This window comes from Agromyces bauzanensis, assembly GCF_014645655.1.
GTDB classification, from domain to species: Bacteria; Actinomycetota; Actinomycetes; order Actinomycetales; family Microbacteriaceae; genus Agromyces; species Agromyces bauzanensis.
In genome coordinates this window covers 339,168-396,838 of sequence record NZ_BMMD01000001.1, presented here as the reverse complement: position 1 = coordinate 396,838, position 57,671 = coordinate 339,168, and the positions used below count along the sequence as shown (strand labels likewise).

Annotated in this window: 51 protein-coding genes (1 of these 51 only partly in view); 41 read left to right on the top strand and 10 right to left on the bottom strand. The window is 70.9% G+C overall.

What is annotated here, in order from left to right; translation table 11 throughout:
- From mraZ to IEX31_RS01785, 23 genes are all read left to right on the top strand, one after another.
- Positions 1–58 carry the 3' end of a division/cell wall cluster transcriptional repressor MraZ gene (gene mraZ, locus IEX31_RS01895; RefSeq protein ID WP_188741723.1) on the top strand. Its footprint begins 374 nt before the window's first position, so the window shows 58 of its 432 coding nt (coding positions 375–432); its start codon lies off the left edge, out of view; it ends in the stop codon at positions 56–58.
- Between the two features lie 99 nt (positions 59–157).
- On the top strand, positions 158–1,111 hold the full coding sequence (gene rsmH, locus IEX31_RS01890) for a 16S rRNA (cytosine(1402)-N(4))-methyltransferase RsmH (RefSeq protein WP_188741722.1): 954 nt from the start codon (positions 158–160) through the stop codon (positions 1,109–1,111).
- Positions 1,108–1,698: a cell division protein FtsL gene (ftsL, locus tag IEX31_RS01885; protein WP_188741721.1), complete on the top strand. Its 591-nt coding sequence runs from the start codon at positions 1,108–1,110 to the stop codon at positions 1,696–1,698. Before rsmH ends, ftsL begins: the two co-directional genes overlap by 4 nt.
- Positions 1,699–1,720: 22 nt before the next feature.
- The gene (locus IEX31_RS01880) at positions 1,721–3,520 is read left to right on the top strand and encodes a peptidoglycan D,D-transpeptidase FtsI family protein (RefSeq protein WP_188741720.1); all 1,800 of its coding nucleotides are present in this window, start codon (positions 1,721–1,723) and stop codon (positions 3,518–3,520) included.
- Positions 3,521–3,533: 13 nt separating this feature from the next.
- A complete protein-coding gene (locus IEX31_RS01875; RefSeq protein WP_188741719.1) occupies positions 3,534–5,081 on the top strand; it encodes a Mur ligase family protein in 1,548 nt (515 codons plus the stop codon).
- Complete coding sequence (locus IEX31_RS01870) at positions 5,078–6,490, top strand: UDP-N-acetylmuramoyl-tripeptide--D-alanyl-D-alanine ligase (protein WP_188741718.1); 1,413 nt, start codon at positions 5,078–5,080, stop codon at positions 6,488–6,490. The genes IEX31_RS01875 and IEX31_RS01870 overlap by 4 nt, the downstream gene beginning before the upstream one ends.
- 58 nt (positions 6,491–6,548) lie before the next feature.
- Positions 6,549–7,646, top strand: a complete 1,098-nt coding sequence (mraY, locus tag IEX31_RS01865) for a phospho-N-acetylmuramoyl-pentapeptide-transferase (protein WP_188741717.1) — start codon at positions 6,549–6,551, stop codon at positions 7,644–7,646.
- Positions 7,631–9,187 (top strand): UDP-N-acetylmuramoyl-L-alanine--D-glutamate ligase, encoded by a 1,557-nt coding sequence (gene murD, locus IEX31_RS01860; RefSeq protein WP_229662026.1) that lies wholly within the window; start codon positions 7,631–7,633, stop codon positions 9,185–9,187. The genes mraY and murD overlap by 16 nt, the downstream gene beginning before the upstream one ends.
- Positions 9,147–10,400 (top strand): putative lipid II flippase FtsW, encoded by a 1,254-nt coding sequence (gene ftsW / locus IEX31_RS01855; protein WP_188741716.1) that lies wholly within the window; start codon positions 9,147–9,149, stop codon positions 10,398–10,400. The genes murD and ftsW overlap by 41 nt, the downstream gene beginning before the upstream one ends.
- The gene (murG, locus tag IEX31_RS01850; RefSeq protein ID WP_188741715.1) at positions 10,397–11,497 is read left to right on the top strand and encodes an undecaprenyldiphospho-muramoylpentapeptide beta-N-acetylglucosaminyltransferase; all 1,101 of its coding nucleotides are present in this window, start codon (positions 10,397–10,399) and stop codon (positions 11,495–11,497) included. The genes ftsW and murG overlap by 4 nt, the downstream gene beginning before the upstream one ends.
- Before the next feature lie 73 nt (positions 11,498–11,570).
- Positions 11,571–12,974, top strand: a complete 1,404-nt coding sequence (murC, locus tag IEX31_RS01845; protein ID WP_188741714.1) for a UDP-N-acetylmuramate--L-alanine ligase — start codon at positions 11,571–11,573, stop codon at positions 12,972–12,974.
- 13 nt (positions 12,975–12,987) lie between these two features.
- Positions 12,988–13,968 (top strand): cell division protein FtsQ/DivIB, encoded by a 981-nt coding sequence (locus IEX31_RS01840; protein WP_188741713.1) that lies wholly within the window; start codon positions 12,988–12,990, stop codon positions 13,966–13,968.
- 180 nt (positions 13,969–14,148) lie between these two features.
- Positions 14,149–15,345, top strand: a complete 1,197-nt coding sequence (gene ftsZ / locus IEX31_RS01835) for a cell division protein FtsZ (RefSeq protein ID WP_188741712.1) — start codon at positions 14,149–14,151, stop codon at positions 15,343–15,345.
- A gap of 31 nt (positions 15,346–15,376) precedes the next feature.
- Entirely contained in the window at positions 15,377–16,048 is a 672-nt protein-coding gene (locus tag IEX31_RS01830) for a YggS family pyridoxal phosphate-dependent enzyme (protein WP_229662025.1), read from the top strand.
- Between the two features lie 33 nt (positions 16,049–16,081).
- Positions 16,082–16,555, top strand: coding sequence for a cell division protein SepF (locus IEX31_RS01825; protein ID WP_188741711.1), 474 nt, complete (start codon positions 16,082–16,084; stop codon positions 16,553–16,555).
- A gap of 5 nt (positions 16,556–16,560) precedes the next feature.
- A complete protein-coding gene (locus IEX31_RS01820) occupies positions 16,561–16,878 on the top strand; it encodes a YggT family protein (RefSeq protein WP_188741710.1) in 318 nt (105 codons plus the stop codon).
- A 114-nt stretch (positions 16,879–16,992) separates the two neighbouring features.
- Positions 16,993–17,667, top strand: coding sequence for a DivIVA domain-containing protein (locus IEX31_RS01815; protein ID WP_188741709.1), 675 nt, complete (start codon positions 16,993–16,995; stop codon positions 17,665–17,667).
- Entirely contained in the window at positions 17,657–18,316 is a 660-nt protein-coding gene (gene lspA, locus IEX31_RS01810) for a signal peptidase II (RefSeq protein WP_229662024.1), read from the top strand. Before IEX31_RS01815 ends, lspA begins: the two co-directional genes overlap by 11 nt.
- Positions 18,317–18,318: 2 nt before the next feature.
- Positions 18,319–19,239 (top strand): RluA family pseudouridine synthase, encoded by a 921-nt coding sequence (locus tag IEX31_RS01805; protein WP_188741708.1) that lies wholly within the window; start codon positions 18,319–18,321, stop codon positions 19,237–19,239.
- A 115-nt stretch (positions 19,240–19,354) separates the two neighbouring features.
- A complete protein-coding gene (gene dnaE / locus IEX31_RS01800) occupies positions 19,355–22,825 on the top strand; it encodes a DNA polymerase III subunit alpha (RefSeq protein WP_229662050.1) in 3,471 nt (1,156 codons plus the stop codon).
- A gap of 47 nt (positions 22,826–22,872) precedes the next feature.
- On the top strand, positions 22,873–24,180 hold the full coding sequence (gene hisD, locus IEX31_RS01795; RefSeq protein WP_188741706.1) for a histidinol dehydrogenase: 1,308 nt from the start codon (positions 22,873–22,875) through the stop codon (positions 24,178–24,180).
- Between the two features lie 119 nt (positions 24,181–24,299).
- Positions 24,300–24,773 carry a transcriptional regulator NrdR gene (nrdR, locus tag IEX31_RS01790; RefSeq protein ID WP_188741705.1) on the top strand — a complete coding sequence of 158 codons (474 nt, stop codon included), beginning with the start codon at positions 24,300–24,302 and terminating at the stop codon, positions 24,771–24,773.
- 45 nt (positions 24,774–24,818) lie between these two features.
- Positions 24,819–25,883 carry a quinone-dependent dihydroorotate dehydrogenase gene (locus IEX31_RS01785; RefSeq protein ID WP_188741704.1) on the top strand — a complete coding sequence of 355 codons (1,065 nt, stop codon included), beginning with the start codon at positions 24,819–24,821 and terminating at the stop codon, positions 25,881–25,883.
- Here the strand turns inward: IEX31_RS01785 and IEX31_RS01780 are convergent.
- Complete coding sequence (locus IEX31_RS01780; RefSeq protein ID WP_188741703.1) at positions 25,856–26,911, bottom strand: App1 family protein phosphatidate phosphatase; 1,056 nt, start codon at positions 26,909–26,911, stop codon at positions 25,856–25,858. The two genes, IEX31_RS01785 and IEX31_RS01780, sit on opposite strands and share 28 nt — an antisense overlap.
- A 112-nt stretch (positions 26,912–27,023) precedes the next feature.
- Here IEX31_RS01780 and IEX31_RS01775 point away from each other — a divergent pair, with 112 nt between their 5' ends.
- The 5 genes from IEX31_RS01775 to IEX31_RS01755 all read left to right on the top strand — a co-directional run bounded on the left by IEX31_RS01775 (position 27,024) and on the right by IEX31_RS01755 (position 30,940).
- Positions 27,024–27,683, top strand: coding sequence for a TetR/AcrR family transcriptional regulator (locus IEX31_RS01775; RefSeq protein ID WP_229662022.1), 660 nt, complete (start codon positions 27,024–27,026; stop codon positions 27,681–27,683).
- A gap of 98 nt (positions 27,684–27,781) precedes the next feature.
- Positions 27,782–28,594, top strand: a complete 813-nt coding sequence (locus IEX31_RS01770) for an ABC transporter ATP-binding protein (protein WP_188741701.1) — start codon at positions 27,782–27,784, stop codon at positions 28,592–28,594.
- Positions 28,591–29,280, top strand: coding sequence for an ABC transporter permease (locus IEX31_RS01765; RefSeq protein ID WP_188741700.1), 690 nt, complete (start codon positions 28,591–28,593; stop codon positions 29,278–29,280). Before IEX31_RS01770 ends, IEX31_RS01765 begins: the two co-directional genes overlap by 4 nt.
- Entirely contained in the window at positions 29,277–29,993 is a 717-nt protein-coding gene (locus IEX31_RS01760; RefSeq protein WP_188741699.1) for an ABC transporter permease, read from the top strand. The genes IEX31_RS01765 and IEX31_RS01760 overlap by 4 nt, the downstream gene beginning before the upstream one ends.
- Before the next feature lie 23 nt (positions 29,994–30,016).
- Positions 30,017–30,940 carry an ABC transporter substrate-binding protein gene (locus IEX31_RS01755; RefSeq protein ID WP_188741698.1) on the top strand — a complete coding sequence of 308 codons (924 nt, stop codon included), beginning with the start codon at positions 30,017–30,019 and terminating at the stop codon, positions 30,938–30,940.
- Here the strand turns inward: IEX31_RS01755 and IEX31_RS01750 are convergent.
- The 3 genes from IEX31_RS01750 to IEX31_RS01740 are packed head-to-tail and all read right to left on the bottom strand — an operon-like array spanning position 30,937 to position 33,089.
- Positions 30,937–31,701, bottom strand: coding sequence for a DedA family protein (locus IEX31_RS01750; protein WP_188741697.1), 765 nt, complete (start codon positions 31,699–31,701; stop codon positions 30,937–30,939). The two genes, IEX31_RS01755 and IEX31_RS01750, sit on opposite strands and share 4 nt — an antisense overlap.
- Before the next feature lie 39 nt (positions 31,702–31,740).
- A complete protein-coding gene (locus IEX31_RS01745) occupies positions 31,741–32,715 on the bottom strand; it encodes a M56 family metallopeptidase (protein WP_188741696.1) in 975 nt (324 codons plus the stop codon).
- A 2-nt stretch (positions 32,716–32,717) separates the two neighbouring features.
- Positions 32,718–33,089, bottom strand: a complete 372-nt coding sequence (locus IEX31_RS01740; RefSeq protein ID WP_188741695.1) for a BlaI/MecI/CopY family transcriptional regulator — start codon at positions 33,087–33,089, stop codon at positions 32,718–32,720.
- Positions 33,090–33,176: 87 nt separating this feature from the next.
- Between IEX31_RS01740 and IEX31_RS01735 the strand changes: the two genes are divergently transcribed.
- From IEX31_RS01735 to holA, 10 genes are all read left to right on the top strand, one after another.
- Positions 33,177–34,589, top strand: coding sequence for a cytochrome ubiquinol oxidase subunit I (locus IEX31_RS01735; protein WP_188741694.1), 1,413 nt, complete (start codon positions 33,177–33,179; stop codon positions 34,587–34,589).
- 12 nt (positions 34,590–34,601) lie between these two features.
- Positions 34,602–35,609: a cytochrome d ubiquinol oxidase subunit II gene (gene cydB / locus IEX31_RS01730; protein ID WP_188741693.1), complete on the top strand. Its 1,008-nt coding sequence runs from the start codon at positions 34,602–34,604 to the stop codon at positions 35,607–35,609.
- Between the two features lie 2 nt (positions 35,610–35,611).
- Positions 35,612–37,243, top strand: coding sequence for a thiol reductant ABC exporter subunit CydD (cydD, locus tag IEX31_RS01725; protein ID WP_188741692.1), 1,632 nt, complete (start codon positions 35,612–35,614; stop codon positions 37,241–37,243).
- The gene (gene cydC, locus IEX31_RS01720; protein WP_188741691.1) at positions 37,236–38,936 is read left to right on the top strand and encodes a thiol reductant ABC exporter subunit CydC; all 1,701 of its coding nucleotides are present in this window, start codon (positions 37,236–37,238) and stop codon (positions 38,934–38,936) included. Before cydD ends, cydC begins: the two co-directional genes overlap by 8 nt.
- 153 nt (positions 38,937–39,089) lie before the next feature.
- Entirely contained in the window at positions 39,090–40,925 is a 1,836-nt protein-coding gene (locus IEX31_RS01715) for a PA domain-containing protein (protein ID WP_188741690.1), read from the top strand.
- Positions 40,926–41,022: 97 nt separating this feature from the next.
- Positions 41,023–42,465, top strand: coding sequence for an aminodeoxychorismate synthase component I (gene pabB / locus IEX31_RS01710; protein ID WP_188741689.1), 1,443 nt, complete (start codon positions 41,023–41,025; stop codon positions 42,463–42,465).
- Between the two features lie 95 nt (positions 42,466–42,560).
- Complete coding sequence (gene leuS / locus IEX31_RS01705; protein ID WP_188741688.1) at positions 42,561–45,134, top strand: leucine--tRNA ligase; 2,574 nt, start codon at positions 42,561–42,563, stop codon at positions 45,132–45,134.
- 94 nt (positions 45,135–45,228) lie between these two features.
- Positions 45,229–45,909, top strand: a complete 681-nt coding sequence (locus IEX31_RS01700) for a ComEA family DNA-binding protein (RefSeq protein ID WP_188741687.1) — start codon at positions 45,229–45,231, stop codon at positions 45,907–45,909.
- Positions 45,910–48,264: a ComEC/Rec2 family competence protein gene (locus IEX31_RS01695; RefSeq protein ID WP_188741686.1), complete on the top strand. Its 2,355-nt coding sequence runs from the start codon at positions 45,910–45,912 to the stop codon at positions 48,262–48,264.
- Positions 48,265–48,288: 24 nt separating this feature from the next.
- Positions 48,289–49,332 carry a DNA polymerase III subunit delta gene (holA, locus tag IEX31_RS01690; RefSeq protein ID WP_188741685.1) on the top strand — a complete coding sequence of 348 codons (1,044 nt, stop codon included), beginning with the start codon at positions 48,289–48,291 and terminating at the stop codon, positions 49,330–49,332.
- 267 nt (positions 49,333–49,599) lie between these two features.
- Here holA and rpsT read toward each other — a convergent pair whose 3' ends face one another.
- The 4 genes from rpsT to IEX31_RS01670 form a co-directional block, all read right to left on the bottom strand.
- Positions 49,600–49,860 carry a 30S ribosomal protein S20 gene (gene rpsT, locus IEX31_RS01685; protein WP_188741684.1) on the bottom strand — a complete coding sequence of 87 codons (261 nt, stop codon included), beginning with the start codon at positions 49,858–49,860 and terminating at the stop codon, positions 49,600–49,602.
- A 115-nt stretch (positions 49,861–49,975) separates the two neighbouring features.
- Positions 49,976–50,782: an alpha/beta fold hydrolase gene (locus IEX31_RS01680; protein ID WP_188741683.1), complete on the bottom strand. Its 807-nt coding sequence runs from the start codon at positions 50,780–50,782 to the stop codon at positions 49,976–49,978.
- A gap of 3 nt (positions 50,783–50,785) precedes the next feature.
- A complete protein-coding gene (locus tag IEX31_RS01675; RefSeq protein ID WP_188741682.1) occupies positions 50,786–51,409 on the bottom strand; it encodes a response regulator in 624 nt (207 codons plus the stop codon).
- Positions 51,406–52,629, bottom strand: a complete 1,224-nt coding sequence (locus IEX31_RS01670; RefSeq protein WP_229662021.1) for a sensor histidine kinase — start codon at positions 52,627–52,629, stop codon at positions 51,406–51,408. Before IEX31_RS01670 ends, IEX31_RS01675 begins: the two co-directional genes overlap by 4 nt.
- A gap of 80 nt (positions 52,630–52,709) precedes the next feature.
- On the opposite strand from IEX31_RS01670, the gene lepA reads away from it, so the two are divergent.
- The 3 genes from lepA to hemW all read left to right on the top strand — a co-directional run bounded on the left by lepA (position 52,710) and on the right by hemW (position 56,595).
- Positions 52,710–54,566 (top strand): translation elongation factor 4, encoded by a 1,857-nt coding sequence (gene lepA, locus IEX31_RS01665; RefSeq protein ID WP_188741681.1) that lies wholly within the window; start codon positions 52,710–52,712, stop codon positions 54,564–54,566.
- Positions 54,567–54,724: 158 nt separating this feature from the next.
- Complete coding sequence (locus IEX31_RS01660) at positions 54,725–55,357, top strand: DUF1990 domain-containing protein (protein ID WP_188741680.1); 633 nt, start codon at positions 54,725–54,727, stop codon at positions 55,355–55,357.
- The gene (gene hemW / locus IEX31_RS01655; protein ID WP_188741679.1) at positions 55,357–56,595 is read left to right on the top strand and encodes a radical SAM family heme chaperone HemW; all 1,239 of its coding nucleotides are present in this window, start codon (positions 55,357–55,359) and stop codon (positions 56,593–56,595) included. The genes IEX31_RS01660 and hemW overlap by 1 nt, the downstream gene beginning before the upstream one ends.
- Before the next feature lie 30 nt (positions 56,596–56,625).
- On the opposite strand, the gene IEX31_RS01650 is transcribed toward hemW, so the two are convergent.
- Together IEX31_RS01650 and IEX31_RS01645 are read right to left on the bottom strand one after the other, a co-directional pair.
- Entirely contained in the window at positions 56,626–57,009 is a 384-nt protein-coding gene (locus IEX31_RS01650) for a DUF4870 domain-containing protein (protein WP_188741678.1), read from the bottom strand.
- 115 nt (positions 57,010–57,124) lie between these two features.
- Positions 57,125–57,517, bottom strand: coding sequence for a DUF4870 domain-containing protein (locus tag IEX31_RS01645; RefSeq protein ID WP_188741677.1), 393 nt, complete (start codon positions 57,515–57,517; stop codon positions 57,125–57,127).
- Positions 57,518–57,671: the final 154 nt, after the last annotated feature.

The following is a 57,671-nucleotide window of genomic DNA, read 5'->3' as shown; positions in this document are numbered from 1 at the left end:
CGAGCAGGAGGCGGCCTTCGCGGAGACGGCGGAGGAGGTGGTCCCCGGGCTCTTCTAGCCCCGGGTTGCGACTCCCAGCCGTGCGCGCCTGATGCACTTCCCCGCACCAGGACGAACGGATGGGGATCGGAACCCGGGAACGGGAGTCGAAGGAATCATGGACATCGAACGCATTCACACCCCAGTCATGCTCGAGCGCACGATCGAGCTGCTCGCTCCGGCCCTCGAGGCCGAAGGGGCGGTGCTCGTCGATGCAACCCTCGGCATGGGCGGCCACAGCCGCGCGTTCCTCGAGCGCTTCCCGAAGCTCACCGTCGTCGGCCTCGACCGAGACACCGACGCCCTCGCGATCGCGCGGGAGCGCCTCGCCCCCTTCGGCGACCGCGCCCGGCTCGTCCACACCGTGTACGACGGCATCGCCGAAGCCGTGCGGTCCGAGGGGTACGACGAAGTGCGGGGCGTGCTCTTCGACCTCGGCGTCTCGTCGCTGCAGCTCGACCGCGCGGAGCGCGGCTTCGCCTACTCGAAGGATGCCCCGCTCGACATGCGCATGGACTCGACACGCGGCCGCACCGCCGCCGACGTCATCGCGGAGTCGAGCGAGGAGGAGCTTCGTCGCCTGTTCTTCGAGTTCGGCGAGGAGAAGCTCGCGCCCCGCTACGCACGGGCGATCGTGCAGGCGCGGGCGGATGCCCCGATCACACGATCGGGTCAGCTCGTCGACATCATCACGAAGGCCACCCCCGTCGCCGTTCAGCGGCAGGGACATCCGGCCAAGCGCGTCTTCCAGGCGCTGCGCATCGAGGTGAACGAGGAGCTCGCGGTGCTCGAACGAGCCATCCCGGCCGCCCTCGACCTCGTCGCCGTCGAGGGTCGCATCGTCGTGCTCGCCTACCAGTCCCTCGAGGACCGCATCGTCAAGCGCGCACTGCAGGCCGCCGCGAGCTCTACCGCGCCGGCCGGGCTCCCCATGGAGCTGCCCGAACACCGCCCGCAGTTCCGCCTCCTCGTGCGGGGCGCCGAACTCGCGAGCGACGCCGAGCAGGCGGAGAACCCGCGTGCCAAGCCGGTGCGACTGCGCGCCGCCGTGCGAGTGAGGAGGCCGTCATGACCGCACTGCCGGCCCAGTCCGTTCCCGCGCCCCGGCGCCGACCAGCGCCTGCGCCGCAGCGCCGTCTCCGTCCCGCCCCCGAGCCGCGCACCGGGCTCAGCAGGCCGCGCCTGGCCTATGCGATCATCGCGGTCGGCGCGGTGGCGATCATCGTCGTCGCCCAGCTGCTGCTCTCGATCGCCGTTGCGCAGGGCGCGTACGACATCGACCGTCTGCAGCTGCAGCGGGCCGAGCTCGCGCGCGAGGAGCAGAAGCTGGCCGAGGAGCTCGACCGCCTCGAATCGCCCCAGTACCTCGCCATGAACGCGGAGGCGCTCGGCATGGTGCCGAACACCGATCCGGTGTACCTGCGGCTGTCGGACGGGGCGGTGCTGGGCGAGCCGACCGCCGCGAGCGCGGGCGCCGCGGCATCCGCTCCGCTCGTGCCGAATGCCCTGATCGACGGCGTGCCGCCCGTGACGGCGCCGCAGGCGGGGCAGACTCCGAGCGGGGGAGCGGGCGGCGAGGCTCCGGCGGGCGGCGCCGGGACGCAGGTCGTCGCACCGCCGCCCGTGAGCGAAGGACTGCCGACGCCCGCCACGCACTGACCGACCGACCGGAGAGGACGAGATGGACCGCATCACCCGGCACCCGGGCCGACGGATCCTCCTCGCGGCCGTCGTCCTCATCGCCTTCGTGGGCGTCTTCGTCGTGCGGCTGGTCGACATCCAGGTGGTGCGCGCCGCCGAACTCAGCGAGGAGGCGCAGGGCCGCCGGTCCCAGACCGTCACGGAGTACGGCGCGCGTGGTGACATCGTCGACGCGGCCGGCATCGTGCTCGCCGACAGCGTCATGCGCTTCGACATCGCGCTGTCGCCGAAGTACGCCGGACCGGTCGAGCGCGACGAGCCCGACCCCGCCGACCCCTCGGAGACGACGTCCGTCGAGGTGCCGCTCGCGCAGCTCGCCGCGGAGCTGGGCGAGATGGTCGGCCTCACGGGCGACCAGGTGCTGGGCATCATCGACGCGGCGCTCGCCGAGGACCCCGAGGACGACTTCGAGTACGTGGCGAAGCTCGTCGACACGGCGACGTATGAAAGCGTCAAGGCGCTCGGCATCCCGTGGGTCGTGCCGTACGAGCATCCCAGCCGTGCGTATCCGAACGGGGCGGTCGCCGGCAACCTCATCGGCTTCGTCGGCGTCGACGGCGATCCGCTCGCGGGCGTCGAGTACTCCGAGGACGCGTGCCTGGCCGGCGAGGACGGCGTGTACTCCTACCAGCACAGCCTCTCGGACTGGGTCGAGATCCCGGGCACCAAGGTCGTGCACTCCGAGGCTCGCACCGGCGGCACGCTGCAGCTCACGATCGACTCCGACCTGCAGTGGATGGTGCAGCGCATCGCCGAGGCGCAGGTCCAGGCCGTCGGCGCCGACTGGGCCACGGTCACGGTGATGGAGGCGAAGACCGGCCGGCTGCTCGCGGTCGCCGACGTGCCCACCATCGATCCCAATGCCCCCACGGCGATCGCGGAGGGCGACCGCGGCTCGCGGGCGTTCACGGCGCCGTTCGAGCCGGGCTCGACGTTCAAGGCGCTGACCGCGGCATCCGTCATCGACGCCGGCAAGGCCGACCCGCTCAGCCAGGTCGTCGCAGGGTACCGGTACCTGCCGCCGAACGGGGCGAACATCAACGACAGCTTCCTGCACGAGGAGACCCGATACACCCTCACCGGCGTGCTCGTCGACTCGTCGAACACGGGCATGTCGATGTTCGGCGAACGGCTCACCGACGAGGATCGCTACGAGTACATGCGGGCCTTCGGGCTCGGCCAGGAGACCGAGGTCGGCTTCGCGGCGGAGGAGCCAGGCGACCTGCACGGCGGCCCCGACGCGTGGGACAACCAGACGAAGTACGCGACGATGTTCGGGCAGGGGCTCACCACGACCGCGGTGCAGATCGCGAGCGCGTACCAGACCATCGCCAACGGCGGCGTGCGCATGCCGGTGCGGCTCGTCGACGGCTGCGTCGGCGAGGACGGCGAGCTCGACGCGCCCGAGACGGAGGGCACGCGCGTGATCTCCGAGACGGCGGCCGACCAGACCAGCCAGATGCTCGAGCGCGTCTACCTCGACGGCTGGCTCGCCGACGAATGGAACATCCCGGGCTACCGTGTCGCGGCCAAGACCGGAACCGCGCAGGTCCCCGACGGCAACGGAGGCTACCTCACCGGCTACCTCGTGTCGGTCTCGGGGTTCGCCCCGGCGGACGATCCGCGGTTCGTCGTTTCGGTGAGCATCATGAATCCCGTTAAGATGAACTCGTCCGCCGCATCCGCTCCCGTCTTCCAACAGGTGATGAGCCAGGTGCTGAAGAAGTATCGGACACTTCCGTCCGGCGCCCCCGCGCCCGAGCTGCCAGCCACCTGGTGAGAAAGTTGGGTTCGTGACCGGATCGCCTTCCACGGCCCTCCGGCCGCAGCATCCGAACCCACGCCCCTTGCCCGCCCTCGCCGCGACGTTCGAGTTCGAGGTGCGCGGCGACATTGGTGCGCTGGAGGTCACCGGCGTCGTGCTGTCGTCGGGATCGGTGCGTCCCGGCGATCTGTACGTGGGCGTTCCGGGCCGCAACGCGCACGGCGCACGGTACGCCGCCGCGGCGCGCGACGCGGGAGCCGTGGCCATCCTCACCGACCGCGCCGGCGCCGAGCTCGCCGCCGCCGCCGGGCTGCCTATCCTCGTGACGCCCGACGCGCGCGCCGCGCTCGGCGACGTGGCCGCATGGATCCACCGCACGGCCGAGAACCCCGCGACGCTGTTCGGCGTGACCGGCACGAACGGCAAGACGAGCGTCGTGTACCTGCTCTACGGCATCCTGCGCCAGCTCGGGGTGGTCGCCGGGCTCACCTCGACCGCCGAGCGGCGCATCGGCGACGAGGCCGTCACGAGCTCGCTCACCACGCCGGAGGCGAGCGAACTGCACGCGCTCCTCGCCCGCATGCGCGAGGTCGACGTGCGCGCGGTCGGCGTCGAGGTCTCGGCGCAGGCGCTCTCGCGGCACCGCGTCGACGGCCTCGTGTTCGACGTCGTGGGCTTCACGAACCTGACGCACGACCACCTCGACGACTATGCATCGATGGACGAGTACTTCGAGGCCAAGCGCGAGCTGTACCAGCCCGAGCGCTCCCGGCGCGGCGTCGTCACCGTCGACTCCGAGTGGGGCCGTCGGCTCGTCGCCGAATCGCGCATTCCCGTGACCACGCTGACGACGCGCCCCGACGTCGAGGCCGACTGGCGACTCACCGTCGGCGAGGAATCGGCGACCCGCACCACGTTCGTGCTCGAGGGACCGGAGGGGCGGCGGCTCGACTCCCGCGTGCCCCTGCTCGGCTGGTACATGGCCGCAAATGCCGCGCTCGCGATCGTGATGCTCGTCGAGGCGGGCTACGATCTCGATCGCATCGCGCAGGTGCTCGAGCGCGACGGCGGCATCGACGCGTACATCCCCGGTCGAGCCGAGCGCATCTCGGGCGAGAAGGGTCCGCTCGTCTACATCGACTACGGGCACAGCCCCGACGCGTTCCTGCAGACGCTCGGCGCCATCCGGCGGTTCACGACCGGCAGGCTCATCATGCTGTTCGGCGCCGACGGCGACCGTGACACGACGAAGCGCGCCGAGATGGGCGCCATCGCCGCCCGCGGTGCCGACGTCGTCGTGATCACCGACTTCCACCCGCGATTCGAGGACCCTGCGGCGATCCGCGCGGCGCTCATCGCCGGCGCGAAGGCCGCCGTTCCCGACCGCGAGATCCACGAGGTCGCCGACCCGCGCGAGGCGTTCCGCACGGCGCTCGCGCTGGCGGGCGAGGGCGACGCCATCCTGTACGCCGGCCCCGGACACGAGGAGTACCACGAGGTGAAGGGCGTGAAGATCCCCTACTCGGCCCGAGACGATGCCAGGCAGGCCCTGCGCGAGGCGGGCTGGCCCGCATGATCGCGCTCACCCTCGCCGAGATCGCCTCGGCGGTCGGCGGCGCGCTGCGCCTCGACGGCACGGATGCCGCGCCCGAGACCGTCATCGAGGGCGCCGTCACGACCGACTCCCGCGAGATCGGCCCCGGCGACGTCTTCTTCGCCAAGCGCGGCGAGTTCGACGACGGGCACCGCTTCGCACCCGCGGCGGCCGAGCAGGGAGCAGCGCTCCTGGTCGTGGAGCGTCCGGTCGACCTCGCGGTGCCGCAGGTCGTCGTCGGCGACACCGTCGACGCGCTCGGCGCGCTCGCGACGGAGGTGGTCGGACGAGTGCGCGCGCGCGGGCGCCTGCGCATCGTCGGGGTCACGGGCTCCAACGGCAAGACCACGACGAAGAACCTCCTGCGCGCGGTGCTCGAGCGCGTCGGCCCGACGGTCGCGGCCCGAAAGTCGTTCAACAACGAGGTCGGCGCGCCCATCACGATGCTCGAGCTCAGCCACGACACGCAGTTCCTCGTGGCCGAGATGGGGGCATCCGCCGTCGGCGAGATCGCGCGGCTCGTGCGCATGGCCCGACCAGACGTGGGCATCGTGCTCAAGGTCGGGCTCGCCCACGCCGGCGAGTTCGGCGGCATCGAGCAGACCGTGCGCGCCAAGAGCGAGATGGTCACCGACCTCCTCGAGACGGATGTCGCGGTGCTCAACGCCGACGACCCGCGCGTGGTGTCCATGGCCGGCCTCACGAAGGCACGCGTGGTGTGGTTCGGGCTCGCCGGTGTCGCCGAGGTGCGGGCCACCCACCTCGCCGTGCACGCCCGCGGCACCGACTTCACGGTGACGATCCCGGGCGGCGAGTCGGCCCGCGTGCACTTCGGCGTGCTTGGCGAGCACCACGTCATGAACGCACTCGCTGCGATCGCGGCATCCGTCGAGCTCGGCGTGCCGTTGCCCGCCATCGTCGGGGCCCTCGAGTCATTGACGCTCGCCGAGCGGTGGCGCATGCAGGTCATGGGCGGCCGCGACGGGATCACGGTGATCAACGACGCCTACAACGCGAGCCCGGACTCGATGTCGGCCGCCCTCAAGACGCTCGCCCAGGTGCAGGCGCCGGGCACGCGGACCATCGCGGTGCTCGGCGAGATGAGCGAGCTGGGCGAGTTCTCGGGGGAGGAGCACGACCGCATCGGGCTGCTCGCCGTGCGTCTCGGCATCTCGCAGCTCGTGGTCGTCGGTTCGGGCGCGCGCCGCCTGCACATCTCGGCCGTCAACGAGGGCTCATGGGACGGCGAGTCCGCCTTCGTCGAGACCGCCGACGAGGCGTTCGACCTCGTCGTCGCCACTGCGCGCCCCGGTGATACGGTGCTCGTGAAATCGTCGAACTCGGCGGGTCTCCGCCACCTCGGCGACCGACTGGGAGAATGGTTCGCATGAGCGGCGGGGCAGCACTGATGATCGGCCTGCCCGGTCACCGACTGGGAGAATGGTTCGCGTGAGAGCACTGCTGACCGCCGGGGCGTTGTCGCTCGCCTTCACGCTTTTCCTGACCCCACTCTTCATCCGCCTGTTCCGCAGGATCGGCTGGGGCCAGTTCATCCGCGACGATGGTCCGAAGAGCCACCACGTCAAACGCGGCACGCCCACCATGGGCGGCATCGTCTTCATCCTCGGGACCCTGTTCGGCTACTTCGTCGCCACGCTGGTGCTGAGCAACGAACCGCCGACCGCGTCGGGCCTGCTCGTGCTCTTCATGATGGTCGGCCTCGGCGCCGTCGGCTTCATCGACGATTTCGTGAAGACCCGCAAGCGGCAGAGTCTCGGCCTCGGCGGCTGGGCGAAGGTCCTGGGCCAGGTCGTCGTGGCCACGGCGTTCGCCCTGCTCGCGCTGCAATTCCCCAACGAGCAGAGCGTGACGCCCGCGAGCACGAGCATCTCGTTCATCCGCGACCTGCCGCTCGACTTCATCGTGTTCGGCACGGTGGTCGGCATCGTCCTGTACGTCATCTGGATCGGCCTCATCACCGTCGCGACCTCCAACGGCGTGAACGTCACCGACGGGCTCGACGGACTCGCCGGCGGCGCCTCGATACTCGCGATCGGGTCGTTCGTCTTCATCGGCTTCTGGCAGTTCAACCAGTCCTGCTCGAGCGAGAACCTCAACCCGAGCGACGCATACCGCTGCTACGAGGTGCGCGATCCGCTCGACCTCGCGATCGTGGCGACGGCCATCGTCGGCGGCCTCGTCGGCTTCCTCTGGTGGAACACGAACCCCGCGCACATCTACATGGGCGACACAGGCTCCCTCGCCCTCGGCGGCGCCCTGGCCGCCCTGGCGATCGTCAGCCACACGGAGCTCCTGCTCATCCTCACCGGCGGTCTCTTCGTCATCGAGACGGGCTCGGTCATCGTGCAACGCGCCTACTTCAAGCTCACCCGCGGCAAACGCATCTTCCTGATGAGTCCCATCCACCATCACTTCGAGCTGAAGGGCTGGGCCGAAGTCACGATCGTCGTGCGCTTCTGGATCATCGGCGGCCTCGTCGTCGCGGCGGCCGTCGGCAGCTTCTACTTCGAGTGGCTGCAGCGGTGACCGAGGCGGATGCCGCGGCGAGGCGCGCCCGGCTCGACGCGCTCACCAGCTGGAGCGCCGACTGGCGCGGGCTGCGGGTCGCGGTGCTCGGCCTCGGCGTCACGGGCTTCGCGGTCGCCGACACGCTGACCGAACTCGGCGCCGACGTGCTGGTGGTCGCCCCGTCGGTGGACGACGACCGGGCGCGGATCCTCGAGGTCATCGGGGCGAAGCTGCTGCGGCATCCGCTCGACGACGTACCCGCCGAGCTCGTGTCGTTCGCCCCCGAGATCGTCGTGGCGTCGCCCGGGTTCCACCCCGACCACCCCGTGCTCGAGTGGGCCGGCGCCGTCGGCGTCGCCGTATGGGGCGACATCGAGCTCGCCTGGCGCGTTCGCGACAAGGTGAACGCCGCGGAGTGGATCCTCGTCACCGGCACGAACGGCAAGACCACGACCGTGCAGCTGGCCGCGACGTTCCTCGCCGCCAACGGACTGCGCGCGGCGCCGTGCGGCAACATCGGCCTGCCCGTGCTCGATGCCGTGCGCGATCCCGGCGGGTTCGACGTGCTCGTGGTGGAGCTGTCGAGCTACCAGCTGCACCACCTGCCGAAGACCGGACCCGGCGCGCTGCACCCGTGGGCGAGCGTGTGCCTCAACCTCGCCGACGACCACCTCGACTGGCACGGCTCGCCCGAGGCGTACCGCACCGCGAAGGCGACGGTCTACGAGAACACGAAGATCGCCTGCGTGTACAACCGCGCCGACGAGGCGACCATGCACATGGTCGAGGAGGCCGACGTCGAGGAGGGTGCGCGGGCGATCGGCTTCGGCCTCGACGTGCCGGGCCCGAGCGACTTCGGCGTCGTCGAGGGCATCCTGTGCGACCGCGCCTTCCTCGACGAGCGGCACACTGCCGCGCTCGAGATCATCACGGTCGCCGAGCTCGAACCGCACGGCCTCGCGGCGCCGCACGTCGTCGCGAACATCCTCGCGGCTTCGGCGCTGGCCCGGTCGTACGGCGTGCCAGTCGGCGTCATCCACGACGCGCTCGGCGCCTTCCGTCTTGACGCGCACCGCATCGAGACCGTGGCCGAGACCGGAGGCATCCGCTGGATCGACGATTCCAAGGCCACCAACCCGCACGCGGCCGAGGCATCGCTGCGCGCCTTCGGCCGCGTCGTGTGGATCGTCGGCGGGATGCTCAAGGGGGTCGACGCCGACGCGCTCGTCGCCGCGCACGCGGGTCGGCTGCGCGCCGCGATCGTGATCGGGGTCGACCGCACCGCCCTCGCGGCGGCGTTCCGGCGACACGCGCCCGAGCTGCCGCTGTTCGAGGTCGTGACGGATGACACTGAAACCGTGATGCCCGAGGCGGTCGAGCTGGCCGCAGCCGTGGCCGAGCCGGGGGACACGGTGCTCCTCGCGCCAGCGGCGGCGTCGATGGACCAGTTCGCCGACTACGCCGACCGCGGCCGGCGATTCCACGAGGCGGTCAGGGCGAGGCTGGGAGGTGAGGCGGATGCCGACTCCGCCCCGCACGGCCCGACCACCGAAGGGTGAGGCGGCGGGCGTCTCCGCCGCCCGCATCCGGCTCGGGCGCGTCTTCCGCGTCGAGTCGAAGGACTACTTCCTGCTGCTCGGCACGACGCTCTTCCTCGTCGTGTTCGGCCTCGTCATGGTGCTCTCCTCGTCGTCGGTCGAATCGAACCTCGAGGACGGCGGCTTCTTCGTGCAGGCGACCCGGCAGGGGCTGTACGCGTTGTTCGGCATCCCGATCATGCTCATCTCGAGCCGCATGCCCGAGCGCGCGTGGATGGCGGTGGCGTGGCCGATGCTGATCGTCTCGTGCTCGCTGCAGGTGCTCGTGGTGGCGACCGACCTCGGCGTGACGATCGGCGGCAACACGAATTGGCTCGCGATCGGCGGGGTGCAGTTCCAGCCGTCCGAGCTCATCAAGGTCGCGCTCGTGATCTGGCTGGGGCTCATCGTCACGAAGAAGCAGGAGAAGCTGGGCGACTTCACGCACGGCATCCTGCCCATCCTCCTGGTGGGCGGTGGCGCGATCGGCCTCGTCCTCCTCGGCGGCGACCTCGGCACCGTCATGATCATGGGAGCCATGCTCATGGGCGCGTTGTTCCTCATCGGCGTGCGCATCCGGCTGCTGCTGCCGCCGGTGCTCCTCGGCCTCGCGGTGTTCGTGATCGCCGCGGCGTCGAGCGACAGCCGGAAGCGCCGGATCACCGCGTTCCTGCAGGAGAACTGCACGACGATCGACGAGGCGGACTGCTGGCAGATCCAGCACGGCCGGTTCGCGCTCGCGAACGGCGGCATCTTCGGGGTCGGACTCGGCAACTCCACGGCGAAGTGGTCGTGGCTGCCCGCCGCCGACAACGACTTCATCTTCGCGATCATCGGCGAGGAACTCGGGCTCATCGGCGCCGTGGTCGTCATCGGGCTCTTCGTGGTGCTCGCAGTGGCGTTCGCGCGCGTCCTGCGCGCGGCGCGCACGCCGTTCGCGAAGACCGTCACGGCGACCGTGCTCGTGTGGGTCGTCGGCCAGGCGTGTGTCAATATCGGTGTCGTGCTCGGAGTCTTCCCCGTCCTCGGCGTGCCGCTGCCCCTCGTCTCCGCGGGTGGCACGGCCCTGCTCACCACCCTGCTCGCGATCGGCGTCGTGCTGTCGGTCGCGCGCGATCCGGAGGCCGCGACGCGCACGGCCGCACGCGCGGAGGCCCGTGCCGCGGCACGGGCGTCGGGGCGGACCGCTCGATGACGACGTACCTGCTGGCCGGCGGAGGCACCGCCGGCCACGTCAACCCGCTGCTCGCCGTCGCCGACCGGCTCCGCGAGCGCGACCCCTCGTGCGAGGTGCTCGTGCTCGGTACCGCCGAGGGCCTGGAGTCACGGCTGGTGCCGGCCCGAGGCTACGAGTTGCTCACGATCGCCAAGGTGCCGTTCCCGCGGCGCCCGAACCGAGCCGCACTGGCCTTCCCCGTTCGGTTCCGCCGGTCGGTCGACGATGTCGCCCGGATCGTCCGCGACCGCCGCGTCGATGTGGTCGTCGGATTCGGCGGATACGTCTCCACGCCGGCGTACCTGGCGGCGCGACGTACGCGTGTGCCGGTCGTGATCCACGAGGCGAACGCGAAGCCCGGGCTCGCCAACCGGCTCGGGGCCCGCTGGGCGGCCCGGGTCGGCGTCGCCTTCAGCGGCACGAACCTGCCGCACGCCGTGTACGTGGGCATGCCGCTCCGGCGTGAGATCGAGACGCTCGACCGGGCGGCCCTGCGCGACGAGGCCGTGGCGTTCTTCGACCTCGACCCGTCGCGCCGCGTGCTCCTCGTCACGGGCGGCTCGCTCGGCGCCCGGCGCATCAACCGCACCATGGTCGAGGGCGCCGCGGCCGTCACGGGCGCCGGGTGGCAGGTGCTGCACGTCGCGGGCGGCAACGCCGACGTCGCCGACCCGGGCATCGACGACTACCGCATGATCGCGTACGCCGACCGCATGGACCTTGCGCTCGCGGTCGCCGACGTGGCCGTGTCGCGTGCCGGTGCCGCAACCGTGAGCGAGCTCGCAGCCCTCGGCATCCCCGCCGTCTACGTGCCGTACCCCGTCGGCAACGGCGAGCAGCGCTTCAATGCCGCCGACGTCGTGCGTGCGGGCGGCGGCATCCTCCTCGACGATGCCGACTTCGTGCCGTCGTGGGTCGAGGGCGAGCTGCTGCCGCTGCTCGGCGACCAGGCCCGCGTCGAGGGCATGGCCGCGGCCGCGGCATCCGTGGGTCGACGCGACGGCACCGACCGCATGATCGCGCTCATCGACGCGGCACTCGGCGGGGGTGCCGGCGACGACGCGCACACCGCGTAACGTGGAGTGAGTGGATGCCGCGACATCCGCGATCCCGAGCCCCGACCGCACCCGAGGAAGAAGCCGCCGCACCGTGACCATCAAGCCCGACCCGAACGCCGAGATCCCCGCCGAGCTCGGCAACGTGCACTTCGTCGGCATCGGCGGCTCGGGCATGAGCGGCATCGCCCGCCTGTTCCTGGGCGACGGGCACCGGGTCACGGGCTCCGACGTGCGGGACTCCGACAACATCGCCGCGCTGCGCGCGCTCGGAGCCGAGATCGCGATCGGGCACGACGCCGCGAACCTCCGCGACGACGTCGACACGGTCGTGGTCACGGGCGCGCTCTGGCAGGACAACCCCGAGTACCGGCTCGCCCTCGAGCGCGGGCTCCCGGTGCTGCACCGTTCGCAGGCCCTCGCGGCGCTCATCGCGGGGCGTCGGCTCGTGTCGATCGCGGGCGCCCACGGCAAGACCACGTCGACGGGCATGATCATCACGGGCCTGCTCGCCCTCGGCGCCGACCCGAGCTTCGTGAACGGCGGCGTCATCGAGGAGCTCGGTACCAGCGCGGCATCCGGACGTGGCGAGCTCTTCGTCGTCGAGGCCGACGAGTCCGACGGCTCGTTCCTGCTGTACGACACGTCGGTCGCGCTCGTCACGAACGTCGATCCCGACCACCTCGACCACTACGGCTCGCTCGAGGCGTTCGAGCAGGCGTTCGTCGACTTCGCCGACCGGGCGCGCGAGTTCGTCGCGATCTCCTCCGACGACTCCGGGGCGAAGCGGGTCGCGGCCCGACTGTCGCACCAGCGCGTCATGACGTTCGGCGAGGCGGCGGATGCCACGGTGCGGGTGCACGACATCGAGACCGACGGTCCCGTCTCGTTCGCGATCGACTTCGAGGGCGCCGAGTACCGGGCGACGCTCCGGATCCCCGGCCGGCACAACGCCATCAACGCGGCCGGCGCGTTCACGGTGCTCGTGGGACTCGGGTTCGATCCTGCGGCTTCCCTGGACGGGATCGCCCGGTTCGCCGGCACGGGCCGTCGCTTCGAGCTGCACGGCACGGTCGGCGGCGTCAGCGTGTACGACGACTACGCGCACCACCCGACCGAGGTGGCGGCGGCACTGGCAGCGGCGCGCACGGTCGTGGGCGACGGCCGCATCATCGCCGTGCACCAGCCGCACCTGTACAGCCGCACCCGGCTGTTCGCGAAGGAATTCGCCGAGGTGCTCGAGCGATACGCCGACGAGACCGTGGTGCTCGACGTGTACGGCGCGCGCGAGGATCCCGAGCCGGGCGTCACGGGCGCGCTCGTGAGCGAGCGCTTCGCCGATCCCTCGCACGTCGCGTTCATCTCCGACTGGCAGCAGGCCGCCGACCACACCGCCCGCATCGCGCGCGACGGCGACTTCGTCGTGACGCTCGGCTGCGGCGACGTCTACCGGATCGTGCCGCAGCTGATCGGCTCGCTCGAGCGGGAGCGCGGATGAGGATGCGCCGGGCGTGAAGCGGCCCCAGGGCTTCGACCGTCCGACGCCGAGGGCGTCACGGGCGGGGTCCGACGTGCCGGATGCCTCCGAGGCGACCGTGCGGTCGTCGCCGCGCACCTCGGCGAAACCATCGCCGTCGATCGTGGCGATGGCCGACCGCGTGGCGACCGAGCCGATCCCGGTGATCGCGACGTCGGTCGAACCAGAGCGCGACGGCCTGCCTCGCGACGCGCGCGCCGCGAAGCGGGCGCTCGCGGCGGCGGCGCGGGAACGGCGGCGCTACGAGCGGCAGGAGGTACGACGCTTCACCAGGCGCACACGTCGCCGGCGCGTCGCCTGGGCGGTCGTGATGGGGTCGATCGCCGCGCTCGTCGCCGTGGTCGCGATCGGCGCCTACTCGCCGCTCATGGCGTTGCGCGAGGTGCGCATCGAGGGTTCGCAGCGCGTGCCCGCCGCCGAGCTGCAGGCGGCGTTCGCCGACGTCATGGGCACGCCGTTGCCGCTCATCGACTCGGGCGAGGTGCTCGCCGTGCTCTCCGAGTTCCCGCTCATCGAGACGTATGCGACCGAGACGATCCCGCCCGGCACGCTCGTGGTGCGCATCGTCGAGCGCACCCCCGTCGGGGTCGTCGAAACGGGCTCCGGCCTCGAGCTCGTCGATGCGGCCGGGGTGGTCATCGACCGCCCCGCCGAGCGCCCAGAGGGGCAGCCGCTCATCGAGGTCGACGGCGGGGTGGCCGACGAGGGGTTCCGTGCGGTCGCCGCGGTCGTGCGCAGCCTTCCAGCCGAGGTGCGCGCGCAACTGACCCGGGCGACGGCGGCCACCGCCGACGACGTACGGCTCGAGCTCGCAGGCGGCGCGAGCGTGGTCTGGGGGAGTGCCGAGGACTCGGCGCAGAAGGCGGCGGTCCTCGCCCAGCTCATGCGCGCTGCGCCGCCCGACGCGGTCGCGACCTACGATGTGTCGGCGCCGACGAGCGCCGTCACGAGGTGATCCGCCCGCGGAGCGGACACTCCGGCGGAGCGGAAACGACCGGCGGATCGCGACACGCGGGCCGACCTTGACGGTCACGGCCCGGGCGGCACCTACCTTCGGAAGAGGAATTGCATACTCAGCAAAACTTTAACCTTCGACTAGAGGTTCAAGGTTCAGAGCTCGCACGGAAGGCCGGTCATGTCGACAAACCAGAACTACCTCGCCGTCATCAAGGTCGTCGGCATCGGCGGCGGCGGTGTCAACGCCGTCAACCGCATGATCGAGCTCGGCCTTCGCGGAGTCGAGTTCATCGCCATCAACACCGACGCGCAGGCGCTGCTCATGAGCGACGCCGACGTCAAGCTCGACGTGGGGCGGGATCTCACGCGCGGCCTCGGCGCCGGAGCCGATCCCGAGGTGGGCCGACGCGCCGCCGAGGATCATGCCGAGGAGGTCGAGGAGGCCCTGGCCGGCGCCGACATGGTCTTCGTCACGGCCGGCGAGGGCGGCGGCACCGGAACCGGCGGCGCCCCCGTGGTCGCCCGCATCGCCAAGTCCATCGGCGCACTCACCATCGGCGTCGTGACGAAGCCCTTCGGCTTCGAGGGCAAGCGCCGCCAGACCCAGGCCGAGCAGGGCGTTGCGCGGCTGAAGGAGGAGGTCGACACCCTCATCGTCGTGCCGAACGACCGCCTGCTCGAGATCAGCGACCGCGGCATCTCGATGCTCGAGGCGTTCGCGACGGCCGACCAGGTGCTCCTCGCCGGTGTGCAGGGCATCACCGACCTCATCACGACGCCCGGCCTCATCAACCTCGACTTCGCCGACGTCAAGTCGGTCATGCAGGGCGCCGGCTCCGCCCTCATGGGCATCGGCTCCTCGCGAGGCGCCGACCGCGCGATCAAGGCGGCCGAGCTCGCCGTGGCCAGTCCGCTACTGGAGGCCTCCATCGATGGGGCGCACGGCGTGCTGCTGTCGATCCAGGGCGGCTCGAACCTCGGCATCTTCGAGATCAACGACGCCGCCCGGCTCGTGCAGGAGGCCGTGCACCCCGAGGCCAACATCATCTTCGGCGCCGTCATCGACGACACGCTCGGCGACGAGGTGCGGGTCACGGTGATCGCGGCGGGCTTCGACGGCGGTGAGCCGAACGCGAAGCCGCAGCCGGCCGAGGCCAGGCGCACGAGCTTCGTGCCCGCGACCGTCGGCGCGAGCGTCGGAGCGTCGGCGATCGGCGGCGAGACGGCCGACGTCGTCGGGGAGATCGACATCGACGAGCTCGTCGAGACCGCGAACTGGGGCGAGGCGCCGACGGCCGCCGCCGACCAGATCGTGTCCGACCCGGCCTTCGACGACGACGGCGACGACCTCGACATCCCCGACTTCCTCAAATGAGCCGACGCGCGACGGTCGAGCGGGAGCGCCCGTGAGCGCCCTCGCCGACCGGCTCGCGGCCGTGCAGGGCAGTGTCGCGGATGCCGCGCGCGATGCGGGCCGCGGCCTCTCCGAGATCACGACCATCGTCGTGACGAAGTTCCAGCCTGTCTCGCTCATCGCGGAGCTCGCGTCGCTCGGCGTGCGAGATGTGGGAGAGAACCGGCACCAGGAGGCGAAGGTGAAGGCGGAAGCCCTGGCCTACCTCGGGTTGCGCTGGCACTTCGTGGGGCAGCTGCAGTCCAAGAAGGCACGCCAGGTTCGCGCCTACGCGTCGGCCATCCACTCGGTCGACCGAATGTCGCTGGTCGACGCGCTCCGCTCGGACGAGGCATCCGTCGACTGCTTCGCGCAGGTCGACCTCACCGACGATCCCGGCCGGGGCGGCGTCGCCCCCGATGGACTCGAGGCCCTCGTCGAGCACGTGCTCGAGACCCCCGGGCTGCGCCTTCGCGGACTCATGGCCGTCGCGCCGCTCGGCGAACCCGCCCGGCCCGCGTTCGCACGGGTGCGGCTCCTCTCCGAGCGCATCCGCGCAATCGCCCCCGACGCGACCGATCTGTCCATCGGGATGTCCCACGATTTTCGCGAGGCGATCCTGGAGGGCGCGACACACCTGCGTATCGGGACCGCAATCACCGGGAATCGGCCGGACGCCGGTTAGCCTCGAAGAGACGGAACACAGACGGAGGCAGCGATGTCGAACCCGCTCAAGAAGACCATGGTCTACCTCGGACTCGCGGACGAGGAGTTCGAGCCCGAGCCCGAGCAGGCACCCGCGCCCGCCGCACCCATCGTGCACGCCGTGGCCCCCGCACCGAAGACCGGAGCGGCCGTCACGCCGCTGCGACGGCACCCTGTCCAACCGACCCCAGCCCAGGCGGAGATGAACGAGATCCTCACCGTGCACCCGCGTCAGTACCGTGACGCCCAGGTGATCGCCGAGTCCTTCCGCGAGGGCGTGCCCGTGATCATCAACCTCTCCCAGATGTCCGACGGCGACGCACGACGGCTCATCGACTTCGCGAGCGGCCTCTCCCAGGGCCTCTACGGCAAGATCGAGCGAGTGACGAGCAAGGTGTTCCTGCTCTCGCCGGCGCACGTGGTCGTCTCGGGCGAGGCGGGCGAAGCCGAGGGCGACGTCGACGCGTCGTTCTTCACGCACGCGTAGCCGCCGTGGGCGCACTCGTCGTCGTCTGGAACATCCTCTACACGCTGCTGCTCATCTACTTCTTCGTGATGTGGGCGCGCTTCGTGCTCGATCTCGTGCGCACGTTCAACCGGTCGTGGCGACCGCGTGGTCCATGGCTCGTGACCGTGGAGGCCGTGTACACGGTCACGGACCCCCCCGTGCGTTTCTTCCGGCGGCTCGTGCCGCCGATACGCATCGGCCAAGTCGCACTCGACCTCGGGTGGAGTCTCGCCATGCTCATGGTCATCATCGCGATGACCGTGGTGTCATGGTTGGCGGACCTCGCACAGTCGAGCGGCTGACGATCTCCTCGAGGGCGGCGTGCCGATGCATCCGGCACTGCGACCTGCGGAAGGTCTTTGCTACCTTTAGCTGAACGTGATCGAACAGTTCGACAGATTCGAGGGTGGGAAGCCATGGCGCTAACTCCGGAAGATGTGGTCAACAAGCGCTTCCAGGCGACGAAATTCCGGGAGGGCTACGACCAGGACGAGGTCGATGACTTCCTCGACGAGGTGGTCGTCGAGTTGCGCCGGCTGAACCAGGAGAACGAGGAACTGCGTCAGCGGCTCGCCGCTGCCGAGGCCCGTGCCGCGGAGGCCCGCAAGGGCGCCCCCGCCGCGCCGGCCCCTGCCGCGGTGTACGCCGCGCCGGCCGCGCCGCCGCCCACGGTGGCCGTGCCCACTCAGGCGCCCGCCCAGCATTCAGAGCTCGACGAGCAGACCTCGACCACGAACCTGCTCCAACTCGCACGCCGCCTTCACGAGGAGCACGTGCGCGAGGGCGTCGAGAAGCGAGACGCGCTCATCGCCGAGGGGCACGCGACGGCCGCGCGCGTGGTCGCCGAGGCAGAGGCCAAGCAGCGTGCGCAGATGGGCGTCCTCGACCAGGAGCGCATCGCGCTCGAGAAGCGGGTCGACGAGCTGCGCGTCTTCGAGCGCGAGTACCGGCAGAAGCTGAAGAGCTACATCGAAGGCCAGCTGCGCGAGCTCGACACTGCCGCACCCGTGCAGGTCACGGGCAGCCAGGGCTTCTCGGCGCCGGTGATCGAGCAGACTCCGGCTCCGACCTTCCAGGGCTTTGGCGGCTGAGCGGGCCGCGAAGGTCGGCACCGCAACCGCACTCCTCATCGTGGTGGCCGCCGCCCTCGTGGTGTACGGCCTCGACCAGTTGAGCAAGTACCTCGTCGTCATGAACCTCACCGAGGGCGAGACCGTGCCGGTGCTCGGCACGCTGCTGGAGTGGCAGCTCGTGCGAAATCCGGGCGCGGCGTTCTCGCTCGCGAGCGGCATGACGTGGATCTTCACCATCCTCGCGGCGGGGGTGATCACGTTCATCGTCTGGTTCGCCCGTCGCATCCGCTCGATCGCGTGGGCGCTCGTGTTCGGACTCCTGCTCGGCGGCGTGCTCGGCAACCTCACCGACCGGCTGCTCCGCGAGCCGAGCTTCGGCCTGGGCCACGTGATCGACTTCATCTCGACCCCGTGGCTCATCCCCGCCATCTACAACGTCGCCGACATCGCCATCGTCTCGAGCATGGCGCTCTTCATGCTGCTCACCATCCGCGGGGTCGGGCTCGACGGCACGCGTGAGTCCAAGCGAGCGGATGCCACGCCCGACGCCGCCCCGGACGCCGGCGTCGACTCACTGGGGCCGACCTCGACGGAGGGCACCGACGCCGACACCCCGGGCGACGGGCGGACGCCGCTCGCCGGAACGCCCCGCGCCGCCGAGTCCTGAGCATGGAGCATCGTTCCTTTCCCGTGCCCGACGGGCTCGACGGCGTGCGTGTCGACCAGGGCCTCGCGAAGCTCCTGGGCTTCTCCCGCACGCAGGCGGCCGACATCGCCGCGGCCGGCGGCGCTTCGCTCGACGGGGCGCCTGTGGACAAGTCCGACCGCCTCCGGGGCGGCGCCTGGCTCGACGTGAGCTGGGAGCCGCCGCGCACCCTCGAGGTTGAGGCGATCCCCGTGCCCGACCTCGGCATCGTGTACGACGACGACCACTTCGTGGTGGTCGACAAGCCCGCCGGCGTGGCGGCGCATCCGTCGCTCGGCTGGGAGGGCCCCACCGTGGTCGGCGCACTGGTCGCCGCCGGGTACCGCATCTCCACGTCGGGCGCGCCCGAGCGGCAGGGGGTCGTGCACCGGCTCGACCAGGGCACGAGCGGCCTCATGGTGGTCGCGAAGTCCGAGCGCGCCTACACCGACCTGAAGCGCCAGTTCCACGACCGCGAGGTCGAGAAGATCTACCACACCGTGGTGCAGGGCCATCCCGACCCGCTCGCGGGCACGATCGACGCGCCGGTCGGCCGCCACCCGCGCTCGGAGTGGAAGTTCGCCGTGGTGGCGGGCGGTAAGCACGCCGTGACGCATTACGAGACGATCGAGGCGTTCCCGCACGCATCGCTGCTCGAGGTGCACCTCGAGACCGGCCGCACGCACCAGATCCGCGTGCACATGGCCGCGCAGCGGCATCCGTGCGTGGGCGACTCCATGTACGGCGCCGACCCGACGCTCTCGGCCCGGCTGGGCCTTGCACGGCAGTGGCTGCACGCGTACCGGCTGTCGTTCGCGCACCCGGCCACGGGGGAGTGGACGAGGTTCGAATCGGACTATCCGGCCGACCTCGCCCACGCGCTCGAGGTCCTGCGGCAGGATTGAAGGTGGGTGGTCGACCCTAGACTGGGAGGCCCCCGCCCAGCTCGCAGCAACACCGAAGAGGAGCGCAGTGGCCGCCGATTCCTTCGTGCACCTGCACGTGCACAGCGAGTACTCGATGCTCGACGGCGCGGCCAGGATCGGGGAGCTCATCCAGAAGGCCAAGGACGAGGGCATGCCCGCCGTCGCGGTCACCGACCACGGCAACGTGTTCGGCGCCTACGACTTCTGGAAGCAGGCGACGGATGCCGGGATCAAGCCCATCATCGGCACCGAGGCCTACGTCACCCCGGGCACCCACCGCAGCGACAAGACGCGCGTGCGCTGGGGCAACGGCGGCGGCGACGACGTGTCGGGCTCCGGCGCATACACGCACATGACGCTGCTCGCCGAGACCACCGAGGGCATGCACAACCTGTTCCGCCTCTCCAGCCGCGCGTCGATCGAGGGCTACTACTTCAAGCCGCGCATGGACCGCGAGCTGCTGCAGACGTATGCGACGGGCCTCATCGCGACCACAGGTTGCCCGTCGGGCGAGGTGCAGACTCGGCTTCGCCTCGGCCAGTACGACGAGGCGCTGAAGGCGGCATCCGACTACCGGGACCTCTTCGGCCGCGAGAACTACTTCGCCGAGATCATGGACCACGGGCTCGCCATCGAGCGGCGCATCATGGACGACCTGCTGCGGCTCGCGAAGCAGCTCGACCTGCCGCTCGTCGCGACGAACGACCTGCACTACACGCACGCGCACGACGCGAAGAGCCACGCGGCGCTGCTCTGCGTGCAGTCGGGATCCACGCTCGACGACCCGAACCGATTCAAGTTCGACGCGGACGACTTCTACCTGAAGACCGCTGCCGAGATGCGGCACGTCTTCCGCGACCACCCCGAGGCGTGCGACAACACGCTCCTCATCGCCGAGCGGGCGAACGTGCAGTTCAACACGAGCGCCAACTTCATGCCGCGCTTCCCCGTGCCAGCGGGCGAGAGCGAGGAGAGCTGGTTCGTGAAGGAGGTCGAGCGGGGCCTGCACGTGCGGTACCCGAACGGCGTCCCCGCCGAGGTGCGCCGGCAGGCCGACTACGAGGTGGGGGTCATCTCGCAGATGGGATTTCCCGGCTACTTCCTCGTCGTCGCCGACTTCATCAACTGGTCGAAGAACAACGGCATCCGCGTCGGCCCGGGCCGCGGCTCCGGCGCCGGCTCGATGGCGGCGTACGCCATGCGCATCACCGACCTGGACCCGCTGCAGCACGGGCTCATCTTCGAGCGGTTCCTGAACCCCGATCGCGTGTCGATGCCCGACTTCGACGTGGACTTCGACGAGCGCCGCCGCGGCGAGGTCATCAAGTACGTCACCGAGAAGTACGGCGACGAGCGCGTCGCCCAGATCGTGACGTACGGCACCATCAAGGCCAAGCAGGCCCTGAAGGACTCGAGCCGCGTGCTCGGCTTCCCGTTCGGCATGGGGGAGAAGCTCACCAAGGCCATGCCGCCGGCGATCATGGGCAAGGACATCCCGCTCTCGGGCATCGTCGACCCGAAGCATCCGCGGTACAAGGAGGCCGGCGACATCCGGGCCATCATCGAGACCGACCCCGAGGCCAAGACGGTCTTCGAGACGGCGCTCGGGCTCGAGAACCTGAAGCGCCAGTGGGGCGTGCATGCCGCGGGCGTCATCATGTCGAGCGACCCGCTCATCGACATCATCCCGATCATGAAGCGGGAGCAGGACGGCCAGATCGTCACGCAGTTCGACTATCCCGCGTGCGAGTCGCTCGGCCTCATCAAGATGGACTTCCTGGGGCTTCGCAACCTCACCATCATCGACGACGCGCTCGACAACATCGAGGCGAACCGCGGTTTCCGGCCCGTGCTCGAAGACCTGCCGCTCGACGACCCCGAGGCGTACGCGCTGCTCTCGCGAGGCGACACCCTCGGCGTCTTCCAGCTCGACGGCGGGCCCATGCGTTCGCTCCTCCGGCAGATGAAGCCCGACAACTTCGAGGACATCTCGGCGGTCATCGCGCTCTACCGCCCCGGGCCCATGGGCGCGAACTCGCACATCAACTACGCGCTGCGCAAGAACGGGCTCCAGCCGATCACGCCCATCCATCCCGAGCTCGAGGACCCGCTGAGGGACATCCTCGACACCAGCTACGGCCTGATCATCTACCAGGAGCAGGTCATGGCGATCGCCCAGCGCGTCGCCGGGTTCTCGCTCGGACAGGCCGACATCCTGCGCCGGGCGATGGGCAAGAAGAAGAAGTCCGAGCTCGACAAGCAGTACGAGGGCTTCTCGAACGGCATGAAGGCCAACGGCTACTCGGATGCCGCGGTCAAGACGCTGTGGGACATCCTGCTGCCGTTCTCCGACTACGCCTTCAACAAGGCCCACTCGGCCGCCTACGGCGTGCTGAGCTACTGGACGGCGTACTTGAAGGCGCACTTCCCGGCGGAGTACATGGCCGCGCTCCTCACGAGCGTCGGCGATGCGCGCGACAAGCTCGCGCTCTACCTCAACGAGTGCCGGCGCATGGGCATCAAGGTGCTGCCACCCGACGTGAACGAGTCGATCGGCTTCTTCGCCGCGGTCGGCGACGACATCCGGTTCGGGCTCGGTGCGGTGCGCAACGTCGGCTTCAACGTCGTCGACGCGATCCGGGCCGCCCGCGAGGAGAAGGGCCGATTCGAGTCGTTCCACGACTTCCTGAAGAAGGTGCCGGTGCAGGTCGCGAACAAGCGCACGGTCGAGTCACTCGTCAAGGCGGGCGCGTTCGACTCGCTCGGGCACACCCGGCGTGCGCTCGTCGAGATCCATGAGGGCGCCGTCGAGTCGGTGGTGAAGGAGAAGCGCGCCGAGGAGGTCGGCGACATCGGATTCGACTTCGACAGCCTGTTCGAGGACCACGAGCGGGAATCGGTGCCGTCGCTCGTGCCCGACCGACCGGAGTGGGCCAAGCGCGACAAGCTCGCGTTCGAGCGCGAGATGCTCGGCCTGTACGTGTCCGACCACCCGCTGGCGGGCCTCGAGGCGCCGCTTGCCAAGCACGCCTCGACGACGATCACCGAGCTCGTGAGCTCGGATGCCACGCAGGACGGCGACACCGTCACGATCGCCGGCCTCGTCACCAGCGTGCAGCACCGCGTCGCGCGCCAGAGCGGCAACCAGTACGGCATGATCCAGGTCGAGGACTTCTCGGGCGAGATCACCGTGATGTTCATGGGCAAGGCCTACCAGGAGTTCGCGCCGGGCCTGAAGGGCGACTCCGTCGTCGTCGTCCGCGGCAGGGTCAGCCTGCGCGACGACGGCATGAACCTGCATGCCCACAGCGTGTTCTCGCCCGAGCTCGGTCAGGGCGACGAGTCGGGACCCGTGGTCATCTCGCTGCCCGACGTCCGCGCCACGACCGACACGATCGCGGCGCTCGGCGACGTGCTCATCCGCCACCGGGGTGACACGGAGGTGCGGCTCAGGCTGCTCAAGGGACGCACCGCGCGCGTGTTCGAGCTCCCGTACCCGGTGCGGGTCACCGCCGACCTCTACGGCGAGCTCAAGAGCCTGCTCGGTCCGAACTGCCTGGTGTGACGCGCCCCGAGGTCGCGCTCAGCCGCCGCCGGTAGGCTGACAGGGCCATGCTGCGTACCATCGACCTCCGCGGAACCCGTCCGTCTGCCTCCGAACTGCTCGCCCTCGTGCCGCGTGCCGCCACCGACGTGACGGCCGCCCTCGACGGGGCGCGGGCCCTCATCGACGACGTTCGCGACCGCGGCGAGGCGGCACTCGTCGACCAGGCCGAGCGGTTCGATCGCGCGCGGCCCGCGGCTGTGCGGGTGCCGCCCGAGGAGCTCGCCGCCGCACTCGAGGCGCTCGAGCCCCACATCCGCTCGGCCATCGAGGCGACCATCGAGCGCGTGCGGGCAGCGAGCCGCGCCCAGGTGCCGGCACCGCGGCGCACCGAGCTCGCGAACGGCGCCGTCGTCGAGCAGCGCTGGCAGCCGGTCGGCCGCGTCGGCCTGTACGTGCCGGGCGGCAAGGCCGTGTACCCGTCGAGCGTGGTCATGAACGTCGTGCCCGCACAGGTAGCGGGAGTGGGCTCCATCGCGCTCGCGTCGCCGCCGCAGGAGGCGTTCGGCGGGCGCGTGCACCCCGTCGTCGCGGGGGTGGCTGCGCTCCTCGGCGTCACCGAGGTGTACGCCATGGGCGGTGCCGGCGCGATCGGCGCCTTCGCCTACGGCGTGCCCGGCATCGGACTCGAGCCCGTGCAGCGTGTCACCGGGCCCGGCAACGTCTTCGTCGCCGCCGCCAAGCGGCTCGTCCAGGGCGTCACGGGCATCGACGCCGAGGCGGGCCCCACCGACATCCTCGTGATCGCCGACGACTCGGCCGACGCCGACTTCGTGGCCGCCGACCTCGTGAGCCAGGCCGAGCACGATGAGCTCGCGGCGGCCGTGCTCGTCACCGACGCCCCCGGGTTCGCCGCCCGCGTCATCGAACGGCTCGAGGCGCGGGTCGCGGCGACGAAGCACTCGACGCGCGTTCGCACGGCCATGGAGGGTGCGCAGTCGGCCCTCGTGCTCGTCGACGACCTCGACCAGGCGACCGACTTCGCGAACGCGTTCGGCCCCGAGCACCTCGAGATCCAGGTGCGCCACGCCGACGCCGCCCTCGCCCGCATCGAGAACGCCGGCGCGATCTTCGTGGGGGACCACTCGCCCGTGAGTCTCGGCGACTACGCCGCAGGGTCGAATCACGTGCTGCCGACGGGCGGCCAGGCCCGCTACGCGGCCGGCCTGTCCGCGGCGACGTTCCTGAGACCGCAGCAGGTGGTGCGCTACGACGCCGACGCGCTCCGCGAGGTGGCGCCCGCGATCGCCGCGCTCTCGGCCGCGGAAGACCTGCCCGCGCACGGCGAGGCGGTCGCGGCGCGGTTCGCGCGCTGACCCGTGCGCGCCGACGCGGCGCGCGCCCACGCCTCGCGCCCCTCGCGCCGCACGCCCCGACACGCGCCGTCGGCGAACGCCGCCGTCGCCCGAGGCCGTGCAGCTAGGCTGGAGGCACCATGCACTGTCCGTTCTGCCGTCACCCGGATTCCCGTGTCATCGACTCGCGTACGAGCGACGACGGCCTCTCGATCCGGCGCCGCCGGCAGTGCCCCGAGTGCGGCCGGCGGTTCTCGACGACCGAGACGGCGAGCCTCGTCGTGATCAAGCGCTCGGGCGTGATCGAACCGTTCAGCCGCGAGAAGGTGGTCGCCGGCGTGAAGAAGGCGTGTCAGGGGCGACCGGTGACCGATTCCGACCTCGCCGTGCTCGCGCAGAAGGTCGAGGAGACGATCCGGTCGACAGGCGCGTCGCAGATCGAGGCGAACGACATCGGCCTCGCGATCCTGCCGCCGCTGCGCGAGCTCGACGAGGTCGCCTACCTGCGGTTCGCGAGCGTCTACCAGGCCTTCGAGTCGCTCGACGACTTCGAGTCGGCGATCGGCCAGCTTCGAGCCGAGCACGGCCGGCTCCCCGCGCGTCCCGTCGAGTGAGCGCGAACGGCCGCACGGTCGTCCTCCGATAGCCTGAGTGGCGGCATGTACCGACTCCTCTTCTCCCTCGTCCTCTCGCGCCTCGACCCCGAAGCCGCGCACCACCTCGCATTCCGCGTCATCCGGATGCTGCCGGCCCTCGGCCTCGGCCGGCTCGTCGAGCGCTTCACCGCACCCGACCCGTCGCTCGTGGTGGAGGCGCTGGGGCTCCGCTTCCCGTCGCCGTTCGGCGTCGCGGCCGGGTTCGACAAGGACGGCTTCGCCGTGCGCGGGCTCGGGCAGCTCGGCTTCGGGCACGTCGAGGTGGGCACCATCACGCCGCTGGCCCAGCCCGGCAACGAGCGTCCACGCCTCTTCCGGCTCGTCGCCGACCGCGCGCTCGTCAATCGGATGGGCTTCAACAACGGCGGGGCGGATGCCGCGGCCGGACGCCTCTCGCGGCTCGCACGCCTGCCGCATCGTCCGGTGCTCGGCGTGAACATCGGCAAGAATCGCGCGACGCCCGTCGAGGACGCCGTGGCCGATTACGTGCGCTGCGCGAGCGTGCTGGCCCCGTACTCGGACTACCTCGTGGTGAACGTGAGCTCGCCGAACACCCCCGGCCTGCGGCGCCTGCAGGAGCCCGATGCCCTGGCGCCGCTGCTCGAGTCCGTGGGCGTCGCGGCCGGCACCACGCCGCTGCTCGTGAAGATCTCGCCCGACCTCGCCGACGACGAGGTGCTGCGCATCTGCGATCTCGTGGTGCGACTCGGCCTCGACGGCATCATCGCGACGAACACGACGATCTCCCGCGAAGGGCTGCGTACGCCCGTATCCGTCCTGGAGGCCATCGGCGCGGGCGGGCTCTCGGGGCCGCCGCTCGCCGCTCGCTCGCTCGAGGTGCTCCGGCTCATCCGCGGTCGGGTGCCGGCCGAGTTGTGCGTGATCTCGGTCGGCGGGGTGGAGACCGCCGCCGACGTGCAGGAACGGCTCGAGGCCGGGGCGACGCTCGTGCAGGGGTACGCGGCCTTCATCTACCGGGGCCCGCTGTGGGCGAGGCAGGTGAACCGCGGGATGGCGCGCCTGCGACGCCGACGGCCGACTCAGAGCACGCCGACGTCGGCGAGCTGATCGGCGAGGTTCGAGCCGTCGCTCGCCGAGACCCACGGCACGTTCGCCCCGTGCTGTTCCCCCTTCGTGCGTCCGCCGGCGAGCACCGCCTCGCCCGTGGAGAGGCGGCGGATGGCCACCGCGGCGACGCGCTCGGGATGCTCGGCCGCGAACCGCGCGTAGAGCTCCTCGTCGTGCTGTCCGTCATCGCCGACCAAGAGCCAGCGGATGTCGGGGAACTCGCCGGCGATGCGACGGAGGTTCTCCTCCTTGTGCTCCCGACCGCTGCGGAACCAGCGGTCGTGCGTCGGGCCCCAGTCGGTGAGGAGGAGGGGGCCCGCCGGGTAGAGGTTCCGCGAGAGGAACCTCGTCAACGTCGGCGCGACGTTCCAGGCACCCGTGGAGAGGTAGATGACGGGCGCCCCCGGGTGGGTGCGCACGAGACGCTCGTAGAGCACTGCCATGCCCGGGGTCGGGATGCGGGCGTGCTCGTCGAGTACGAACGTGTTCCAGAACGCAACGAACGGCCGGGGCAGCGCTGTGACCATGACCGTGTCGTCGACGTCGGAGATGAGGCCGAAGCGCACGTCGGGCCCGACGATCCAGACGGGCGCCTCGACCGTCTCCGAGCCCTCGGTGCGAAGCGAGACCTGGTGCCAGCCGGGTTCGAGCGCGACGGGTATCTTCGTGTCGACGACGCCGCCGCGATCGGCGAGCACCTCGATGCGCTCGTCGCCGATCTCGATGATGACGGGAACGTCGCCGACGGGCACGCTCGTGAAGCTCCGCCAGCCGCGGATGCCCTGCTCCCGACGTCGCCGCCGGCGCTTCGAGGCGTCGGCCGGGAGGGGCCGGGTGAGCAGCACGCGGCAGAACACCCGCACCCACTCGGTGGATCCGTAGCCCGTGTAGGGCACCACGGTCGGCAGGTGGCCGCGGCGTCTGGCCCAGCGCTCGCGGATGTCGTGGATCCAGTCCTCGAGGCGTGCGGCTCGATGCCGGACCAGACGCTCGCGGGATCCGGCCGGGGTGGGGGAGCTCACCGGCATCCCCTCAGTCTGGCATGGGGGGTGTGCCGCCCGCGAAACGCGGGGGACCCGCCATGGTCGGTCTTCGGGCGATGCTCCGGGTAGAGTGGACCCCGCAAACGAGGGAGGTTCCGTGTCGAAAGTCGACCTGATCCTTGGGGCCGATCCGAGCCGCAAGCGGGCGGTGCGCACGGAGCCGACGCAGCGTCGCAGCACGCAGCGACTCGACGCGCTGCTCGACGCCGCCGCCGGGATCGTCGACGAGACGGGCTTCGAGCGCCTGACGACGCAGATGGTCGCCGAGCGGGCGGGTGCGTCGATCGGCACGGTGTACCGGTACTTCCCCGATCGCGTCGCCGTGGTGCACGCGCTCCGCGAGCGCTCGATCCGTCGCTACCGCGAGCGCGTGGCCGACGAGATGGAACGCACCGAGGTCACCGCCTGGTGGGACGTCGTCGACGTCGCCCTCGACGCGTGCGCGGCCTTCTACCGCGACGAACCGGGGTTCACGGTGGTGCATGCCGGTCGAGGCAAAACGGCCGAGGGCGACGTGGAGCCCGAGTTCGCGCACCGCATGGCGCGGCTGATCGAGGCCGAGTTCGAGATCGACACGGACGCCGCCGAACTGCGGTTCCGGCTGGGCGTGGCGATCGAGCTGGGGGCCGCGCTCATCAGCCGCGCGTTCCAGCGCGATGCCGCGGGCGATGAGCGGTATCTCGCCGAGGCGAAGCGCCTCGTGCGCGACTACCTCGCAGAGCACCTCGGCGAGGTGCGCGCCCGCAACGCGGCCTGACGCGCCGCTGCCCGGTCGCGTTGCCCGCTGCCGGGAATGGTGCTCAACTGGAAGCCGTTGGTTCAGGTGACCACCCGAGACCGGATTGAGGCGGCCAGATGATCGAGTTCCGCGGCGTCACCAAGCAGTTCCCCGATGGCACCGTCGCGGTCGAGGGCGTGGACATCGTCATCCCGCCGCACAAGACGACCGTGCTCGTGGGGTCGTCGGGCTCCGGCAAGACGACCCTCCTGCGCATGATCAACCGCATGGTCGATCCGACCGCCGGGCAGGTCCTGATCGACGGCACGGATGTCGCGACGGTCGAGCCCGTGGCCCTGCGCCGCGGCATCGGCTACGTGATGCAGAACTCGGGGCTGCTGCCGCACCGCAAGGTCGTCGACAACGTCGCGACGGTGCCGCTCCTGCGCGGGACCAGCAAGCGGGAGGCGAGGGCGCACGCCCTCGAGCTCCTCGACACCGTCGGCCTCGACCGCTCCCTCGCGGAGAAGTACCCGGCGCAGCTCTCGGGCGGCCAGCAGCAGCGCGTCGGCGTCGCCCGCGGGCTCGCGGTCGACCCGAACATCCTGCTCATGGACGAGCCGTTCGGCGCGGTCGACCCGATAGTGCGCGCCGAGCTGCAGCAGGAGCTGCTGCGGCTGCAGGAGGAGCTCGGCAAGACCGTCGTGTTCGTGACGCACGACATCGACGAGGCGTTCCTGCTGGGCGACCAGGTCGTGATCATGCAGCAGGGCGGCAGGATCTCGCAGGCCGCGTCGCCCGTGGAGATCCTCGCGAACCCTGCCGACGACTTCGTCGCCGACTTCGTGGGCGCGCGGCGCGGCAAGCGGGCCCTGCACGTCACCGAGGTCGACGGGCAACGGCTCGTCGTCGACGCCGACGGTCGCCCGGCGGGAGTCCTGGCGTCGTGAACTGGATCTGGTCGAACCTCGACCGCGTCGGCGAGCTCATGCTCGTACACCTGGCACTGTCGGTGCCCGCAATCATACTGAGCTTCGTGGTGTCGGTCCCGATCGGATGGCTCGCCCACCGATACCGGTGGGCGAGTGGCGTGCTGCTGTCGCTGTGCGCGCTCCTCTACGCCATCCCGTCGCTCGCACTGCTCATCGCGCTGCCCGTGTTCACGGGCCAGCGCGCCACGTCGCCCGTGAACCTCGTCGTCGCCCTGACCCTCTACGGCATCGCGGTGATCGTACGCACGGCCGCCGATGCATTCGACGCCGTCGAGCGCGATGTGCTCCAGTCGGCGACCGCGGTCGGCTACTCGACGGCAGGGCGGTTCTGGGGCGTGCACCTCCCGCTCGCCGGTCCGGTGCTGCTCTCGGGACTGCGCGTCGTCATCGTGAGCACCGTGAGCCTCGCCACGGTCGGCGCGGTGACCGGGGTTCAGAGCCTCGGCAGCCTCTTCACCGACGGGCTGCAACGCGGCATCCAGGCGGAGATCATCGCCGGCATCCTCGCGACGATCGTGCTCGCCGTCGTCCTGGACGGGCTCACGGTGGCGGTCGGCCGCATGGTCATGCCGTGGTCGCGGCCCGGCATGGAGGCGGCCCGGTCCTCGTCGGCGAGCCCCGTCGAGCAGGCGGATGCCGCATGAACCTCGTGCTCGACGCAATCGCCTGGATCCTCGACCCGACGAACTGGGAGGGCGTCGGCGGCATCCCGCAGCGCCTCTGGGAGCATCTGTGGATCTCGGCGGTCATCCTCCTCATCGCCGCGGCGATCGCGCTGCCCGTCGGGGTCCTCGTCGGGCACACCGGGCGCGGCCGCGAGGCGGCCGTCACCGTGTCGGGTGCGCTCCGGGCGCTTCCGACGCTGGGCGTGCTCTCGTTGTTCGCCCTCTGGCTCGGCATCGGCCTGCGGGCGCCGATCCCCGCCCTCGTCATCCTTGCGATCCCGCCGCTCCTCGCCGGCGCGTACGCCGGCATCGAATCCATCGACCGCCGCATCGTCGACGCGGCGCGGGCGATGGGCATGAACGAGCGGCAGATCGTCGGCAAGGTCGAGGTCCCGCTCGGCCTGCCGATCATCGTCGGCGGAATCCGGTCGGCCACACTGCAGATCATCGCCACCGCGACCCTCGCCGCGTATGTCGCGGACTTCGGCCTCGGCCGTTTCATCTTCTCGGGTCTGAAGACCCGGGACTACGCCGAGATGCTCGGCGGTTCCATCCTGGTGATCGTGCTCGCGCTCGTCGTCGACGGCGCGTTCGCGCTCACGCAACGACTGGTGGTGCCCGCCGGCGTGCGGGCCACGCGCTTCACCGAACTCCGCTCCCGGCCGGCCCGGCCGCGGGCGGCCGTGGGGTAACCCATCATCGAAGGGAATCAGGAATGATCACAGCAGGAAGAGGCGGGCTCGTTGCCCTGGCAGCGGTCGCGGTCGGGGCGACAGTGGCCCTGGCAGGGTGTGCATCGGGTGATCCGCTGGACGGCGGATCGGGCGGCGGCGGCTCCTCGGAGACGATCGTCGTGGGCTCGCAGGACTACTACTCGAACGAGATCATCGCCGAGATCTACGCGCAGGCGCTCGAGGAGAACGGCTACACGGTCGATCGCCAGTTCCGGATCGGCCAGCGCGAGGTCTACATCCCCGAGATCGAGGACGGTGCGATCGACGTGTTCCCCGAGTACACCGGCAATCTCCTCCAGTACTACGTGCCCGACACCGAGGCCACGACCAGCGACGACGTGTACGCCGAGCTCGAGACCTCGTTGCCCGACGGGCTGCGCGTGCTCGACCAGTCGCCCGCGACCGACCAGGACTCGTACAACGTGACGAAGACGTTCTCCGAGGAGAACGGCGTGACGAGCCTGGCCGACCTGAAGGACGTCGCGACGCCGATCACTCTCGGCGGCAACTCCGAGCTCGCCACGCGGCCGTACGGACCGGAGGGGCTCGCATCGGTCTACGGCGTCGATGTGGCGTTCACGCCGATCGAGGACAGCGGCGGCCCGCTGACGCTCAAGGCCCTCGTCGACGACCAGGTGCAGATGGTCAACATCTACAGCGCGGACCCGAACATCGCCGCGAACGACCTCGTGACGCTCGAGGACCCCGAGGGGCTCTTCCTCGCCTCGCACGTCGTGCCGCTCGTGAGCGAGAAGGTCACCGACGAGATGGCCGAGATCATCAACACGGTGAGCGCGGCACTCACGGCCGAAGACCTCGTCGCGCTCAACGCGTTGAGCGTGAACGAGCAGCAGTCGGCCGACCAGATCGCGGCCGACTGGCTCGCCGAGAAGTCGCTCTTCTAGCGCTTCGGGCGAGGATCCGAGGGGTCGGGCGCTTGGGCGTCCGGCCTCTCGTCGTCGATTTGGACGATCTCCACCGAGCGCACCACGCCGTCGGGCCCGACCGGCGGCACCGCGGATTCCTCGATCGTCGCCATGTGCCGGGCCTCGGAACGGACCAGGGCCTTCTTGACGCCCCACACCACGACGAGGAACAGCACGATGACGGCGACGAACACGTAGCCCGCCCAATGCAGCTCTCGGCTGAGTTGTCGGTAGCTGCCGGCCGCGAGCGACCCGACGGTGACGTACGCGAAGGCCCAGATGACGCACGCGGGCAGCGTCCAGGCGATGAACCTGCGGTACCGCATCGTGCTCATCCCGACGGTGAGCGGGATCAGGGAGTGCAGCACCGGCAGGAACCGCGAGATGAAGACCGCGGGCCCGCCCCTCCGGTCGAGGTAGCGCTGTGCCCGGGCCCAGTTCTCCTCGCCCAGTCTGCGGCCGGGCCGCGAGTGCTGGACGTGCGGGCCGAACCATCTCCCCAGCCCGAAGCCGATGCTCTCCCCGACGAGCGCGCCGGCGATGACGGTGAACGCGAGTGCGAGGTACTGGCCGACGCCTTCGACCGCGGTGGAGGCGACGAGCACGATGGTGTCGCCGGGCACGACGAGACCGATCAGCGCCGAGGTCTCGAGCATGATCCCGAGCCCGGCGAGCAGCGTGCGTGCGACCGGGTCCACGGATTGCACCGTGTCGAGGATCCCGTCGAGGAGCTCGTTCACCGTTCGAGCGTATCGGCAGCACCGAGCCGCGACCTCGGACTAGGGGACGATTCCGAGGATGGCGGCGTACCCCGTCAGGGAGATGGCGACGAGCCCGACGGATGTCGCGAGCACGAGGCCCGGCAGTCCGCGGGGTAGGTCCTGAGCAGCACCCCGGTCACCCGTCGAGGCGTCGAGGCGATCGAGGCGTTCCAAGCGCACCAGCCGGGCCGCGAGCATGGCCGCGTCGGGGCTCGCGCCGGGCGTGGCGTCGGGAAAGGATCCCGACTCGCCGGCGTTGCCGACCCGCTCGAGCGCACCGCGGAGCGCATCGGTTCCGACGAGGCGGCGGGCGCCGTCGTCGGCGAGCATCTCGGTGAGCGTGACGACCGAGCGCTCGGCGCGATTCGCGATCGGGAACCAGGGGATCGCGCTGTGCCAAGCGCGGAATGCGAGGCGCACGAGGTGGTGCAGCTGTCCGAGGTGCGTGCGTTCGTGCGCGATGACGGCGGCGAGCTCGTCGCGGTCGAGCACCTCGATGAGGCCGTCGGTGAGCACGGTGGTGGTGCGGATGCCGGGGACGCAGTAGGCGAGCAGCGCCGGGTGCGCGAGCACGCGCGTGCGCGGGTCATCCGGCAACGGGTGGCTCAGCACGTCGACGAGCTGGTGCTGCTTGCGCCGCTCGCGCTCGGCGCGCACGGCCGTGAATGCGAGATTGAGAATCAGCAGGAGCGCGACGGCGCCCGCGAGCGCGAGCGCCGCGATCTCCAGGGCGCCGAAGGCGGACGGGACGGGCCCGTCGAGGAGCGCGGGTGCGAGCTGGGCGACGGCGGCGGGAAACGAGCCGGCGGCCGCCGAACCGAACGCGAGGAGGCATCCGATCATCGACAGGCCGCCCGCCAGCGCGATGGCCTGCCAGAGGGCGAGCGCGACCGCCGGCGCCCGGGATGGCCACGCCGCTCGCGAGAGCAGTACCGGCACCGGCCAGGCCAGCGCGAGCGCGAGGGCGCCGAGGACGCCGGCGACGAGGAACACGCTCAGTGGTGCGCGAGCTCGTCGAGGAGTCGCCGCAGCGTGTTCGCCTCGCCCTCGCTCACCGTGCCGACGAAGCGCGCGAGGGCGGCGGCGCGGTCGGTCGACTGGTCGAGGACCTCGTGCATGAGCTCGGCGGTGTGCTCCTCGCGGCTGAGGAGTGCGCGGTACCGATGCGGACGCATGACGCGCGACCGGGAGACGAAGCCCTTGCGCTCGAGGCGGGAGAGCACCGTGAGCATGGTGGTCGTCGCCACCACGCGGCCGGAGCCGTCGCGCACGGCGAGGGTGTCGCGCAGCTCGTTCGCCGTGAGCGCTGCGTCGTTCGTCCAGAGCATCTCCATGACGGAGCGCTCGAGTTCGCCGAGACTCGCCATGCCACCAGACTACCGTCGCGACCCTGAATGTTCTACGCTCTGTAGAAGAATCATCGGGAACCTCACCACCTCGTGAAAGGGACCTCCGTGAACGAACTGCTCGACCCGTTGCTCCTCGCCAGATGGCAGTTCGGCATCACGACCGTCTACCATTTCCTTTTCGTGCCGCTGACCATCGGCCTCGCCACCGTCACGGCGGTCTTCCAGACCGCGTGGTACCGCACCGGCAAGAGCGAGTACCTGCGCATCACCCGCTTCTTCGGCACCATCTTCCTCATCAACTTCGCGATGGGCGTCGTCACGGGCATCGTGCAGGAGTTCCAGTTCGGCATGAACTGGTCGGAGTACTCCCGCTTCGTCGGCGACGTCTTCGGGGCGCCGCTCGCGATGGAGGGGCTCCTCGCCTTCTTCTTCGAGGCGACCTTCATCGGGCTCTGGATCTTCGGATGGGACAAGCTGCCGCGTGGACTCCACCTGGCTACCATCTGGGCGACGACGGTCGGCACGATCGCGTCCGCGTACTTCATCCTCGCCGCGAACGCGTTCATGCAGAATCCGGTGGGCTATGAGCTGAGCGCCGAGAAGGGCCGCGCCGAACTCGTCGACATCTGGGAGGTGCTCACCAACCGGGTCGTGCTCGCGGCGTTCCCGCACACGATCGCGGCGAGCTTCATGGTCGCGGCGGGCCTCATCATCAGCGCGGCGGCGTGGCACCTCGCTCGCAACCAGCATCTCGACACCATGCGGCCCGCCCTGAAGTTCGGGCTCTGGACCATGGTGGGCGCAGGCATCCTGACCACCCTGTTCGGCGACCAGCTGAGCCTCGCAATGGTGGCCACGCAGCCCATGAAGATGGCCGCCGCCGAGGCCACGTACGACACGGTCTGCGGCGCTGATGCCTCGTTCTCGCTGTTCACGCTCGGCACGCCCGACGGCAGCACCGAGCTGTTCTCGATCCGCGTGCCGTACCTGCTGTCGTTCCTCTCCACCCACACGCTCGACGGCTGCGTCGAGGGCATCAACGACCTGCAGGCGCAGTACACCGAGCTGTTCGGACCGGGCGATTACGCGCCCATCATCTGGGTGACCTACTGGTCGTTCCGCTGGATGATCGGCCTCGGGCTCCTGCATGTGCTCATTGCGGTCGTCGGCCTGTGGCTCACCCGCAAGGGCCGGATGCCGCGGCAGCAGTGGGTGTGGAAGGTCGCGATCTGGAGCTTCCCGCTCTCGATGCTCGCCATGAGCGTCGGCTGGATCTTCACCGAGATGGGCCGCCAACCCTGGATCGTCTTCAGCCTGCTGCCGACAGCGTCGGCGGTCTCGCCGAACGTGACCGGCCTCGACGTGCTCATCTCGCTCATCGCGTTCACGCTCGTGTACGGCGCCCTCGCGGTGGTCGAGGTGCGACTCGTGATCCGCGCGATCAAGAAGGGTCCGCCCGACATCGGCGAGCCCGATCCCGAGACCGGCCGGGTCGAACCCGCCACCACGGTGTACTAGGAGGAAACGCACATGGATCTGTCGGTGCTCTGGTTCTGGATCGTCGCCTTCCTCTTCGTCGGCTACTTCGTGCTCGACGGCTTCGACTTCGGCGTCGGGATGTCGCTGCCGTTCCTCGGTCGCGACGACACCGATCGGCGCGTCATCATCAACACGATCGGCCCAGTCTGGGACCTCAACGAGACCTGGGTGATCGTGGCGGGGGCGTCGCTTTTCGCGGCGTTCCCCGAGTGGTACGCGACGCTGTTCTCGGGGTTCTACCTGCCGTTGCTGCTCATCCTGCTCGCGCTCATCGCGCGCGGGGTCTCCTTCGAATACCGGCACCAGCGGCCCGAGGCGCAGTGGAAGCGCCGATTCGACCTCATGATCATCGTCGGCTCGGCGGTGCCGGCGCTCCTCTGGGGCGTCGCATTCGCGAACATCGTGCAGGGCGTGCCGCTCGACGAGAACCACAACTACACCGGCACCCTCTTCGACCTGCTGAACCCGTACGCGCTGCTCGGCGGCCTTACGACGCTCCTGCTGTTCTTCACCCACGGCGTCGTGTTCGTGTCGTTGAAGACCGACGGCGACCTGCGCGGGCGTGCGCGCCGCCTCGCCGCACGGTCGGGCATCGCCACGATCGTCGCGGCCGCCAGCTTCCTCGTGTGGACCGGGTTCGCGTCGGGCACGCTCTGGTTCTGGATCCTCGCCGCGATCGCCGCCCTCTCGCTCATCGGCGCGTGGCTCGCGAACGCGCGCGGCGCCGAGGGAACGGCGTTCACGTTCCTCGCGATCACGGTGGCCACGACCGTGGCTGCGCTCTTCGCGGCGCTCTTCCCCGACGTGATGCCGGCGTCGAACGACCCGGCGAACAGCCTCACGATCGCGAATGCGTCGAGCTCCGGGTACACGCTCACGGTCATGAGCTGGGTGGCGCTGATCTCCATGCCGCTCGTACTGGCCTACCAGGGCTGGACGTACTGGATCTTCCGAAAGCGCGTCACCCGGGCCTCGATCGAGGCCGTCGCCGCGCACTGATCGTGAAGCCCCTCGATCCGCGACTCGTCCGACGCTCCCGCGCCGCCCGCTGGTTCCTCCTCGCGGGCGGCGCGCTCGCGCTCGTGCAGGCCGCCGCCGTGCTCGCGTTCGCGTGGGCGCTCGCCTCGCTCGTCGTCGGGCTCATCGACGGCGAGCGGATGTCGCAGGCGTGGTCGCTCCTCGTCGTGCTCGTGGTCGCGGCATCCGTTCGGGCCATCGCGGCCTGGCTGTGGGACCTCGCCGGCTCCGCGGGCGCACTGCGCGTGAAGGCCGAACTGCGCGCCGAGCTTCTCGAGGCGCTCGAGGCGCGACCCACTGGCGTCCCCGGCTTCCAGACGGCGCGCATCGCGACGCTCCTCGGGCCGGGTCTCGACGCCCTCGACGACTACTTCGGCATGTACCTGCCGCAGCTCGTTCTCAGCGTCGTCGCCACGCCGATCCTCATCGCGGCCGCGTGGATCGCCGACCCGCTCTCGGGTCTCGTGCTCGTGATCGTGCTGCCGCTCATCCCGGTGTTCATGGCGCTCATCGGCCTCGCGACGGGCGCAGTGCAGCGCCGACAGTGGGACAGCCTCGCGACGCTCTCGAGGGGCTTCCTCGAGGTCGTCGGTGGGCTGTCGACGCTCATGGTATTCGGACGTGCCGAGCGACAGGTCGGCCGCATCCGCGCCGTCACCGACGAGTACCGCTCGCGCACCATGAAGGTGCTGCGCATCACGTTCCTCTCGGGGTTCGCGCTCGAGTTCGCCGCCAGCCTGTCGGTCGCGCTCGTCGCGGTCTCGATCGGCCTACGACTCGTCTCGGGCGACCTGACGCTCGCGCCCGGTCTCTTCGTCCTGGTGCTTGCGCCCGAGGTGTTCCTGCCACTGCGGAACGTCGGGGCTGCCTTCCATTCCTCGGCGGCGGGCGTGACGGCCTCGACCGACGCGTTCGACCTGCTGGATGCCGCGGCACCGGGAGCGGAGACCGGCGCGGTGCCCGCGGTCGGCCCGGCAACCCGTGGCGACGGGTCCGGTCTGCAGCTGGTCGACGCGCGCGTGCGGCGCGGCGACCGCGTCGTGCTCGACGGCGTCGACCTCGAGGCGCGGGCCGGCCGGGTCACCGCGGTCACGGGCGAGAGCGGCTCTGGCAAGTCGAGCCTGTTCGCGGCGATCCTCGGCCTCGAGGCCGCGGAGGGCGACATCCTCCTCGACGGGAGGCCGCTCGCGCGCGGCGACCGGTCGGCGATCGCCTGGGCGGGCCAGACGCCCACGCTCCTCGCCGGATCGATCGCGGAGAACGTGCGGCTCGGCGACGAGTCGGCCGCGCCCGAGCTCCTCGGGAGGGCGCTGCGCCTTGCAGGCGTGGAGCTCGAGCCCGGTCACCGCCTCGGTCCCGGCGGTGCCGGCCTCTCGGGCGGGCAGGCCCAGCGAGTCGCGACGGCCCGGGCGATCCATCGACTGCTCGCCCGCGACGGCCGCCTGCTGCTGCTCGACGAGCCGACCTCGGCACTCGACCCAGAACGCGAGGCGGACCTCGGCCGTGGGTTGCGTGAGCTCGCCGCAGAGGGTCGTGCCATCCTCGTGGCCACGCATCGTTCGGTGCTCGTCGGGTCCGCCGACGCCATCCACGACCTGGCGGCGGTGCATGCCTGATCGCACCCGCGCCATGCTGCGACGAGCCGTTCCGAGGTTCTGCCGCCTCCTGCCCGCAGTGCTCGCCGGCATCGCCTCTGGCGGCTCGAGCGTGGCGCTGCTCGCATGCTCGGCCTGGCTCATCGCGCGTGCCGCGGAGCAGCCGCCGGTGCTCTATCTCTCGCTCGGCATCGTCGGGGTTCGGGCGTTCGCGCTCGGGCGGGCCGTCTTCCGCTACCTCGAACGCCTGTCGGGCCACGACGGGTCCTTCCGGCAACTCGCCGAGATCCGGGCCGGGGTATTCGAGAGGATGCTGCCGGTCGCGCCGGACGGGCTCGCCGCGAGCCGGCGCGGCGACCTGCTCGCGCGCTTCGTCGGTGACGTCGACGAGCTGCAGAACGTGCCGCTCCGGGTCGTGCAGCCGGTCGTGAGCGCGCTCATCGTGCTGGCGCTCTCGGTCGCGGGCGTCGCGCTGCTCGCGCCGGCCTCGGCAACGGCGGTGTTCGGATGCCTCGTCGCCGGCGTCGGCGGCACGCTGCTCGTGCAACGGTGGGCGGCCGTCCGCGCTGAGCGCACGCTCGCGCCGCTGCGCGGCCAGCTCCAGGCGGCGGTCGTCGAGCACGTCCAGGCACTCGACGTGCTCGTGGCCTTCGACGCGGCCGCAGCGGGGCGCCGATCGATCGAGGTGATCGGCACCCGGCTCGCGCGTGCGACGCGGGCCCGGGCCGCGGCGACGGGCGCGGCATCCGCCGCCATGACCGCGGTCGGCGGCTTCGCCGTGGCCGCGAGCCTCGCGGCGTCCGCCCCGCTGCTCGAGGCCGGACGCATCGACGGACCGACGTTCGCGGTGCTCTGCCTCGTGCCGCTGGCGATCGCCGAGGTCGCGGCGGCGCTGCCGCTCGCGGCGAGCGCCCTCCGCCTCGCGCGGTCGAGCGCGGAGCGCGTCGCGCACGCGGTGCCGTTCGCGATCCCCGACGGGATCCCGCGCGTGCCCGCGACGCCGGCGGACCCGCCGGACGCGAGCCCGACACCCGCGATCACCCTTCGGGGCATCCGTGCCCACTGGCCGAGGCTCGACGAGCACGCCGAGGCGCCGCCCGCCGTGCTCGCCGGGCTCGACCTCGATCTCGCGCCGGGGGAGCGCGTGCTCGTGCGCGGCGGATCGGGCGCCGGGAAGACAACCCTCGCGCACGTGCTCGTGCGCTTCCTCGACTACGAGGGCTCCTATCGTCTCGGCGGCGTCGAGGCGTCGACGCTCGACCCCCGCGACGTACGGCGGCTGGTCGGCCTCGTGGAGCAGCGTCCGTGGCTGTTCGATGAGGATGTGCGGCAGAACCTGCTGTTCGCGCGCGATACGGCGACCGACGACGAGCTGCTCGATGTGCTGGGCCGGGTCGGCCTGCGCGACTGGCTCGAGGCGCGCGGTGGGCTCGGCGCCCGCGTGGGCGAACGCGGTGCGCTCGTGTCGGGCGGGCAAGCCCAGCGCATCGCCCTCGCCCGGGCCATGCTCGCCGATTTCCCCGTGCTGGTGCTCGATGAACCCACGGCCAACGTCGATGCCGATCGTGCGGACGCGCTGCTCCGCGACCTCCTCGCCGCCGCGGGCGGGCGCACGGTCGTGCTCATCGCGCACACCGGCGCGCCCGAAGGACTCGTGGACCGTGTCGTCACGCTCGAGCCAGGGCTGGTCGTCGCGGCCGCGCAGCCCGACTGACCTCATCGGCGAAACCGAAGCGCACGATCCGCGCGCTGCGCGCACAGGCGTTGCGTCTCCCCGTCAAGGGCTTCCATCTCGGACCGCGGTCTGTTTGAATCCACCCCAGATCGCCCACCTGTGATTCACCTGAGAGTTGAGGAGAAACCGTCGATGAGAGCAATCCGAGCAGGCGCGGCGTTCGTCGCCGTGGCCGCACTCGTCGTGGGCGCCGGACCGGCGTTCGCGCACAGTGATACCGAGTACGTGGACGACGGGGTTCTCGACTCCGGTAAGGATACCCATCAGCATCACGCCCAGCACAACGAGGACGCGGGCCACCTGTACCCCGAGGGCTCGAGCGAGAACGTCGAACTGATCGGCAATCTCGATCTCTTCGAGGGCATGGAGGAGCCGGGTCGAATCGCGGATGTCTCCGCCTACGGCGACTACGCCTACCTCACTGCGTTCTGGGAGCCGCAGTGCGATCGCGGCGGCGTCTACATCGTGGACATCTCCGACCCGACAGCACCCGAACTCGTCACCCTCATCCCCAGCCACCAGGGCACGTTCAGCGGTGAGGGCTCGCAGGTCATCCACCTCGAGACCGAGTACTTCACGGGCGAGCTGCTCGCGTTCCAGAACGAGATCTGCCCGGGCTTCGAGAACGGCATCGGCGGCATGACGCTCGTCGACGTGACCGACCCGACGAAGCCCAAGATCCTGGTCGAAGGCGCCGGTGACTTCTCGAACCCGGGCAAGGCGCAGACCAAGGCCAACGAGACCCACTCGGTGCGGATGTGGGTCGACGGCGAAAAGGCCTACGCCGTGCTCGTCGACGATGAGGAAGTGACCGACGTCGACATCATGGACATCACGGACCCGTCGAAGCCGGTGCTGATCTCCGAGACGGACCTCAGCGACGAGACCGCGCAGGTGGCGGGCGCTGTACACGGCGACGCGGTCTTCCTGCACGACATGGTCGTGAAGCAGATCGGAGGCGTGCAGACCATGCTGCTCTCCTACTGGGACGGCGGGTACGTGAAGCTCGACGTCGATGACCCGGCGAACCCGGTGTTCATCGCCGACACCGACTTCGAAGCGGTCGATCCGGTCCGCCCGTCGGTCACGCCCGAGGGCAACGCCCACCAGGCGGAGTTCACCAACGACAACAAGTACTTCATCGCGACCGATGAGGACTTCGACCCGTACCGGGTGACAGCGACGATGGCGGACGGCACGGAGTTCACGGCGATCCAGGGCTCCGATGTGCCAGCGATCGACGAGGACACCAGCCTCGCTGGCGGAACGAGGTCCGTCGGACTCGCGTGCGACGCGGCCTCGATTCCGGAAGCCGACGCCGAGGCGTCGATCGCGGTCATCGAGCGCGGGACCTGCACCTTCACCGACAAGGTGCAGAATGTGCAGGCGAAGGGCTACGAGGGTGCGATCGTCTTCAACAGCGACGCCGCGGGCAACTGCGAAGCCCTCGTGTCGATGCTCGTCGCCGCCGACATCCCGGCCGTGTTCGTTTCGCGGACCGACGGGTTCCGCATCCTCACGGGTGGTGTCCCTGCTGACTACACCTGCGGTGGCGCCACTCCGTACGCCATCCCGACGGCGGTCGGCGCCTACGGGCAGGACGTCGACATCAGCGCGGTGTTCGACGGCTGGGGCTACGTGCACCTGTTCGACGCCACCAGCATGGAGGACCTCGACCAGTACTACGTTCCCGAGAGCCAGATGGAGGCGCACGCGTCGGGTTCCGGCGACCTTTCGGTGCACGAGGTCGCGACCGACCCCGACGAGAACCTCGCGTACATCTCGTACTACGCGGCCGGGTTCCGCGTGGTCAGCTACGGCCCCAACGGGCTCACCGAGGTCGGGCACTTCATCGACGAGGGCGGCAACAACTTCTGGGGCGTCGAGGTGCACCAGCTCGGCGAAGAGGAGTACGTGCTGGCTTCCGATCGCGATAGCGGGCTGTACATCTTCCAGTACCACCCGTGATCGGCTGACACGATGACGACGGGCGGACGCGCAACGCGTCCGCCCGTCGCTGTCTGCGTGCGGCGTCCGCCCACCCCGATCGCCCTACGCTGAGAGGATGCCGCGACGCATCCACTCCCGCACGCTCCCCGCGTGGAAGGATCCCGGGTCGGTCTTCCGGGCGCGGTACGCCGAGGCCACGTACGCGGTGTGGCTCGACGGCGGGGCGGATGCCGCATCCGGCACCAGCGTCCTCGCCGCCGGTCACCCCGGCAGCGTGTTCGTCACGGCCGACGCGATGGCCGCGACGGTGACGAGTTCCACGCCGCTGGACGCTCGTGCCGCACCGGTGACGCAGGCGGCATCCGTCTTCGACGCCCTCGCAGCGGGCCTCGGCGAGGTCGCGACCGGCGAGCACGGCTCTGGCTCGGGCCCGCTCGGCTGGTTCGGTTGGTTCGGGTACGAGCTTGGCGCGTACCTCAACGACGTGCCCGCCGAGCGCGCCGAGACACCGGATGCAGCGTTCCTCTTCGTCGACCGCGCGATCATGTTCGACCACGACGCGCGCGAGGTGCGGCTCACGTGGCTCGAGGCCGACTCCGAGGCCGAGGCTGTTGCCGCAGCTGCGTGGGCCGAAGAGCTCGGGGCGGCCATTGCGGCGATCGACGAGTCGGCCGCCGGCGAGCCAGACCTGCCGGCCGCGAAGCCGCACTTCGCGCCGCCGGCCGCGCGCTGGCGGCACGATCCGCGGCACTACGCCGAGCTCATCGCCCGCTGCCAGGACGCCATCCTGCGCGGTGACGCCTACCAGCTCTGCCTCACCAACCGGGTCGATGTCGACGTACGTCCGGATCCGGCGACGACCTACCTCGCACTGCGCGCATCGAGCCCCAGTCACCACGGCGGCTACGTGCGGTTCGGCGACATCGCCCTCCTCAGTGCCTCACCCGAGCTTTTCCTGCACGTCGACACCGATCGCATCGTCTCGACGAGGCCCATGAAGGGCACTCGGCCGCGCGGCACCGACGCGGCGGTCGACGCGGCGCTGAGGCGTGAGCTCGTCGAGAGCGAGAAGGAGCGCGCCGAGAACCTCATGATCGTCGACCTCATGCGCAACGACCTCGGACGCATCGCGGAGCTCGGCAGCGTGAGCGTGCCGAGCCTCCTGGCCGTCGAGGAGTACGCGCACGTGCACCAGCTCGTCTCGACCATCGAGGCGCGGCTGCGGCATCCGCTCACCGCCCTCGATGTGGTGCAGGCCGCCTTCCCGGCGGGATCCATGACGGGCGCGCCCAAGCACAGCGCCATGACGATCCTGCACGAGCTCGAGGCGGGCCCGAGGGGCGTCTACTCGGGCGCGTTCGGGTACCTGGCGGTCGACGGCAGCGCCGACCTCGCGATGGTCATCCGCTCCATCGTGCTGACCCCTGCGGGTGCGAGCATCGGCACGGGCGGCGGCATCACGGCGCTCTCGGTCGCCGACGAGGAGATCGAGGAGACCCGCGTGAAGGCGAGGGCCCTGCTCGCCGTGCTCGGCGCGGCATCCGACCCCGCGGAGTGAGTAGGCTGGATGTCCGAGTGCGCGCCGCGATTCGGCGTGCCCGGAGCAGGCGCGGACCGAGTCCGCAGCGACACAGACACACGATTGAGAGTCACGTGGCACAGGATCAGGACCAGGCCCACGCCGAGAACGGTGCCTACGACTTCGCCGCCATCCAGGCGAAGTGGCTTCCCGTGTGGGACGAACTCCAGCCGTTCCGCGCCGGCCGCCCCGGCGAGACCAAGCCTCGCAAGTACATCCTCGACATGTTCCCGTACCCGTCGGGCGACCTGCACATGGGCCATGCCGAGGCGTTCGGCTACGGTGACACGGTCGCCAGGTACTGGCGCCACCAGGGCTTCGACGTGCTGCACCCCGTCGGGTGGGACTCCTTCGGCCTGCCCGCCGAGAACGCCGCCATCAGGCGCGGCATCGACCCGCGCGGCTGGACGTACGACAACATCGAGCAGCAGAAGCGCTCGTTCCGCACCTACGCACCCTCGTTCGACTGGTCGCGTGAGCTGCACACGAGCGACCCCGAGTACTACAAGTGGAACCAGTGGCTGTTCCTGAAGCTGTACGAGAAGGGCATCGCCTATCGCAAGGCCGGCCTCGTGAACTGGTGCCCGAACGACCAGACGGTGCTCGCGAACGAGCAGGTCATCGACGGGCACTGCGAGCGGTGCGGCTTCATCGTCACCAAGAAGGCGCTGACGCAGTGGTACTTCCGCGTCACCGACTACGCCGACCGCCTGCTCGACGACCTGAACCAGCTCGAGGGCGCTTGGCCGTCGAAGGTCATCACGATGCAGCGCAACTGGATCGGCCGCTCCGCCGGCGCCGACGTCGAATTCGAGATCGAGGGCCGCGACGAGCGCGTCAAGGTGTTCACCACGCGGCCCGACACGCTGTACGGCGCGACCTTCATGGCGGTCGCCCCCGACTCCGAGCTCGCGGCCGAGCTCGCGACCGGGGCATCCGCCGAGGTGCAGGCCCGGTTCCAGGGCTACCTCGACTCGGTGCGCGCCGAGAGCGACATCGAGCGGCTCTCGACCGAGCGCCCAAAGACGGGCGTCTTCCTCGAGCGGTACGCCATCAACCCCGCGAACGGCGAGCGACTGCCGATCTGGGCGGCCGACTACGTGCTCGCCGACTACGGTCACGGCGCGATCATGGCCGTGCCCGCGCACGACCAGCGCGACCTCGACTTCGCGCGAGCGTTCGAGTTGCCGGTGCGCGTGGTCGTCGACACGACGGCGCCCGTCACCGGGGTCCTCCCCGTGATCCAGCTCGACGACAACGGCGACCCGGTCATGCCGGACGGCGTGATGCTCGAGGACCCGGCCGCGACGGGCATCGCCCTCGCGGGCGAGGGTCGCCTCGTCAACTCGGGACCGCTCGACGGCCTCTCCAAGTCGAACGCCATCCGCCGGGTCATCGAGATGCTCGATGAACGCGGTCTCGGCCGGGCGGCGAAGAACTTCCGCCTGCGCGACTGGCTCATCTCGCGCCAGCGCTACTGGGGCACGCCCATCCCGATCATCCACTGCGTCGAGTGCGGCGAGGTGCCGGTTCCCGAGAGCGATCTGCCGGTCAGGCTTCCGGATGCCGCGGGCCTCGACCTGAAGCCGAAGGGCACGAGCCCGCTCGGCGCCGCCGAGGACTGGGTGAACGTCGCCTGCCCGAACTGCGGGAGAGCGGCGCGCCGCGACTCCGACACGATGGACACGTTCGTCGACAGCTCGTGGTACTACCTGCGTTACCTGAACCCGAACGACGACACGCAGGCATTCGATGTCGCCGAGGCCGAGAAGTGGCTGCCCGTCGACCAGTACGTCGGCGGCGTCGAGCACGCCATCCTGCACCTGCTCTACTCGCGCTTCGTCACGAAGGTGCTCTTCGACCTCGGATACCTGAGCTTCACCGAGCCGTTCACGTCCCTGCTCAACCAGGGCATGGTCATCATGGACGGCGCGAAGATGTCGAAGTCGAAGGGCAACCTGGTCGAGTTCGCGAGCGAGCTGGGCGCCCACGGTGCCGACGCGCTGCGCGTGACCCTCGCCTTCGCGGGTCCGCCCGAGGACGACATCGACTGGGCGGATGTCTCGCCCGTGGGTTCGGCGAAGTTCCTCGCGCGCGCGTGGCGCATATCGGGCGAGGTCACGTCGAGCCCCGATGTCGAGTGGAAGACAGGCGACCCGGCGCTGCGGCGCATGACGCACCGCGTGCTGGCCGACGCTCCCGCGCTCATGGAGGCGTTCAAGTTCAACGTGGTGGTCGCGCGGCTCATGGAGCTCGTGAACGCCACGCGCAAGACCATCGATTCGGGCGCCGGTCCGGCCGACGCGGCCGTGCGCGAGGCGGCCGAGGTCACGGCCATGATCCTCGACGTGTTCGCGCCGTACACCGCGGAGGACATGTGGCAGCGCCTCGGCTACGAGCCGAGTGTGGCCCTCGTGACGTGGCGCAAGGCCGACCCGGCACTTCTCGTCGAGGAATCGGTGACCGCGATCGTGCAGGTCGACGGCAGGGTGCGCGACCGGCTCGAGGTGTCGCCGAAGATCTCGTCGGACGAGCTCGAGGCGCTCGCGCGCGGGTCGGCCGGGGTCGCACGGGCGCTGGCCGATCGCGAGATCGCGAACGTGATCGTGCGCCCACCGCGCCTCGTGAACATCGCCACGCGCAGCTGACGACTCCTCCTCGACAGGGGGTCCGCGCGCCGGTGGCGCACGCGAGCCGTCGCCGCGCCCATGAGGCCGGCCGGGCGCCGGTAGCGTGCGGGTCATGCCCGCGCGCCTCGAACCCGATCCGCTCGCCGCGCTCGACCCCTCGGCGCGCCGTGCGGCGCCCCGTGTACGCATCGCGGTGGGTGCCGCGGTCGTGTTGTTCATCGTGGCCGTGGCGATCGCGGCGATGCTGTCGTTCGCCTCGAGCGGGGGCGGCGAGCAAGGCTCCATCGTGCCGCTCGATGCTGGGTCGGCCATGGGGGAAACGGGTGCAGGCGGCGACGTCGAGGTGAGCTCGGAGCCGCTCCTCGTGCATGTGCTGGGAGCGGTGGCCGAGCCGGGTCTCGTCGAGCTCGGTGCGGGCGCCCGGGTGGTCGACGCCGTCGCCGCGGCCGGCGGGTTCACCGCCGACGCAGACCCCGCGGCCGTCAACCTCGCGCGACCCGTGGTGGATGGCGAGCAGCTCGTCGTGCTTGCGATCGGCCAGGCGCCGCCGGCGGGCTCGACTGGTGGCGCCGTGCCGGGAGCCGCCGCCCCCGCAGGCGACGGGCTCGTGCACCTGAACACGGCCGACATCGCCGAGCTCGACACGCTGCCGCGCATCGGTCCGGCGCTGGCGCAACGCATCGTCGATTGGCGCGAGGCCAACGGGCCGTTCACGAGCGCCGACCAGCTGCTCGAGGTCGCGGGCATCGGCGACGCGGTGTTCTCGGGCCTCGCCGAACTCGTGGCGCCCTGAGTGGGCGACCTCAGGCTGCTCGTCCCGGCCGTCGCGGCCTGGACGACGGCGTGGCTCGTGGTCGGCGCGCCCGACGTGGGACTGGATCCCCGCGTGATCGCCGCGACGATCTGGGGTGCCGGTGCGGCGGTGCTCGCACTGCTCCTCCTTGGTCGGCGACGAGAGGACGGCGGCGTGTTGCGGCTCGCGTGGCCGTTGCTGCTGGTGGCACTCGCGGCGTCGGGGCTGGTCGCTGCGACCGCGGCGAATACGCTCGCGCAACGGGCCGCTTCGCCGCTCGTCGCGACGGCCGTGCACCACAGCACGGTCGAGGTCGTCGTCGAGGTCGTGTCCGCGCCACGCGCCATGCGGGGGCCGGTGTGGGCCGAGGCATCCGACGATCCGACACTGCGCATCGACGCGCGGCTCGTCGCCGTCGGCGGGCTGGCGGTCTCTCCCGTGGCGGTCACGACCAGCGTGCAGGTGCCCGCCGAGCACGTGCAACTGGGCGCCCGGCTCGGGTTCGACGCGCGGGTGAGCCGGCTGCCCGCCTCTGAGGAGAGCGGCTTCCGACTTCGCGCGGCCGGCGACGTGCGCGTCGTCGACGCCGCGCCGCCGTGGCTGGCATGGGCGGGCGGCCTTCGGCAGGGATTCGCCGAGGCGGCCCGCGGACTGGCCGGTGACGGGGCCGCCCTCGTGCCTGGGCTCGCCATCGGCGACACGAGCGCCGTGGGGGAGGCGCTCGGGGCTGCGATGAAGGCCAGTTCGCTGAGTCACCTCACGGCCGTGTCCGGTGCGAACTGCGCCATCGTCACGGCCGCCGCGTTTGTCGTCGCCGGGCTCTGCCGGGTGCGGAGGACGGGGCGGATCGTGGTCGCGATGCTCGCCCTCGCGGGCTTCATCGTGCTCGTCACGCCGCAGCCGAGCGTCATCCGCGCGGGCACGATGGCGGTCGTGGTGCTCGTCGCCCTCGCCGCCGGCAGGCCTGGCGGCGGCGTCGCGGCGCTCTCGGTCGCGGTCATCGTGTTGCTCGCGTTCGACCCGTGGCTCGCGCGCGACTACGGCTTCGCACTCTCGGCCGCCGCGACGGGCGGACTGCTGCTGCTCACGGCTCCGCTGGCCGCCCGGCTCTCGCGGATCATGCCCACGCCACTGGCCGGCGTGCTCGCCGTGCCGCTTGCGGCGCAGCTGGCCTGCCAGCCGATCCTCGTACTGCTGGACCCCGCGATCGCCCTCTACGGCGTGCCCGCGAACCTGCTGGCGGCCCCAGCCGCTCCGATCGGCACGGTCGTCGGCCTCCTGGGATGCCTCGCGCTGCCCCTGCTGCCGTCGGTGGGCATGGCGTTCCTCCAGGTCGCGTGGCTCCCCGCGTCGTGGATCGCGCTCGTGGCGCACGGCGCGGCCGCGCTTCCGGGCGGTCGCCTGCCCTGGTTGCCGGATGCCCCGGGCGCGCTGCTGCTCGTCGCGGGCACGGCGCTGGCGCTCTGGCTCGCGCTGTTGCCGCCGGGGCGTTCCTGGCTGCGCGGGCTGGCGGCGGCGCTGCTCGTGCTGGCAACGGCGATGCCGCTCGGGGCAGCGGCGGGCGGTCCGCTCGTGGGCGCGGCGACGCGTCCTCGCGACTGGGATGTCGCGGCGTGCGACATCGGGCAGGGCGATGCGGTGCTCGTGCGCTCGGCGGGAGCGACGGCGCTCATCGACACCGGACCCGAGCCCTTCGCGCTCGAGCGCTGCCTGACGATGCTCGGCATCGAACGTATCGACCTCCTGGTGCTCACGCACTGGGACGCCGATCACGTTGGGGGAGCGGGTGCCGTCGCGGGACGGGTCGACACGGTCATCCATGGTCCGCTCGACGGGGATCGCTCCGATCGCGTGCTCGACCCGTTGGCGCTGGGCGGCGCCGCGACGATCGAGGTCACGGCGGGCCATGGCGGCGAGCTCGGCGACGCCCGGTGGCGCGTGGTCTGGCCGAAAGCACGCGCCGTTCCCGGCAACGACGCGAGCGTCGTCCTCGACCTCGACGCGCCCGGGTACCGCGGCGTGTTCCTGGGCGACCTCGGCGAGGAAGCGCAGCTCCGGCTCCTCAGGTCGTTCGACCTGGGTCGGGTCGATCTCGTGAAGGTCGCCCACCACGGCTCGGCCGACCAGAGCGAGGCGTTGTACCGCGAGCTCGGTGCGACCGTCGGCATGATCGGCGTCGGGGCCGAGAACGGGTACGGCCACCCGACCGATCGGCTGCTCGACATCCTCACCGCGACGGGCACGACCCCGGTGCGCACCGACCGCTCGGGAACCGCGGTACTCACCGCCGACGACGCCGGAGGCTTCGGGCTCTGGACCGAGCGGGGCGGAGGCGCCGTCGGCGGTCGCGCCTAGACTTGAGCTGGAACGGGAGGTGCGGTGGCGGCACGGTCAGGCGCGACGCGAGCAGGGGCGTCGGCGCGCACGGGCGTCGCGATTCCGCAGCTGGCGTGGAACGAGGTCCGACCGGCGCCGGTCGTGCTGATTTCCGGTACCGAGGGACTCCTCGCCGAGCGAGCCGGCGGGCTGCTGCGCGACTTCCTCCGCTCCGAGGACCCGGCGCTCGAGGTCAGCGATCTCGAGGCCGACGGCTATCGTCGCGGCGAGCTGCTGACCCTCGCGAGCCCGTCGCTCTTCGGCGAACCCCGGCTCATCCGGGTCAACGCGGTCGAGCGCGCCAGCGACGACTTCCTCGTCGACGCGCTCGAGTACCTCGAGCAGACCGCCGAGTCGACGACGCTCGTGCTGCGCCACGCGGGCGGTCAGCGCGGCAAGAAGCTCCTCGACGCGATCCGCGCGGGCATCGGCGGTGGTGTCGAGATCGTCTGCGCCGAGCTCAAGAGGGACGTCGAGAAGCAGGACTTCGCTGCGGCCGAGTTCCGGGCCGCGGGCCGCAAGGTCGACCCGCGCGCCCTCAGGGCGCTCGTGGCCGCATTCGCCGACGACCTCGCCGAGCTCTCGGCGGCATGCCGACAGCTCATTGCCGACGCGCCAGACGAGATCACCGAGGCGGTGGTCGCACGGTACTATGGCGGTCGCGTCGAGACCAACGCGTTCGCTGTCGCCGACGCCGCCATCGCAGGGCGGCACGGCGACGCGCTCATCGCGCTGCGGCACGCGCTCGACAGCGGCGCCGATCCCGTGCCCATCGTCGCGGCCTTCGCCGTGAAGGTGCGCACCATGGCGAAGGTCTCCGGGGTGCGGGGCGGCGGCCCCCGGGTGGCCTCGTCGCTCGGGCTCGCGCCCTGGCAGGTCGACCGCGCCCGGCGCGACCTCGCCGGCTGGAGCGACGAGGGCCTCCGCCGCGCGATCGAGTCGCTGGCCGCGGCCGACGCCGCGGTGAAGGGCGCCGAGCGCGACCCCGTGTTCGCGCTCGAGCGGCTCGTCGGCATCATCGCCGCGCGCGGCCGCGACCTCGCCTGAGGCGCCCGCTCCGGGGCATCCGCTCGACGGTGTGCTGCACCGGCCGCGCTCGCGGTCACTCCTCGCGTCGGAGACTGCGGATATACGATCGGCAATCCCGCGGAAATGCGGAACCGACCGGCGCGCCGGATCGCATATCCGCCATATCGGACCGATGCGGCGGCCGATGCGTACCCGGGCACACGATGCGACCGAGGCATCCGGAGCCCGGCAACGACGAAGGCCCCGCACGATTCATGCGGGGCCTTCGAGCAGAACAGCGTTGTATCAGAGCGCGGCGACCTGCTTCGCGATGGCCGACTTGCGGTTCGCGGCCTGGTTCTTGTGGATCACGCCCTTCGAGGCGGCCTTGTCGAGCTTGCGCGTGGCGACGTGGAGGGCGGTCGTCGCCTTCTCCTTGTCGCCCGAGGCGATGGCCTCGCGGGTCGCGCGGATGGCGCTCTTGACCTCGCTCTTGACGGCCTTGTTGCGCTCCTGCGCCTTCAGGTTGGTGCGAATGCGCTTGATCTGCGACTTGATGTTTGCCACGTGGTGTTCTTTCGTTCGTGTGCGGGTACCGGATGTGCCGCGCGCGGTAGAGGGGCCGACGCGGCGTCTCGTGCGGGGTGGGACCCGCACGCAAGCCAACAGACAACGATACCAGCTACTCGCGAGCGGCACCAACGCGGCGCCGGCGTCGATGACGGGAGGCCCGGAGATCGAGTTCGGCCACCGCGCCGAGGATCGCGGCGGTGAACTCGTCGGGACGCGCCAGGCTCACGAGGTGCGTCGCCCCGGGCACCACGACGAGCCGAGCGTCGCGTGCCGCACGGAGCATGCGCCGCTCCTCGATGCGGAAGTGGTCGAACTGCCCGTTCACGAACCACACGGGCACCTCGATGCGTCGAAGCGCCGCCTCGGGGTCGAGCTCGCCGACCACGCCGAGCGCGGGCGACATGACCTCGAGAGCGACGCCGCCGCCGAGCACGTCGGCCACGGCCCCGGGGGAGAGGAAGAGGTGCGCCATCAGGTCGTTCATGCCCCGTCCGCGATCGGGCAGCCGGCCGATGAGCTCGGCGAGACGACGGTAGCCCGCGAGGCCCGGCCCCCTCGGTCGGGTTCCGCAGGAGGCAGCCACGAGCCCGTCGATGCGGCCCGGATGCGTCGCCGCGTACTCGATCGCGAGGTACCCGCCGAGGCTCAGCCCCACGAGGAGCCGCGGGGTGCGATTCCAGTCGTCACCCCGTTCGATCGTCGACCCCGGTTCGCCCGCCCGTCCCGACCCGACCGCCTCGTCGATGACGCGCATGGCGTCGTCGAGACCGAACGGCTCGTCCATTCGGGCCCCGTGCCCCGGCAGGTCGACGGCGACGGCCTCGATGTCGTGGCGGGCGAGCACGGCGAGCTGCCGCCGCCACATCGAGGCGGAGGTGCGTATCCCGTGCACGAGCACGACGCGGGCGCGTGGCATCCGTCAGCCCGTCCTGATCGCGCCGAGCTCGCGGGCCCGCGCCACGGCGGCCGTGCGCGAGCCGACGCCGAGCTTGGCGAAGATGTGCACGAGGTGCGACTTCACGGTCGCCTCGCTGAGGAACAGCGCGCGGCCGATGTCCCGGTTCGACCTGCCCTCGGCGACGAGCGAGAGCACCTCGGCCTCGCGCACCGTGAGTCGCTCGCCGCCCGCGCGCGAGCCGTCGAGCCGTGAGGACACCGCGGGCGCGAGGGCGGACTCGCCGACGGCCGCAGCGTGCACGGCCGCGACGAGCTCGGCGGGCGGCGCATCCTTCAGGAGGTACCCGCTGGCACCCGCCTCGATGGCGCCCAGGATGTCGGCGTCGGTGTCGTAGTTGGTCAGCACGAGCACGCGCGGCGCGCCGTCGTGCGAGCGGATGCGGCGCGTCGCCTCCGCGCCCTGCAGCGCGCCCGGGAACTGCAGGTCCATGAGCACGAGGTCGACACCCGATGTCTCGGCCAGGCGCACCGCGTCCTCCGCCGTCGCGGCCTCGGCCGCGACCTCCAGATCGGATTCCGATTCGAGGAGCGCTCGGATTCCCGCCCGCACCACCGGATGGTCGTCGCTGAGCAGCAAGCGGATCATGGCGCCACCACCGGGATGCGCACCGAGACCGCGGTGCCCTCGCCGGGCGCGGACTCGACCGCGATCGTGCCGCCCTGCCGTTCGGTGCGCTGCCGCATCGCCCTGAGGCCGAACCTGACGCCGTCGGCCTCGTCACGCTGCGCGGCGGCGGCGTCGAAGCCCACGCCGTCGTCGACGATGTCGAGGGCGATCTCGTCACCGAGGTAGCTGAGCGTCAGCTCGGCGCGGGTGGCATCCGAATGCCGCAGCACGTTCGCGAGGGCACCCTGCGCGATGCGCAGGAGCGAGGCGTCGGCCGCCATCGGCAGCACCATGGGCGTACCGCTCGTGCGGAACGTCACGCGCGTCCGCGCGCCGGACTGCTCGGCCTGCTCGTTCACGGCATCGGCGAGCCGGCGGAGCGCCGCGGGCAACGTCTGCTCGTCGAGCGACGGGGGCGTGAGCTCCCGGATGAAACGGCGGGTCTCGCCGAGGTTGTCGGCCGCCGTCACGCGGGCGAGGCGCAGCTTCTCCCGGGTGCGCTCGTCGTCGATGTCGCGCTCGGCGGCATGCAGCAGCATCTGGATGCTCGAGAGGCCCTGCGCGACCGTGTCGTGGATCTCGCGGGCGAGGCGCTCGCGCTCGGCGAGCGTTCCGGCCTCGCGGCTCGCCGCGGCGAGCTCCTCGCGCGTGGCCAGCAGGTCGAGGATGAGCGCCTGGCGGTCGCGGGTCTCCTGCGACATGGCGCGGTAGCCGAGCCCGATAACGATGGCGACGCCCGAGCTGATGAGCGGCCCCAGGATCGACCCGACCTCGAAGCCCAGGTGCGAGGCGCTGCCCCACACCGACAGGCCGAAGGTGATGACCACGAGCGGCACCGCGATGGGTGCCGCGAGCACGTGCAGCTCGAGGAAGAACAGGGGGAACGCGAGGTACGCGGCATCCGGCGTGAGGGCGGACAGCGCGACCCACAGACCGAGCAGGGCGATGAGCCACGCCACCTGCGCCCAGGCCGGCAGGTGGCGGTGCGCGGCCGCGACGCCCGTGCCGTACCACGCGAGGAACGCGACCGCGAGGATCATGACCGGCACCTCGGTCGGCGCATCCGCGAGCAGCGCGCGCACGACGACGAAGAGGGTGAGGCCGACCACGAGCACGTGCAGGCCGAATCGGAGCGTGAGGAAGACCGGGCGCAGGGCCGAGGGCGCCACGCGTGCGTCGGTGGCCTCGATCGCGGTCATGGTGCTGTCAGCGTAACCGCGGGGCCTGCGCCGAGCCATCCGTCGAAAGTCGGTTCGCAAGTCATGGGAGAATCGTCAGGATGTCCCCACGAGCCGCTGACCCTCCGGTGCCCGCCGCCACCGACCCCGCGCTGATCCGGAACTTCTGCATCATCGCGCATATCGACCACGGCAAGTCCACCCTCGCCGACCGCATGCTCGGGATCACCGGCGTGGTGAGCGACCGCGACATGCGCGCGCAGTACCTCGACCGCATGGACATCGAGCGCGAGCGCGGCATCACCATCAAGAGCCAGGCCGTGCGCATGCCCTGGCAGGTCGGCGACACGTCGTACGCCCTCAACATGATCGACACCCCCGGCCACGTCGACTTCAGCTACGAGGTCTCGCGCTCGCTCGCGGCGTGCGAGGGCGCGATCCTGCTGGTGGATGCCGCGCAGGGCATCGAGGCGCAGACGCTCGCGAACCTGTACCTGGCGCTCGAGAACGACCTCGAGATCATCCCGGTGCTGAACAAGATCGACCTGCCGGCCGCCGAGCCCGAGAAGTACGCGAAGGAGCTCGCAGACCTCATCGGCGGTTCGCCCGACGAGGTCCTGCGCGTGTCGGGCAAGACGGGCGTGGGCGTCGAGGAGCTCCTCGATCGTGTCGTCGAGCGCATCCCCGCTCCGGTGGGCGACCCGGATGCCCCGGCGCGGGCCATGATCTTCGACTCCGTGTACGACAGCTACCGCGGGGTCGTCACGTACGTGCGCATGGTCGACGGCAAGCTGAACCCGCGCGAGCGGATCCAGATGATGTCGACGAGGGCGACGCACGAGATCCTCGAGATCGGCGTGAGCGCACCCGAGCCCACGCCCACCAAGGGCCTCGGCGTGGGCGAGGTCGGCTATCTCATCACGGGCGTGAAGGACGTGCGCCAGTCGAAGGTCGGCGACACCATCACGACCGCGTCGAAGCCGGCCACCGAGGCGCTGGCGGGCTACACCGAGCCGCTGCCCATGGTGTTCTCGGGCCTGTACCCGATCGACGGCAGCGACTACCCCGAGCTGCGCGAGGCGCTCGACAAGCTGAAGCTCTCGGATGCCGCGCTCGTCTACGAGCCCGAGACCTCGGTCGCGCTCGGCTTCGGGTTCCGCTGCGGGTTCCTCGGCCTCCTGCACCTCGAGATCGTCACCGAGCGCCTGCGGCGCGAGTTCGACCTCGACATCATCGCGACGGCGCCGAGCGTGGTCTACGAGGTCACCACCGAAGACAAGAAGACCGTCACCGTCACGAACCCGAGCGAGTTCCCGACCGGCGCGAAGATCGCCGAGGTGCGTGAGCCGATCGTGCGGGCCGCGATCCTCGCTCCGAAGGACTACGTGGGCACCATCATGGAGCTCTGCCAGTCGCGTCGCGGCACGCTGCTCGGCATGGAGTACCTCGGCGAAGACCGGGTGGAGATCCGCTACGCGATGCCGCTCGGCGAGATCGTGTTCGACTTCTTCGACAACCTGAAGTCGAAGACCGCCGGCTACGCCTCGCTCGACTACGAACCCGCGGGCGAGCAGGCCGCCGACCTCGTGAAGGTCGACATCCTGCTGCAGGGCGAACAGGTCGACGCGTTCAGCGCCATCGTGCACCGCGACAAGGCCTACGCCTACGGCGTGCTCATGACGGGGCGCCTGCGCGAACTCATCCCGCGTCAGCAGTTCGAGGTGCCCATCCAGGCCGCGATCGGCGCCCGCATCATCGCGCGCGAGTCGATCCGGGCCATGCGCAAGGACGTTCTGGCCAAGTGCTACGGCGGCGACATCACCCGCAAGCGCAAGCTCCTCGAGAAGCAGAAGGAGGGCAAGAAGCGCATGAAGATGGTGGGCCGCGTCGAGGTGCCCCAGGAGGCGTTCATCGCCGCGCTCTCGGGCGAGACCGAGAAGAAGGACGCCAAGAAGTAGTCACCGTACGGGTGCCCTTCCCGAAACAGGAGTCAGCGGCGGAAGCAGGTCGCGTGCGCATGTTCTGGCGGCCGGAGCGCCGCCGACGCCTGTGTGCCGCCGAGGCGCACGCTCGCTGTTCCGAGGAGCCGGTCAGGCGACATCCGTAGAATGAACGGATGACCCGACGCAGCACGTTCACCGACCAGTCGGTCACGTACGGCGCTATCGGCGCGACGCTCGACCCCGACCTGTTGCGCTACCCGCCCACCGGATTCCGGCCCGCCGAGGACTCCGTGCGTCTCGGCTCGGGCGCCGACCGCTTCGCGCGTTCCGCCGAGGCGCTCATGACCTGGGGCATCCAGAAGGGTGCGGGCTTCGAGGTGACGGATGTCTCGGCCGGCACGGGCGCGCAGTACCCGGGCATCGTCTACGACGCCAACGGCACCCCGCTCGCCGAGCAGCCGGCGCTCCGCCAGGAGGACCGGTTCGGACCCGACGGCACGCCGTACATCGCGGCCGGCATGACGGCGACGCTGGTGCGTCGCGGCCGCATCCGCCGGCACCGCACGCCCGTGCTCGTCGTCTACGTGATCGACGAGCCGAAGCGGGTGGGCTTGGCGTACGGCACCACCGGCGGGGGGCCTGAGAGCGGCGAGGAGTCGTTCATCCTCGAGCACCGCGACGACGACGGCGTGTGGCTCACGATCCGCTCGATATTCGACACGCGCGGCCTCGCGCCGGCCCAGCGTCGAAAACGCCGCGAGCTCACGCGCATCGAGCTCCGGGCGCTGCATCCCGCCTACGCCTGATGGCGTCGGCCCTCCCGCTCGGCGAGCCCGCCCCCCTCGATGGGCTGCTGCCGCCGTCGGCGGCCGACGGTGCGCATGGTCGCGCGTTCGGGGTGTACGTTCACGTGCCGTTCTGCCGGGTCCGCTGCGGCTACTGCGACTTCAACACGTACACCGCGAGCGAGTTGCGGGGTGCCCGGCAGGTCGACTACGCCGACCACGCCATCGGCGAGATCCGGATGTCGCGGCGAGTGCTCGAGGCATCGGAGGTGATTCAGCGCCCGGCCGAGACGGTGTTCTTCGGCGGGGGCACGCCCACCCTGCTGCCCGCAGCCGACCTCGTGCGCATGCTCGATGCCGTGCGCTCCGAGTTCGGCCTCACAGCCGGCGCCGAGGTGACGACCGAGGCGAACCCCGACTCGGTTGGGCCCGACGACCTCGCCAGGCTCGCCGAGGGTGGATTCACGCGCGTGTCGTTCGGCATGCAGTCCGCGGTGCCGCATGTGCTCGCGGCGCTTGACCGTACGCACGATCCCGCGCGTGTGCCCCTCGTCGTGCGCTGGGCCCGGGATGCCGGTCTGGACGTGAGCCTCGACCTCATCTACGGCACGCCGGGGGAGTCGCTCGGCGACTGGAGGAGGAGCGTCGAGGCCGCGATCGCCGAACGCCCCGACCACCTGAGCGCCTACGCACTCATCGTCGAGGACGGCACGAAGCTCGCGCGGCAGATCCGCCGAGGCGAGCTCGCCGAACCCTCCGACGACCTAGAGGCCGATATGTACGAACTGGCCGACGAGCTGCTCGGCGCGGCGGGATACGAGTGGTACGAGGTGAGCAACTGGGCCACTGCGGCCGGGCACCGCTCACGCCACAACCTCGGCTACTGGCGCGGCGACGACTGGTGGGGTGTGGGGCCGGGCGCGCACAGCCACGTCGGCGGGGTGCGGTGGTGGAATGCCAAGCACCCGGCCGCGTACGCCGACCGGGTGACCGCCGGCCACTCGCCGGCGGTCGGCCGCGAGGTGCTCGACGCCTCGACGCGTGAGACCGAGCGGGTGCTGCTCGCCACGCGCCTTCGCGACGGCCTCAGCGTGGCGTCGCTGGGGTCCGGCGGGCGGCGGGTCGTCGCGGGCCTCATCGCCGACGACCTCGTGGACGCGAGAGCCGCCCTCGCCGGTGCGCTGATGCTCACCAACCGAGGGCGGCTGTTCGCGGACACCGTGGTCAGGCGCCTGCTCGAGGATTCGGTGGTCGAATGACGTCCGGCGAAGCCGGACGCGTACCGAGACCTAGCTCACGAACTTGATCGAGAGCGGGTACGTGTAGGGCTGGCCCTGGTTGGCCTTCACCGCAGCCATGATGCTGAAGATGATCACGATGACCCACACCGCGATCAGGATGAAGATGCCGATGATCACGAAAGTCAGGATCGACCCGACCACGTAGGCGATCGTCATGGTGATCTGGAAGTTCAGCGCGGTGGCGGTGTGCGCTCGCACGAACGGGCCCTTTTCCTTCAGGATCAGGTAGCCGATGAGCGCCGGTATGAAGCCGAAGAAGATGCCGCCGATGTGGATCAGGGTCGCCCACAGCTTCTCGTCGTTCGGACTGAGCGCGGGGCTCTGCTCGTAGGGGCTCTGGGGCGGCGGGGGCGGCGTGGGGGTGTCGGACATCAGATCTCCTCGTTCGGGCTCGTCCTCGTGGCGAGACTCATTCGGTTCATGCTGGCACAGCAACGCCCGCCGCGGGAGTAGGACGCCCCAGCGGCGGGGGAAACCTGCGCGCGGATCACTTGATGAGGCGGATGGCGAACGGGTAGCGGTAGTGCGCGCCGTCCTTCGCCTTGAGGAAGGCGATGATCGAGAAGACCACGCCGAGGATCCAGACGACCCACGAGAGGATCGCGCCGATGAAGACGACGATGAGGATCGCCGAGATGACGTAGCCGAAGAGCAGCGTGATCTGGAAGTTCAGCGCCTCCTTGCCCTCGGTGTTCGTGAACGAGCCGCGGTCCTTGAGCACGAGCCAGATGATCAGCGCCGGCAGGAACCCGAGGATGCCGCCGAGGTGGGCGAACGAGCCCCACTGGATGTCCTGCTCGGGCGAGAGGGGGGCTGCCGCCACCGGCTGGGGCGGAGTCGCGGCGTTCGGATCGGAGGATGGGACGTTGGGGTCGGTCATGGCATGCCTTTCAGGGGGTTCACGGTTGAGCCGCGAGGGCGCGAGGGGGGATGATCGCTGCCGGGACGGCGGAGTACCCATACGGTATCGTCGCGCGACGAGCGCTGGCAACGGGTTCTTTCCCGGGTCGCCGCGCAGGATGTGGCGATAGTAT

Excerpts from the sequence above, each read along its gene's own strand:
- rsmH (WP_188741722.1), top strand. The coding sequence starts at position 158 with ATGGACATCGAACGCATTCACACCCCAGTCATGCTCGAGCGCACGATC.
- ftsL (WP_188741721.1), top strand. The coding sequence starts at position 1,108 with ATGACCGCACTGCCGGCCCAGTCCGTTCCCGCGCCCCGGCGCCGACCA.
- IEX31_RS01880 (WP_188741720.1), top strand. The coding sequence starts at position 1,721 with ATGGACCGCATCACCCGGCACCCGGGCCGACGGATCCTCCTCGCGGCC.
- IEX31_RS01870 (WP_188741718.1), top strand. The coding sequence starts at position 5,078 with ATGATCGCGCTCACCCTCGCCGAGATCGCCTCGGCGGTCGGCGGCGCG.
- ftsW (WP_188741716.1), top strand. The coding sequence starts at position 9,147 with ATGCCGACTCCGCCCCGCACGGCCCGACCACCGAAGGGTGAGGCGGCG.
- murG (WP_188741715.1), top strand. The coding sequence starts at position 10,397 with ATGACGACGTACCTGCTGGCCGGCGGAGGCACCGCCGGCCACGTCAAC.
- ftsZ (WP_188741712.1), top strand. The coding sequence starts at position 14,149 with ATGTCGACAAACCAGAACTACCTCGCCGTCATCAAGGTCGTCGGCATC.
- IEX31_RS01825 (WP_188741711.1), top strand. The coding sequence starts at position 16,082 with ATGTCGAACCCGCTCAAGAAGACCATGGTCTACCTCGGACTCGCGGAC.
- IEX31_RS01815 (WP_188741709.1), top strand. The coding sequence starts at position 16,993 with ATGGCGCTAACTCCGGAAGATGTGGTCAACAAGCGCTTCCAGGCGACG.
- IEX31_RS01805 (WP_188741708.1), top strand. The coding sequence starts at position 18,319 with ATGGAGCATCGTTCCTTTCCCGTGCCCGACGGGCTCGACGGCGTGCGT.
- dnaE (WP_229662050.1), top strand. The coding sequence starts at position 19,355 with ATGCTCGACGGCGCGGCCAGGATCGGGGAGCTCATCCAGAAGGCCAAG.
- hisD (WP_188741706.1), top strand. The coding sequence starts at position 22,873 with ATGCTGCGTACCATCGACCTCCGCGGAACCCGTCCGTCTGCCTCCGAA.
- nrdR (WP_188741705.1), top strand. The coding sequence starts at position 24,300 with ATGCACTGTCCGTTCTGCCGTCACCCGGATTCCCGTGTCATCGACTCG.
- IEX31_RS01785 (WP_188741704.1), top strand. The coding sequence starts at position 24,819 with ATGTACCGACTCCTCTTCTCCCTCGTCCTCTCGCGCCTCGACCCCGAA.
- IEX31_RS01780 (WP_188741703.1), bottom strand. The coding sequence starts at position 26,911 with ATGCCGGTGAGCTCCCCCACCCCGGCCGGATCCCGCGAGCGTCTGGTC.
- IEX31_RS01770 (WP_188741701.1), top strand. The coding sequence starts at position 27,782 with ATGATCGAGTTCCGCGGCGTCACCAAGCAGTTCCCCGATGGCACCGTC.
- IEX31_RS01760 (WP_188741699.1), top strand. The coding sequence starts at position 29,277 with ATGAACCTCGTGCTCGACGCAATCGCCTGGATCCTCGACCCGACGAAC.
- IEX31_RS01755 (WP_188741698.1), top strand. The coding sequence starts at position 30,017 with ATGATCACAGCAGGAAGAGGCGGGCTCGTTGCCCTGGCAGCGGTCGCG.
- IEX31_RS01740 (WP_188741695.1), bottom strand. The coding sequence starts at position 33,089 with ATGGCGAGTCTCGGCGAACTCGAGCGCTCCGTCATGGAGATGCTCTGG.
- cydB (WP_188741693.1), top strand. The coding sequence starts at position 34,602 with ATGGATCTGTCGGTGCTCTGGTTCTGGATCGTCGCCTTCCTCTTCGTC.
- cydC (WP_188741691.1), top strand. The coding sequence starts at position 37,236 with ATGCCTGATCGCACCCGCGCCATGCTGCGACGAGCCGTTCCGAGGTTC.
- IEX31_RS01715 (WP_188741690.1), top strand. The coding sequence starts at position 39,090 with ATGAGAGCAATCCGAGCAGGCGCGGCGTTCGTCGCCGTGGCCGCACTC.
- pabB (WP_188741689.1), top strand. The coding sequence starts at position 41,023 with ATGCCGCGACGCATCCACTCCCGCACGCTCCCCGCGTGGAAGGATCCC.
- IEX31_RS01700 (WP_188741687.1), top strand. The coding sequence starts at position 45,229 with ATGCCCGCGCGCCTCGAACCCGATCCGCTCGCCGCGCTCGACCCCTCG.
- IEX31_RS01680 (WP_188741683.1), bottom strand. The coding sequence starts at position 50,782 with ATGCCACGCGCCCGCGTCGTGCTCGTGCACGGGATACGCACCTCCGCC.
- IEX31_RS01675 (WP_188741682.1), bottom strand. The coding sequence starts at position 51,409 with ATGATCCGCTTGCTGCTCAGCGACGACCATCCGGTGGTGCGGGCGGGA.
- IEX31_RS01670 (WP_229662021.1), bottom strand. The coding sequence starts at position 52,629 with ATGACCGCGATCGAGGCCACCGACGCACGCGTGGCGCCCTCGGCCCTG.
- lepA (WP_188741681.1), top strand. The coding sequence starts at position 52,710 with ATGTCCCCACGAGCCGCTGACCCTCCGGTGCCCGCCGCCACCGACCCC.
- IEX31_RS01660 (WP_188741680.1), top strand. The coding sequence starts at position 54,725 with ATGACCCGACGCAGCACGTTCACCGACCAGTCGGTCACGTACGGCGCT.
- hemW (WP_188741679.1), top strand. The coding sequence starts at position 55,357 with ATGGCGTCGGCCCTCCCGCTCGGCGAGCCCGCCCCCCTCGATGGGCTG.
- IEX31_RS01650 (WP_188741678.1), bottom strand. The coding sequence starts at position 57,009 with ATGTCCGACACCCCCACGCCGCCCCCGCCGCCCCAGAGCCCCTACGAG.
- IEX31_RS01645 (WP_188741677.1), bottom strand. The coding sequence starts at position 57,517 with ATGACCGACCCCAACGTCCCATCCTCCGATCCGAACGCCGCGACTCCG.